The organism is Rhodococcus sp. NPDC003383, from assembly GCF_053589115.1.
In genome coordinates this window covers 57,295-111,995 of sequence record NZ_JBSFRG010000020.1, presented here as the reverse complement: position 1 = coordinate 111,995, position 54,701 = coordinate 57,295, and the positions used below count along the sequence as shown (strand labels likewise).

Annotated in this window: 46 protein-coding genes (1 of these 46 running past the window's edge); 10 read left to right on the top strand and 36 right to left on the bottom strand. The window is 68.6% G+C overall.

The features are described from left to right. Positions 1-189 precede the first annotated feature (189 nt). From ACWDTS_RS18265 to ACWDTS_RS18255, 3 genes are all read right to left on the bottom strand, one after another. Positions 190-891 carry a GNAT family N-acetyltransferase gene (locus tag ACWDTS_RS18265; protein WP_450118760.1) on the bottom strand — a complete coding sequence of 234 codons (702 nt, stop codon included), beginning with the start codon at positions 889-891 and terminating at the stop codon, positions 190-192. Positions 892-897: 6 nt separating this feature from the next. Next, positions 898-3,189: a hypothetical protein gene (locus ACWDTS_RS18260; protein ID WP_450118759.1), complete on the bottom strand. Its 2,292-nt coding sequence runs from the start codon at positions 3,187-3,189 to the stop codon at positions 898-900. Positions 3,190-3,563: 374 nt separating this feature from the next. Then, the gene (locus ACWDTS_RS18255; protein WP_450118758.1) at positions 3,564-4,202 is read right to left on the bottom strand and encodes a TetR/AcrR family transcriptional regulator; all 639 of its coding nucleotides are present in this window, start codon (positions 4,200-4,202) and stop codon (positions 3,564-3,566) included. A 105-nt stretch (positions 4,203-4,307) separates the two neighbouring features. Here ACWDTS_RS18255 and treZ point away from each other — a divergent pair, with 105 nt between their 5' ends. After that, on the top strand, positions 4,308-6,056 hold the full coding sequence (gene treZ / locus ACWDTS_RS18250) for a malto-oligosyltrehalose trehalohydrolase (protein ID WP_450111412.1): 1,749 nt from the start codon (positions 4,308-4,310) through the stop codon (positions 6,054-6,056). Between the two features lie 7 nt (positions 6,057-6,063). On the opposite strand, the gene ACWDTS_RS18245 is transcribed toward treZ, so the two are convergent. Continuing rightward, entirely contained in the window at positions 6,064-7,572 is a 1,509-nt protein-coding gene (locus tag ACWDTS_RS18245) for an MFS transporter (protein ID WP_450111413.1), read from the bottom strand. A 110-nt stretch (positions 7,573-7,682) separates the two neighbouring features. Here ACWDTS_RS18245 and ACWDTS_RS18240 point away from each other — a divergent pair, with 110 nt between their 5' ends. Both ACWDTS_RS18240 and ACWDTS_RS18235 read left to right on the top strand, forming a co-directional pair. Then, on the top strand, positions 7,683-8,273 hold the full coding sequence (locus tag ACWDTS_RS18240) for a TetR/AcrR family transcriptional regulator (RefSeq protein WP_450118757.1): 591 nt from the start codon (positions 7,683-7,685) through the stop codon (positions 8,271-8,273). A 55-nt stretch (positions 8,274-8,328) separates the two neighbouring features. Beyond that, the gene (locus ACWDTS_RS18235) at positions 8,329-8,631 is read left to right on the top strand and encodes a hypothetical protein (protein ID WP_450111415.1); all 303 of its coding nucleotides are present in this window, start codon (positions 8,329-8,331) and stop codon (positions 8,629-8,631) included. Positions 8,632-8,694: 63 nt separating this feature from the next. Here the strand turns inward: ACWDTS_RS18235 and ilvA are convergent, their stop codons facing one another. Next, entirely contained in the window at positions 8,695-10,047 is a 1,353-nt protein-coding gene (ilvA, locus tag ACWDTS_RS18230; RefSeq protein WP_197254205.1) for a threonine ammonia-lyase IlvA, read from the bottom strand. 111 nt (positions 10,048-10,158) lie between these two features. Between ilvA and ACWDTS_RS18225 the strand changes: the two genes are divergently transcribed. Next, the gene (locus ACWDTS_RS18225) at positions 10,159-11,466 is read left to right on the top strand and encodes a M23 family metallopeptidase (RefSeq protein WP_450118756.1); all 1,308 of its coding nucleotides are present in this window, start codon (positions 10,159-10,161) and stop codon (positions 11,464-11,466) included. A 31-nt stretch (positions 11,467-11,497) separates the two neighbouring features. Here the strand turns inward: ACWDTS_RS18225 and ACWDTS_RS18220 are convergent, their stop codons facing one another. Then, positions 11,498-11,932 carry a nitroreductase family deazaflavin-dependent oxidoreductase gene (locus ACWDTS_RS18220; RefSeq protein WP_450118755.1) on the bottom strand — a complete coding sequence of 145 codons (435 nt, stop codon included), beginning with the start codon at positions 11,930-11,932 and terminating at the stop codon, positions 11,498-11,500. A 138-nt stretch (positions 11,933-12,070) separates the two neighbouring features. Between ACWDTS_RS18220 and ACWDTS_RS18215 the strand changes: the two genes are divergently transcribed. Next, positions 12,071-12,295, top strand: coding sequence for a hypothetical protein (locus ACWDTS_RS18215; RefSeq protein WP_450111418.1), 225 nt, complete (start codon positions 12,071-12,073; stop codon positions 12,293-12,295). Positions 12,296-12,320: 25 nt separating this feature from the next. On the opposite strand, the gene ACWDTS_RS18210 is transcribed toward ACWDTS_RS18215, so the two are convergent. The 3 genes from ACWDTS_RS18210 to dnaE form a co-directional block, all read right to left on the bottom strand. After that, positions 12,321-13,898: an FMN-binding glutamate synthase family protein gene (locus tag ACWDTS_RS18210; RefSeq protein ID WP_450118754.1), complete on the bottom strand. Its 1,578-nt coding sequence runs from the start codon at positions 13,896-13,898 to the stop codon at positions 12,321-12,323. A gap of 68 nt (positions 13,899-13,966) precedes the next feature. Then, positions 13,967-15,355: an FAD-dependent oxidoreductase gene (locus tag ACWDTS_RS18205; RefSeq protein WP_450111420.1), complete on the bottom strand. Its 1,389-nt coding sequence runs from the start codon at positions 15,353-15,355 to the stop codon at positions 13,967-13,969. A gap of 116 nt (positions 15,356-15,471) precedes the next feature. Next, positions 15,472-19,008 carry a DNA polymerase III subunit alpha gene (dnaE, locus tag ACWDTS_RS18200; protein ID WP_450111421.1) on the bottom strand — a complete coding sequence of 1,179 codons (3,537 nt, stop codon included), beginning with the start codon at positions 19,006-19,008 and terminating at the stop codon, positions 15,472-15,474. 218 nt (positions 19,009-19,226) lie between these two features. Here dnaE and ACWDTS_RS18195 point away from each other — a divergent pair, with 218 nt between their 5' ends. The 4 genes from ACWDTS_RS18195 to ACWDTS_RS18180 all read left to right on the top strand — a co-directional run bounded on the left by ACWDTS_RS18195 (position 19,227) and on the right by ACWDTS_RS18180 (position 23,352). Then, positions 19,227-19,586, top strand: a complete 360-nt coding sequence (locus tag ACWDTS_RS18195) for a hypothetical protein (protein WP_450118753.1) — start codon at positions 19,227-19,229, stop codon at positions 19,584-19,586. Beyond that, complete coding sequence (locus tag ACWDTS_RS18190) at positions 19,583-21,784, top strand: TPR repeat region-containing protein (RefSeq protein WP_450118752.1); 2,202 nt, start codon at positions 19,583-19,585, stop codon at positions 21,782-21,784. The genes ACWDTS_RS18195 and ACWDTS_RS18190 overlap by 4 nt, the downstream gene beginning before the upstream one ends. Then, positions 21,781-22,545 (top strand): hypothetical protein, encoded by a 765-nt coding sequence (locus tag ACWDTS_RS18185; RefSeq protein ID WP_248673647.1) that lies wholly within the window; start codon positions 21,781-21,783, stop codon positions 22,543-22,545. The genes ACWDTS_RS18190 and ACWDTS_RS18185 overlap by 4 nt, the downstream gene beginning before the upstream one ends. Before the next feature lie 423 nt (positions 22,546-22,968). Further along, a complete protein-coding gene (locus ACWDTS_RS18180) occupies positions 22,969-23,352 on the top strand; it encodes a hypothetical protein (RefSeq protein ID WP_450118751.1) in 384 nt (127 codons plus the stop codon). A gap of 19 nt (positions 23,353-23,371) precedes the next feature. Here ACWDTS_RS18180 and rarD read toward each other — a convergent pair whose 3' ends face one another. The 6 genes from rarD to lspA all read right to left on the bottom strand — a co-directional run bounded on the left by rarD (position 23,372) and on the right by lspA (position 28,800). Further along, positions 23,372-24,298 carry an EamA family transporter RarD gene (gene rarD / locus ACWDTS_RS18175; RefSeq protein ID WP_248673645.1) on the bottom strand — a complete coding sequence of 309 codons (927 nt, stop codon included), beginning with the start codon at positions 24,296-24,298 and terminating at the stop codon, positions 23,372-23,374. Positions 24,299-24,353: 55 nt separating this feature from the next. Further along, complete coding sequence (locus ACWDTS_RS18170) at positions 24,354-26,030, bottom strand: tetratricopeptide repeat protein (protein WP_248673644.1); 1,677 nt, start codon at positions 26,028-26,030, stop codon at positions 24,354-24,356. Positions 26,031-26,207: 177 nt separating this feature from the next. Continuing rightward, positions 26,208-26,555, bottom strand: coding sequence for a hypothetical protein (locus ACWDTS_RS18165; RefSeq protein ID WP_197254180.1), 348 nt, complete (start codon positions 26,553-26,555; stop codon positions 26,208-26,210). Positions 26,556-26,620: 65 nt separating this feature from the next. Continuing rightward, on the bottom strand, positions 26,621-27,265 hold the full coding sequence (locus ACWDTS_RS18160) for a hypothetical protein (protein WP_450118764.1): 645 nt from the start codon (positions 27,263-27,265) through the stop codon (positions 26,621-26,623). Positions 27,266-27,274: 9 nt separating this feature from the next. Next, positions 27,275-28,183 carry an RluA family pseudouridine synthase gene (locus ACWDTS_RS18155; protein ID WP_450110330.1) on the bottom strand — a complete coding sequence of 303 codons (909 nt, stop codon included), beginning with the start codon at positions 28,181-28,183 and terminating at the stop codon, positions 27,275-27,277. 17 nt (positions 28,184-28,200) lie between these two features. Further along, entirely contained in the window at positions 28,201-28,800 is a 600-nt protein-coding gene (lspA, locus tag ACWDTS_RS18150) for a signal peptidase II (RefSeq protein ID WP_450110319.1), read from the bottom strand. Between the two features lie 66 nt (positions 28,801-28,866). Here lspA and ACWDTS_RS18145 point away from each other — a divergent pair, with 66 nt between their 5' ends. Continuing rightward, positions 28,867-29,817: a hypothetical protein gene (locus ACWDTS_RS18145; RefSeq protein WP_450110318.1), complete on the top strand. Its 951-nt coding sequence runs from the start codon at positions 28,867-28,869 to the stop codon at positions 29,815-29,817. A gap of 88 nt (positions 29,818-29,905) precedes the next feature. Here the strand turns inward: ACWDTS_RS18145 and ACWDTS_RS18140 are convergent, their stop codons facing one another. The 21 genes from ACWDTS_RS18140 to rsmH form a co-directional block, all read right to left on the bottom strand. Then, positions 29,906-30,472 carry a hypothetical protein gene (locus ACWDTS_RS18140; protein WP_450110317.1) on the bottom strand — a complete coding sequence of 189 codons (567 nt, stop codon included), beginning with the start codon at positions 30,470-30,472 and terminating at the stop codon, positions 29,906-29,908. 66 nt (positions 30,473-30,538) lie between these two features. Next, positions 30,539-31,876 (bottom strand): DNA polymerase IV, encoded by a 1,338-nt coding sequence (locus ACWDTS_RS18135; protein WP_450110316.1) that lies wholly within the window; start codon positions 31,874-31,876, stop codon positions 30,539-30,541. Between the two features lie 84 nt (positions 31,877-31,960). Next, the gene (gene ileS, locus ACWDTS_RS18130; RefSeq protein WP_450118750.1) at positions 31,961-35,137 is read right to left on the bottom strand and encodes an isoleucine--tRNA ligase; all 3,177 of its coding nucleotides are present in this window, start codon (positions 35,135-35,137) and stop codon (positions 31,961-31,963) included. A gap of 263 nt (positions 35,138-35,400) precedes the next feature. After that, entirely contained in the window at positions 35,401-35,622 is a 222-nt protein-coding gene (locus ACWDTS_RS18125; protein WP_450110314.1) for a hypothetical protein, read from the bottom strand. A gap of 43 nt (positions 35,623-35,665) precedes the next feature. Beyond that, the gene (gene wag31 / locus ACWDTS_RS18120) at positions 35,666-36,517 is read right to left on the bottom strand and encodes a DivIVA-like cell division protein Wag31 (RefSeq protein ID WP_450118749.1); all 852 of its coding nucleotides are present in this window, start codon (positions 36,515-36,517) and stop codon (positions 35,666-35,668) included. Between the two features lie 255 nt (positions 36,518-36,772). Then, the gene (locus tag ACWDTS_RS18115) at positions 36,773-37,063 is read right to left on the bottom strand and encodes a YggT family protein (protein ID WP_072813817.1); all 291 of its coding nucleotides are present in this window, start codon (positions 37,061-37,063) and stop codon (positions 36,773-36,775) included. A gap of 111 nt (positions 37,064-37,174) precedes the next feature. After that, positions 37,175-37,846 (bottom strand): cell division protein SepF, encoded by a 672-nt coding sequence (locus ACWDTS_RS18110; RefSeq protein WP_197254171.1) that lies wholly within the window; start codon positions 37,844-37,846, stop codon positions 37,175-37,177. Positions 37,847-37,878: 32 nt separating this feature from the next. Next, positions 37,879-38,619: a YggS family pyridoxal phosphate-dependent enzyme gene (locus tag ACWDTS_RS18105; protein WP_450118748.1), complete on the bottom strand. Its 741-nt coding sequence runs from the start codon at positions 38,617-38,619 to the stop codon at positions 37,879-37,881. Then, complete coding sequence (gene pgeF, locus ACWDTS_RS18100; protein WP_450118747.1) at positions 38,616-39,362, bottom strand: peptidoglycan editing factor PgeF; 747 nt, start codon at positions 39,360-39,362, stop codon at positions 38,616-38,618. The genes ACWDTS_RS18105 and pgeF overlap by 4 nt, the downstream gene beginning before the upstream one ends. Further along, positions 39,359-40,546 carry a cell division protein FtsZ gene (gene ftsZ / locus ACWDTS_RS18095; protein WP_197254136.1) on the bottom strand — a complete coding sequence of 396 codons (1,188 nt, stop codon included), beginning with the start codon at positions 40,544-40,546 and terminating at the stop codon, positions 39,359-39,361. The genes pgeF and ftsZ overlap by 4 nt, the downstream gene beginning before the upstream one ends. A 195-nt stretch (positions 40,547-40,741) precedes the next feature. Next, entirely contained in the window at positions 40,742-41,395 is a 654-nt protein-coding gene (locus tag ACWDTS_RS18090) for a cell division protein FtsQ/DivIB (RefSeq protein ID WP_197254158.1), read from the bottom strand. Positions 41,396-41,472: 77 nt separating this feature from the next. After that, positions 41,473-43,005, bottom strand: a complete 1,533-nt coding sequence (gene murC, locus ACWDTS_RS18085) for a UDP-N-acetylmuramate--L-alanine ligase (protein ID WP_197254134.1) — start codon at positions 43,003-43,005, stop codon at positions 41,473-41,475. Next, the gene (gene murG, locus ACWDTS_RS18080) at positions 43,002-44,144 is read right to left on the bottom strand and encodes an undecaprenyldiphospho-muramoylpentapeptide beta-N-acetylglucosaminyltransferase (RefSeq protein WP_450118746.1); all 1,143 of its coding nucleotides are present in this window, start codon (positions 44,142-44,144) and stop codon (positions 43,002-43,004) included. The genes murC and murG overlap by 4 nt, the downstream gene beginning before the upstream one ends. Continuing rightward, entirely contained in the window at positions 44,141-45,601 is a 1,461-nt protein-coding gene (gene ftsW / locus ACWDTS_RS18075) for a putative lipid II flippase FtsW (protein ID WP_450118763.1), read from the bottom strand. Before ftsW ends, murG begins: the two co-directional genes overlap by 4 nt. A gap of 74 nt (positions 45,602-45,675) precedes the next feature. After that, on the bottom strand, positions 45,676-47,199 hold the full coding sequence (gene murD / locus ACWDTS_RS18070; RefSeq protein WP_450118745.1) for a UDP-N-acetylmuramoyl-L-alanine--D-glutamate ligase: 1,524 nt from the start codon (positions 47,197-47,199) through the stop codon (positions 45,676-45,678). A gap of 4 nt (positions 47,200-47,203) precedes the next feature. Then, positions 47,204-48,283, bottom strand: coding sequence for a phospho-N-acetylmuramoyl-pentapeptide-transferase (gene mraY, locus ACWDTS_RS18065; protein WP_197254128.1), 1,080 nt, complete (start codon positions 48,281-48,283; stop codon positions 47,204-47,206). Beyond that, positions 48,280-49,821, bottom strand: coding sequence for a UDP-N-acetylmuramoyl-tripeptide--D-alanyl-D-alanine ligase (locus tag ACWDTS_RS18060; protein ID WP_450118744.1), 1,542 nt, complete (start codon positions 49,819-49,821; stop codon positions 48,280-48,282). The genes mraY and ACWDTS_RS18060 overlap by 4 nt, the downstream gene beginning before the upstream one ends. Continuing rightward, the gene (locus ACWDTS_RS18055) at positions 49,818-51,521 is read right to left on the bottom strand and encodes a UDP-N-acetylmuramoyl-L-alanyl-D-glutamate--2,6-diaminopimelate ligase (RefSeq protein WP_450118743.1); all 1,704 of its coding nucleotides are present in this window, start codon (positions 51,519-51,521) and stop codon (positions 49,818-49,820) included. Before ACWDTS_RS18055 ends, ACWDTS_RS18060 begins: the two co-directional genes overlap by 4 nt. A 118-nt stretch (positions 51,522-51,639) precedes the next feature. Continuing rightward, the gene (locus ACWDTS_RS18050; RefSeq protein ID WP_450118742.1) at positions 51,640-53,547 is read right to left on the bottom strand and encodes a peptidoglycan D,D-transpeptidase FtsI family protein; all 1,908 of its coding nucleotides are present in this window, start codon (positions 53,545-53,547) and stop codon (positions 51,640-51,642) included. After that, on the bottom strand, positions 53,544-54,356 hold the full coding sequence (locus ACWDTS_RS18045; RefSeq protein ID WP_450118741.1) for a hypothetical protein: 813 nt from the start codon (positions 54,354-54,356) through the stop codon (positions 53,544-53,546). The genes ACWDTS_RS18050 and ACWDTS_RS18045 overlap by 4 nt, the downstream gene beginning before the upstream one ends. A 3-nt stretch (positions 54,357-54,359) precedes the next feature. Next, positions 54,360-54,701: the 3' portion of a 16S rRNA (cytosine(1402)-N(4))-methyltransferase RsmH gene (gene rsmH / locus ACWDTS_RS18040; protein ID WP_450118740.1), read on the bottom strand. Its footprint extends 684 nt past the window's final position; the window shows 342 of its 1,026 coding nt (coding positions 685-1,026); its start codon lies off the right edge, out of view — the gene reads right to left on this strand; the stop codon is at positions 54,360-54,362.

Below are 54,701 nucleotides of genomic sequence, written 5' to 3'. Positions count from 1 at the left end.
AACGGGGCCACCGAGTCGTTCCCGCCGCAGATCCCAGCCGCTCAGCAGAAAATTCTTGCGGATCTCGGCTTCGCGGGGTACTAAAAATGTCCTAAGTCGGGTGGAACCTGTCCGGCGAACCCGCCGGGAGCGAGTGGTACGAGCCGCGGCGGACGGTGCACCACGCGGCTGGTCCCGAGTGATCGGCTGTCAGTTCAGAAACTGCTCCGGATCGAGCAGCGGAACACAGTCGGAGTGATCGACAGCCTCCCACAGCGCTCGCACCTCGGCGTCGTCGGGATCGATGCTCTCCTCACAGGCGCAGAGATTTGCCTCGAGGAACGCGCGAACCACCCTGGAATCCACTCCGGAATCGGATCGACACGACATATCGGACGCGAAAACCATCAGGAAGAGGTTGCGGACCCGATCGAGGTCCTCGCGAAGCGCGGGTTGAAAGTACGGAACGGACAGGATCGTCCCACCGAGGTCTGCGTAGAACCGAAGCCTCGCAACCGGGTCACCGTACACCGTCGCGGGATGAAAACGCGGGTCTTCGACCTCACCAACGATGAGCAGCGGCACGAACCGGCTGGACCAGCGGGAAATGGACTCTTCGATGAGGCGACGCCCGATCCCGCCACCGCGGCGTCCCGGCTTGACCGCGAGATACGAATCGAGCAGCACGCGACAATCAGCGAACCATTCACCGACGATTCCGCCGATCACCTCACCCGAACCGTCGACGGCCAGCATCGTACAGGTACCGCCGGAAGGATCCGCTACGGAACCGAGGAATTCGTCTCGCGATATCAGTTCCGCCGACGGGAAGGACGGCGTGAGCACATCCTCGTAGAACCACTCGAGTTGTCCGCGATCGACGTGATGTTCTTCGAGCAAGCGAATGTCCACGTCGTGTCACCGCCACGCCCTGGTACCAACGAGGACGATTCCGACAAGGAGCGCGACCACACCGAACCCCAAGAACTCGCGGTTGCCCCAGTTCTCCCTGCCTTCGCTACCGGTGAAATATAGGGCATCCACATAAGCGCCCAATCCAGCCAACGCCAGAAAGACGAGAATCACCTCCACCATCAGTTGGTAGCGACGAGTGTGCTTCTCTTCCTCTGAGCGTTGAAATTCGGACATATTCGCGATTTGCTGATCCGCTCGCTGAATGTGCTGGTCGAGTTCTGCCATGAGCCGTGGCACCTCGGCGCATGCCATCAGATTATCGAGAAAGACACGGTGCGCGTCGGACCGCACCAGTTCGACCGAGCGAAGCGGCACACGCAGCGAACGGATCGTCCCGGCATGCATATTCAGTGTCAGCCGTGCCTGCTCGAGCTCGGTATTCTTCCGCCTCAGGCGCCACCGAGCCGCAGCGCGCAATCTCCATCTCTCGAATTCCCCCCGCGCAACGTCATGCTGTGCGTCGAGCCGAGTTCGCCACTGTCGCAGGAGCGCCGGCACAGCAGCCGCGAACTCCGACATTTCCCGATAGCCGAGATACGCCCAATTCGGGGAGGCCGGGAGAAACAACAGTGTGGTATTTGCGGTTCGGGCCGCAAAGTCACACTCGAAACGTGTCGATTCCAGCAAGTTGGGAAGGTCGTCCGGGGTCCTGTAGCAGAGCCATTCCTCGAGAGCGACCGGCACCCGATGCACCGGCTGGAAGAGCAGCGATCCAGCTGCCTCACGGATGTCGTCGATCGTGGCGCATCGTTCCCCACTGACCGTCTGCACCGATGCCGACCGGATCTCGACGACAACATGGTAGTCGGCATCGACGTTGATGCTCTCGCGTACATTCAGATGGGGGATGGTGGAGTCGGGCAAGTTCGGTTCTGCCCCATTCAGTCTCGATGCGAGAGCTTCGACTACCGATTTGACGTACTCGGCGATTCCCGACCACGATCGATAACCACCGCCTGTGACAGCCTCTTCTCCCATCCAGAGGGAGCCACGACGCAGCGCTTGATTCAGCTCGTGCAACGACATCGCTGCGAGTGGGGTCTCGACGCGTACATAATGGTTTCCGAACGAGGTCAGGCGAATCTCAACGCTCAGACCCGTCAGTTCGACAGTAGCTCCTTCGGCATTCGGATCCGGCGAAGTCGTCTTTACGGAAAGCGCCGGCAACGCTAACGATATGGCCGAATAGGTTTCGTCCTCCGGGCCCTCGTCCCACCAGATATCAGTAAGGTCCGAAACTGTGGCGCCTACTGGTACTTCACCGGCGAGGTCAACCGCCGTTCCGCTCCGGGAGGAATCGTCGCACCACACCTCCAGGGCACGCTGACCAGCCAGGGCACCATCACCCTGGGCTACCTGTCCCGCGTCGCTCAAGTCACCTTTCCAGGCGAGCGGCCGAACACCCTCGAGAGTGAACGGGTATACATATGTCAGCTTAGCTTCCCGCAGTTCGAGGACGGGAGCCGCTACGTCGCGCAGGCGGTCACAGACGGTGGCGAGAAGGTGACGATGGGCACGAAGCTCAGAGGCGTACACATCGCCTCGTAGCAGCGGCGAACGTTCCGAGCGCGCGAGAAGCTCGATCGTGCGCTCCAAGTCGTCCAGGGCGGCGAGGCCATCACGTCCGGCCGCGATCAGTGCATCGGCAACCGCCACAAGACACTCGAAATAGCAGACATGCACGTCCAGGATGTGCACGACGAGGGCACTGAACTGGGTAGGGCGCGCGAGCCGTCGCAACCGCGCCTGTTGAGCTCGTGTCTGTGACACAACCGCGCGGGCCTGTTCCGCGAAGTCGAACGGACACGAACACAGGACAGCCCCCTCCACCGCCATACACGCCGAAATAGTTGCGGTATGCCGGACGAGGACATCGACCGGCAAGCGCCATGGATCGTATCGCTTCGTGATCTTGCCCCACGCCCGCACTTCCGTCCGGATCAGCGCGCGAATCGATTCGTAGTCGGCGCTCGTTTCCCATAACTTCATGCAGCGCATGTAGATGTAGAACGCCTGCAGTTCCGCAGCATTCGGCCACTCCGAGGGCGGTTCCCACCGCGCCTCAAGCATGCGCTGCAGTTCATCGGCAGTTACCGCCACCATGCCATCGATAGGTTTCTGCACGAATGCGTCGATTGCATCGACCGAAATTCCCGCCCGCCCAGCTTCACCGCGAACATGTGAGAGTGAGCGCAGTGTGAATTCGTCCGCGACTGTGCTCCATACGGAATTCATCGGAGATAGCCTCCTCGATGGGATCATCGCCCACGCGACGAGAGCCCTCGACACATACTGCCGCGAATTATCAGACCCGAAGAAATGCTCTACTCGATCACCGTTCAGTGCCCATTCCCGCGTTTTCAAATCTCCATTCCATGCGGACCTCCGCGTGTTGCGGCAGATGATTTCACCCAGCCCACGAGAACGCGATCCGCGCAGCCAGTTCGGGCGCGCCCATTGCTGCACCTCCCCACGAGCCCCTACAGCAACAAAATTCGGCTCAATTGTCCTCCCTCAACGCACAGCAGTCACTGATAGTTAGGTCGACTAATTTATCCGTCTCGACGGCACTCGTTTCCGCGGCCTGCGACTTACAGGCCCGGCTGCATTCAGCGCAGCAGCGTCGCGCGCAGGGTGTCGGTCAGCCACGTCCGGTACTGCTCGACGTCCCAGCCGCACGTTCGGCGCAGCAGCGCGTGCACCTGGGGCGAGCTGAGCGTGAAGAGCACGTCCGCGGCGTGCTCGACGCTCACCCCGTCCCGGAGCAGGCCGCTCGCGCGCAGGCCCTCGGCGATGGTGCGGGCGTTCTCAGCGGTCGCGCGGGCGTCCTCGTCCGCGAAGCGCCGCATGTCCTCGTCGGCGCCCGAGGACTCGATCGACGTCATGAGCAGACCGCCGGCCCGTTCGAGTATGTCGGTGCCGAATCCGACCACGTGCTCGAGGATCAGGTCGGCGTCGGAACCCCCGTGCGCGACCTCCCGTCGCGCCGGGACGGCGGGGTCACCGGTCCCGGCGACCGCGTCGTCGAGTGCTTCACGGAACAGTTCCGACTTGCCGCCGGGGAACGCCGTGAACACCGTCCGGACCGCGACCCCGGCCTCGTCGGCGATCTGCTTGACCGTGGTGCACACGTAGCCGTCGCGGACGAAGAGCCGCGCCCCCGCGGCACGGACGGCGGCGCGGGTGCGACGAGCGGCTTCTTCCCGAAGCGGGGACTTGTACGTCCTCTTCCCGGTGTTCTCGGACATCGCGAGCAACCCTAGCCCATCGGATGCATCCCGAATGCATCCGAATCGGGGGCATCCGAATCGGGTGAAGCTGCGCGCATCTCGCGGACCGTGCATGCTGGACCCGTGCACACCTTCGAGGTCTGGGCCCCCGTCCCCGAGTCCGTCCGACTGCACCTCGACGGCACCGTCCATCCGATGCAGCGCGACGAGCACGGCTGGTGGCGCGCCGAGGTCGATGCCTCCCCCGGCGCCCGCTACGGCTTCGTCGTGGACGAGGACGCGACGGCGCTGCCGGATCCGCGTTCGCCCCGGCAGCCGGACGGGGTGCACGGCCTGTCGCAGCTGCACCGGCTCGATCCCGCGGTCTGGACGGACTCGTCGTGGACCGGTCGGCAGCTCCCGGGCAGCGTCGTCTACGAACTGCACATCGGCACGTTCACCGAGGCCGGCACGCTGGACGCGGCGATCGAGCATCTCGACGAACTCGTCGAGCTCGGGGTCGGCTTCGTCGAACTCATGCCGGTCAACGCGTTCAACGGCACCCACGGCTGGGGTTACGACGGGGTGCTCTGGTACGCGGTGCACGAGCCGTACGGCGGGCCGGACGCGCTGCAGCGCTTCGTCGACGCCGCACACGCGCGCGGACTCGGAGTCGTACTCGACGTGGTGTACAACCATCTGGGCCCGTCCGGAAACTATCTGGGCCGTTTCGGTCCCTATCTGACCGGCGGCGCGGGAACCTGGGGTGAGACGGTGAACCTCGACGGCCCCGGGTCCGCCGAGGTGCGCCGCTACATCATCGACAACGCCCTGCGCTGGTTCCGCGACTTCCACATCGACGCACTGCGGCTCGACGCGGTCCACGCGCTCGTGGACCACACCGCCACCCACGTACTCGAGGATCTGTCGACCGAAACCTTCAGGCTGTCCGTACATCTGGGTCGCCCGCTGACGTTGATCGCCGAGAGCGACCTCAACGATCCGCGCCTGATCACTCCGCGCTCGGCGGGTGGCTACGGCCTGCACGCGCAGTGGGACGACGACATCCACCACGCAGTGCACGCGGCGGTGTCCGGCGAAAGGCAAGGGTACTACGGAGATTTCGGCTCGCTCGACTGCCTCGCCCGCACCCTGCAGCACGGCTTCTTCCATGCCGGGACGTATTCGAGTTTCCGCGGTCGCATCCACGGGCGCCCGCTCGACGTGCGCCGCACGCCCGCCAGTTCACTGCTGGCCTACACGTGCACGCACGACCAGGTCGGCAACCGCGCACGCGGCGACCGGCCGGGCCGGTATCTCGATCACGGACAGCTCGCCGTCAAGGCCGCGCTCGTGCTGACCTCCCCCTACACGCCGATGCTGTTCATGGGCGAGGAGTGGGGTGCCGGCACCCCGTTCCGGTACTTCACCTCGCATCCGGAACCGGAACTCGCCGCCGCGGTCGTCGAGGGCCGCAGGCGCGAATTCGCCGAACACGGCTGGGACGTCGAGGACGTGCCCGACCCGCAGGACCCGGAGACGTTCCGGAGTTCGGTCCTGAATCGCGCCGAACGCACCGAGCCCGAGCACGCGCGCCTGCTGGCGTGCTACCGGGACCTGCTCGCGTTGCGGCGGGCCCGCGCCGAGCTGACGGATCCGTGGCTCGAGAACCTCCAGGTCGACTACGACGAGGAGGAACGCTGGATCGTCGTGCACCGCGGGACGATTCGCGTCGCCTGCAATCTCGGAGCCGATCCGGTCACCGTTCCGGTCGGCGGTGTTCCGCTGATGTGGTGGGACGAACCGGTGGTCAACCGGACCCGTTCGGCCGCCCTGATCCCGGGCCACTCGTTCGCGGTGTTCGAGGGCGAAATCGACCACCACGAACGGTGACATCTTCTCAGCGTCGCCGCAGCATCCTCCACGCGAACAGGGCGGTCACCGCGAGGATGACGGCGGTGGCGGCCGAGGCACCGTGCATTCCGGCGACGAAGGCCTCACGACCCTCCACGAGTAGCGCTCCGGCCGCGGACTCCGGCAGGTGTCGTGCCGTCTCCACGAGATTGCCGAGCGTGTCGAGCCCCTCGGTCGACACGAACAGTTCCGCGAGCCGGCCCTGATAGGTCGCGCTGACGACGCTGCCGAGCACCGCCACGCCCAGCGCCATCCCCAGTTCGTACGCGGTTTCGGACACGGCGGACGCCGCGCCCGCCCGGTCCGGTGGTGCTGCGGCCACCACGAGATCGGTGGTGAGCGTCAGCGCGACGCCGACACCCGCACCGACGACGGTGAAACCGGCGACGAACACCCCGGCACCGCCGTCGGCACCGAGCGCCAGCAGTGCCCCGGCACCGGCTGCGGCAGCCGCGAGCGAACCCGCCAGCACCCCACCGATCGGGAGGCGACGGGTCAGCGGTCCGGCGGCGAGCGAGCCGAGCGCACTGGCCGCGGTACCCGGGAGCATGAGCAGTCCGGCGGTCAGCGGGCTCACGTCCAGCACCAGCTGCAGATACTGCGAGCCGAAGAACAGCACCCCGGCGAGCGCGAACACCGACAACAGATTGGCGGCCACGGCGGTCGAGAAGGTGCGCTCGGCGAACAGCGACAGATCCAGCAACGGCGACGACGTAGTGCGTTGCCGGTGGACGAAGAACAGTGCCGCGAGAACGCCGACACTGCCGGCGACGAGGTATTCCGGCTGCAGGCCGTGCAGCGCGGACTCCTTGATCGCGTAGACGAGCGGCAGCACCGCGACCAGCGACGCGATCGCCCCGACGAGATCGAATCGGCCCGGTGCCGGGTCGCGGGACTCGGGGATCAACCGCGGCGCGGCCATCACGAGAATTGCCATGATCGGCAGGTTGACGAGAAACACCGAGCCCCACCAGAAGTGCTCGAGCAGCCATCCGCCGACGATCGGCCCGGCCGCGGCGCCTCCGGCGGCCATCGCGCTCCACACACCGATCGCCAGCGTGCGCTGGCGCGCGTCGGCGAACATGTGCCGGATCAGGCCGAGGGTCGCGGGCATCAGGGTGGCTCCGGCGATGCCCTGTAGCACGCGTGCCGCGATGAGCATCTCGGGGCCGACTGCCCAGGCGGCGAGCACGGAGGCGGCGGCGAAGCCGGTCGCGCCGACGAGCAGCAGGCGGCGGCGCCCGATGCGGTCGCCGAGCACGCCCATCGTCACGAGCAGGCCCGCGACGGCGAACGAGTACACGTCGATGATCCACAGCAGCTGCACCCCGGTGGGGGCGAGATCGGCGCTGATGAACGGCAGGGCGAGATCGAGCACGGTCGCGTCGATCGCAATGAGCAACACGGCGCACGCGAGCACGGCGAGGCCCAGCCAGGTGCGGGCGTCGGCCCTCACGGAGGCAGGGATGGTCGCGGTGCCGGGGTGTTCGCGCATGACTTCTTTCCGAGACTTCGAGAATTTACTTAACCGTCCAGCCGGTACAGTGATTTTCAGGGTAGCAACGAACCGTCCGGCCGGTACAGCGGATTGACTAGGCTCACACCATGGCCTCCGACACCCGCGACCGGATCCTCGACGCACTCGAACGCACACTGCTCGACGTCGGCGTCGCCCAGGTCACTCTCGAAGCGGTGGCCGCGGCCGCCGGTGTCTCGAAAGGTGGTCTGCTTTACCACTTCCCGACCAAGGAAGCGATGCTCGCCGCCATGGTGCGCCGACTCGGCGCCCGCAGCGACGAGCGACTCGCCGAGGCCGTCGCGGGAGGCACCCGGGTCGCCGAGTGGTACCTGTCCTATCCGGACGACCTGGGTGAGGCCGCGGAGATCTCGCTGTTCCGCTCGATGGTCGCCGCGATGCGCAGCGCCGACGGGCAGCACGACGAGGTGCAGCGCGCCGTCGTCGAGGTGATGCGGTCCTGGGATGACGGACTCCAGGCAGAATTCGACGACCCCGTCGACGCCGAAATCGTGCGACTCGTCGGCGACGGCATCTACCTCGGAGCGTTGCTCGGCCTGCCGCGCACCGACCCCGATCTCCACCACCGAGTGGTCGCTCGGCTGCTCCGCCGCGGCGATCCCGAGGACCCGGAGCGCACTCGCAGAGACCCTGAAACCGCAGGTAGCCAAGAGAATTGAAAGTTTCTCATCGAGGAGTACCGTCGATTACAGGCACACTGCCGAGGTGATCGTCATGAATCTCAAGAAAATTCTCGCGGGTACGTTCCTCACCACCACACTTCTCGTCGCACCGGCCAGCGTTGCCGCCGCGACCCCGGCGTTCGACCCTTCGCCCGGGGTGACCGCCGCGCAGCCCGTCAACGACAACCCGTACAACGACCGGCACGACAAGGACCGGGGCAAGGACTGGAACAACGATTGGAACCGGAAGGACCGGGGCCGGGATTGGGACCGCGGTTGGAACAACCGCTGGGACAACCCGTGGCGCGCGGACTGCTTCTGGTTCGGTCCCTGGCTGGTGTGCAGCCCGTGGTGACCCTGCACAGGGAGTGATCCTGCACAGCGAGCCTGCACACCGTCCCGGTCCCGGTGCCTGGCGCTAGGTCAGGTACCGGTAGGCCGGTGATCCCGGCTCGAGGCGTTGCACTTCGAGCCGGGACGCGTCCATGCGTGCCAGCAGCGGTGCCAGACCGTCGGCGGCGCCGAGTTCGATGCCGACCAGCGCCGCGCCCGTCTCACGGTTGTTGCGCTTGACGTACTCGAACAGCGTGATGTCGTCGTCCGGGCCGAGCACCTCGTCGAGGAACCGGCGCAAGGCGCCCGGCTCCTGCGGGAAGTCCACCAGGAAGTAGTGCTTGAGCCCCCGGTGCACCAGCGACCGCTCGATGATCTCGCCGTACCGGGAGACGTCGTTGTTGCCGCCCGAGATCAGGCACACGATCGTCGATCCCGGCTCCGCGGCGATGTGGTCGAGCGCCGCGACGGACAGCGCACCGGCCGGTTCCGCGATGACGCCCTCGTTCTGATACAGCTCGAGCATCGCGGTGCAGATCGCGCCCTCGTCGACCTGGGTCATCCCGAACGCCGCAGTGCCGAGCGTGTCCTGACGGATCGTCGCGACCAACGGCAGACTCGAGTGCGACACCACCTCGGCGCCGAGCTGCGACACCACCTCGTAGGGCACGTTTCCGATCCGCTGGACCGCGGCGCCGTCGACGAACGGCTCGACCTCCGGCAGCGTCACCGGGCCGCCCGCGACGAGCGCGGCGGTCATGGACGCGGCACCGGCCGGTTCGACGCCGACGATCGAGGTGGTCGGCGACTTCTCGTGCAGGTAGGCCGCGATACCGGCCAACAGCCCCCCGCCACCTACGGGCACGACGACCAGGTCCGGTGCCGCCGGCAACTGCGCGAGGATCTCGCGGGCGATCGTGCCCTGCCCGGCTGCGGTGCGCGCATCGTCGAACGGGGCGACCATCGTCGCACCGGTGCGCTCGACATCGCCGCGGGCCGCTGCGGCCGCGGCATCGAACGTGTCGCCGATCGGGATGAGCTCGACGAACTCGCCACCGTGGACGCGGATCCGGTCGCACTTCTGCTTGGGGGTACGCGCGGGCACATAGATGCGCCCCTTGATTCCCATCGACCGGCACGCGTACGCCACGCCCTGCGCGTGGTTACCGGCACTGGCCGTCACGACGCCGGCAGCCCGTTCTGCGTCGCTGAGCTGGGCCATCACGTTGTAGGCGCCGCGCAGCTTGAACGACCGCACCCGGGTGAGATCCTCACGCTTGAGGTACACGTTCGCGCCGGTCAGCGCGGACAGGCGCGGGCAATGTTCGAGGGGAGTGGGTGCCACCGCCGGGGAAATTCGCTCCGCCGCCGCGTCGATGTCGGCCACGTTCACAACGGGCGTCCGAGTCGGTTCAGCGGTGTGCGGGTAGGTGGTCACCCGTCAATGCTGCCACCCGCCTCGCCGATCATCCAAAGCAGGTCACGTGACCGCGGTGATCTGCGCCGACAATCGCTTGCGGATTCGCAGCGCACACGGTCTACTGACGACATGCCTGGGCCGGTATGGATCGGGCGAGTCCGATCGGCGATGGTCTTCGTGGCGAGTGCGGGCGTCGTCGCGGCCTGCACGTTGCTCCCGGGCGGCGAGGCATCGCCGACGTCGACGCCCGAGAGCGGTCCGGCAGGATCGTCGTCCGACGAGGCAGTTGGAACCGACGAGATCTCCCCTCTCGTCATCGGCGTGGTGGCACCCGACCCGGTCCCCGTGCCGGGCTCGGACGAACTCTTCCACGTGGCCTACGAGTTGACGGTGCTGAACTTCGCCCCGCGGCCCGCCGTCATCACGTCGGTCGAGACGCTCACCACCGACGGCGAGGTCGTGGCCTCGCTGACGGAGGACGAGGTCGCCGCCCGGACGATGATCCTCGCCGACTACGGCGGTGCGGAACCCGTCGCGGACGGCGACCCGGCGATCCGGATCCCGTCGGGTAAGACCGCCCTGCTGGTGCTCGACGACACCTATCCCAGCCGGGATGCCGTTCCCGCGACCGTCACGCATCGGATCACCGCCTCGTTCGGCTCCCCGGAATCGGGCGACGGCGGCATCGCGGTTCTCTGGCCCGACGAGGTGACGCAGACGGGCGGAACGGTGACGATCTCGACCGACGAGCCGGTCGTCGTCGGCGCACCGCTCCGCGGGCAGGGATGGATCGTCGAGAACGGATGCTGCACCCTCAACGCGCATCGCAACGTCCTCCTGCCGGTGGGCGGCCGGATCAACGGGGCCGAGCGGTTCGCGATCGACGTGAGCCGGATCGACGTCGCGGCGACCCGTGAGCACGGCTACGAACCGGGCGTCGAGGTCGACGGGGATCCGGCACAGAACGAGAACTACCTCGCCTACGGCGCCCCGGTGCTCGCGGTCGCCGACGCCACCGTCGTGGCCGTCCACGCATCCGTTCCCGACACGCCGCCCGGCAAGCTGCCCCTCGGTCCGGGCTTCACGCTCGCCGACCTCGGCGGGAACATGGTCGCCCTCGAACTGGCCCCAGACCTGTTCGCCGTCTACTACCACCTGGCTCCCGGTTCTCCCAGGGTGGAGGTCGGAGACCGTGTGTCCGCAGGGGACGAGATCGCCCGGCTCGGCAATTCGGGCAACTCGTCGGCGGCCCACCTGCACTTCCAGTTGAGCCGCACGCCGCTCATCTTCTCGTCCGACAACGTCCCGTTCGTGCTCGACGAGTTCAGCGTCGTGGGCACGCTCGACGCCGCGAGCGGCGAACTGCTCGACGAGCCGAACCCCGGGCCGCGTCGTGACGCCCTGCCGCTCGTGCTGACCGTCGTCGACTTCGGCTGATCGCGCGGGTGGTGTGGCGACCGGCGGTCCCCTATCTCGGTTCGAGCACGAACAAGGGTATCTGCCGGTCCGTCTTCTTCTGGTACTCGGCGTAGTCGGGGAACGCCTCGACCGCGCGTTCCCACCACACGGCCTTCTCGTCGCCGTGGACCTCGCGTGCGGTCATGTCCTTCACCTCGGCACCGTCCCGCAGCTCCACGTGCGGATTCGCGACGACGTTGTAGTACCAGGTCGGGTTCTTCGGTGCACCGCCCAGCGAGGCGACGACTGCGTAGATGCCTTCGTGTTCGACGCGCATCAGCGGCGTCTTGCGCAGCTTGCCGCTCTTGGCGCCCCGGGTGGTGAGGATGACCACCGGCCGGCCCTGCATGGTGTTCCCCTCGGCACCGTCCGAGGATTCGTACTTCTCGACCTGGTCCGCGGCCCATTTTGCCGGGCTGGGTTCGTATTCTCCGATGAGAGGCATACCGACAGTCGACACGTATCTGTGATCCGACACACCCGGTCTGTGATCCGACACACCCGGGGCAAAAAGTTCGTTGACCCGAATTCTCGACTGCGACTACCCTGATGACAGACTTTCCAGCACCGTAGGAGCCTCGTGATGACCACTCTCGACAGTCCGGCCCATCGGGCCCGGCGCGTGGCCGGAGTCGACCTCGCCGGCACCGAGTGGCCGCTGTACAAGCTCGAAGCCCTGGTCGTCGGCTTCCTGGTGCTGCTCACGCTGTTCGTCATCACCGGGTCCGGACAGACCGCCGTGCTCTCGGCGGCGGCCGCAGCCACCGTGACCTGGTGGGGTCGCCTGGCGTACTACCGCCGCAGCTAGAGTTCGTCTTCCAGGGTTTCGTCTTCTAGGGTTTCGTCTTCGCGCCGTGCGATCCGGTGTCACCCGGGCGCTGCGCGGCGGTCGCCGCCATGATGCGGGTGATCTCGTCGCGGTCGGCGATACCGGGCAGGCCCCAGCCCTCCCGGTAGTCGTACAACTCGGAGAAGGTCACCGAATGCCGGTTTCCGTCGGCGACCTCGACGTCCTCGGTGGTGATCAGGCTCGGATGCGCCACACCGCACGCCTCCGCAACCTTGAACACCTCCCGGCGCAGCGCCCGCAGATACTGCTCGACCCGATCGGCCTTCGACGGAACATCCAAACCTCGTGACAGCCAAGCATTCTGGGTGGCCACGCCGGTCGGGCACCGGTCGGTGTGGCACTTCTGCGCCTGGATGCAGCCCACCGCGAACATGGGCTCGCGAGCAACGTTCACCATGTCGCAACCGAGTGCCATTGCGGCAACGGCATTGTCGGGAACACCGAGCTTGCCCGATCCGATGAAGGTCACACGCTCGGCCAGCCCTGCCAGGGCGAACAGCCGGTAGACCCGGGCGAATCCGCTGCGGAACGGCAGCGACACCGAATCGGTGAACACGAGCGGCGCGGCCCCGGTACCGCCCTCGCCACCGTCGACGGTGACGAAGTCGACGCCACGGTCACCGTCGCGCATCGCGTCGACGAGCAACTGCCAGAACGTCGGATCGCCGACCGCCGATTTGATCCCGACGGGAAGACCTGTGGCCGAGGCAACCTTCTCCACGAAATCGAGCATGCTGTCGACGTCGTGGAACGCCGTGTGCCGGGACGGGCTCACCACGTCTCGACCCACCGGAACGCCGCGGATCTCGGCGATCTCCTCGGTGACCTTGGCGCCGGGCAGCAGACCACCGAGACCCGGTTTGGCGCCCTGGCTCAGCTTGATCTCGATGGCTTTCACCGGTGCCGATTCGGTGAGCGCGACGAGCCGGTCGAGATCGAAACGGCCCTCGCTGTCGCGGCAGCCGAAGTAGGCCGTGCCGATCTGGAAGATCAGGTCGGCACCGTTGCGGTGGTACCGCGACAGTCCGCCCTCCCCCGTGTTGTGCAGGCAGCCGGCGGCAGCCGCCCCCTTGTTCAGAGCCACCACCGCCGCACCCGACAACGATCCGAAACTCATTCCCGAGACGTTGACGAACGATTCCGGCCGGAACGCCTTCGCCCGCCCACGCGGCCCGCCGAGGATCTTCGCCGACGGAATCGCCAGTCCCTCACCGCTGTGCGGCGCTCCGGACGGCGGGATCCGGGAGAACGTGCGGTGCTTGATGATCGTGTACCCGTCGGTGAACTCGACGTCGTTGTCCGTGCCGAAGCCGAACGTGTCGTTCTGCCGCTTCGACGCCGCATACACCCAGTGCCGCTGGTCGCGCGTGAACGGCCGCTCCTCGTCGTTGCGGGTGACGATGTACTGACGCAGTTCGGGACCGATCGCCTCGAGCAGATACCGCCCGTGACCGAGGACCGGGAAGTTCCTCAGCAGCGCGTGCCGACGCTGGAGCAGGTCGTACGACGCCACCGCGGCCAGCGCCGCAGCCGGGATTCCGAGAGCCTTCGACCAGTCCATGAATCCACGGTAGGTCCGTTGCGGGCACCGCACGTCGGGAAAGGCGATACCGTCCCGTCGGCTCGCACTCAGTGCGCGGTCACGGTGGACGTGCCCGCTCGATCCGCGGACGAGGTGGACGGTCGGCGACGCCGGAGATTGGCCGCGCAGACGCGGGCCAGCACGGCCGGGTGCCCCAGGTTCCGCGGCGGGTCGTACAGGCTGCTGACTCGGAGGAAGCGCATGGCGACCGCGGTGTCGGTCTCGGCGGCGGCGAGGACCCGATCGACGTAGGCGTTGCCGATCCTGACACCCCACGGTCGCGGTCCCTCGACCTCGGGCAGCGACAGGTCGGCACCGATCGCGAACTTCCATGCCGCCCCGACGGGCCGGGCGGCTGCCCGGAAGAACCGGCCGGCAAGGTCGGAATCACTGCGGTGCAAGCACTTTCGCAACTCGAGCGCTTCGAGAGCCGCAACGGTCATGCCCTGCCCGTAGATCGGATTGAAGCTGCAGACCGCGTCACCGAACACGAGCAGCCCGGCCGGGAACCGGTTCATGCGCTCGTAGTGCCGCCACTGGCTCGACGGGTAGCGATGTCTCGCGACGGCACCGAGCGGTTCGGCCGAACGGAGCGCAGCGACCACATGCGCCGGAGAGAACGACTCGACGAACTCGATCGTGTCGGCGAGGTCGGTTGGCGGCTCCGTGTCCACCATGCCGCTCACCGTGAACATCCACGTATCGTTCTCGCAGGCGAGCAACGCCATCCCGGTCGGGCGGCCCGGTTGCGCTCCGACGATCACCATCTTCTCCCGCAGCATGCCCGGCGGGATGCGCAACAACCGACTGCAGTACGTCACGTCGACGACGAGATGCTCCTCCTCGGGGCGCCCGTAGCCGAGACCTTCGAGAATCGCCGGGGTGCGCGCCCCGCGTCCCCGGGCGTCGACCACGAGATCCGCGCGCAGTGTATGGGCGCTCCCACCACCACCCACCTGTACACCGGTGACCCGACGGCGATCGGCCGTGGTGGTCAACTCTCCGGCACCGTGGCCGTCGAGGATCGTGACGTTCGGCAACTCGCGGATCCGACTGCGCACCCGGCTCTCCAGGAAGCACCTGCTCGGCAGGTACGTCTCATGCCCGTCCTGCACACGATCCCTCTTCCCGAACGTGTGCCCGCCGAAGGCGAGGTGAACTCCGGCCATGTCGCCGTACGCGATCTGCGGAACACCCTCGGAGGCCAGATCGGCGAGCAACCCGGGCAGGAGTTCGTCCATCGCCTCCGCTCCGGACGCGAGCAGCGCGTGGACGTGCCGTCCCTGCGGCACCCCGCGCCGGTTCTCCGCCCCGGAGGGGAGCACGTCCCGCTCGACCACGGTCACCGTGTCGTAGAACTCGGCCAGCGCGCGGGCGGCCAACAGCCCGCCCATGCTGCCCCCGAGAACAACCGCCCGATCGCCGATCCTGTTCATGATCTTCGCCTCGCATCGAATGCCCGAGTGAGTACGCATTCGATGCTGGCCCGGCGCTCGCCGGAGCGCGCGAGTAGCGCCCTACTCGAGTTTCCGGGCGCTACCGCGCGTGCGGGTTAAGTAGCCAGGCAGCCCGGGCCGAGCAGCGCCTTGAGATCGCCCATCAACGCCGACGACGGTTCCACCCGCAGGCTGTCGTCGACCTTGAGCAAGGTGACCTTGCTGCCGGAGATCAGCCGCACATGGACGTCCGAGGTGCCCGGATGGCGGGTCAGGACGTTCTTGAGTGCCCCCACCTTGTCCGGTGTGCACAGCCGCGTCGGCATCGACACCGACAGCGGCTTGGCGACACCGATCTGCGAAAGATCCGGTACCGCAAGGTCGTTGGCGATCAGGGAGATCCGGTCGTCGCGGATCGATACGCGCGCCTTGACCAGGACCACGGAGTCCTCGACGACGTCCATCCCGTAGACCGAGTAGGACTGCGGGAAGAACAGCACCTCGATGCCACCGGACAGATCCTCGATCTGCGCGGACGCCCAGGCCAGACCGTTCTTGTTGATGCGCCGGTTCACCGAGGCGAGAATGCCGCCCACGGTGACCTGGGTGCCGTCCTTGATGTCGCCTTCGAGAATGGCCGGGATCTGGGTGTCCGCCTGCGCGGCGAGCACGTGCTCGATGCCGTTGAGGGGGTGCCCCGAGACGTACAGGCCGAGCATCTCCCGTTCCAGCGCGAGCCGGTGCTTGGTGTCCCACTCCTCGTCGGGGATCTTCACGTTGAACACCGAAGTCACCGACTCGTCGGCGTCGGCGCCACCGAACAGGTCGAACTGGCCGATGGCCTCGGCCTTCTTGGTGCTCATCACCGCGTCGATCGCATCGGCGTGGACGAGCATCAAGCCCTTGCGGGGATGCCCGAGCGAGTCGAAGGCACCTGCCTTGATGAGCGATTCGGTGACCTTCTTCGAACAGGCCAGGGTGTCGATCTTGCCGAGATAGTCGGAGAAGTCGGTGAACGCACCCTTCTCCTCCCGGGCCTTGATGATCGACGCGACGACGTTCGCACCGACGTTACGCACCGCGCCCATACCGAATCGGATGTCCTCGCCGACCGCGGCGAAGTCGACGCGCGAGGCGTTGACATCCGGCGGCAGCACGGTGATGCCCATCTTGCGGCAATCCGCCAGGTACAGCGCGGCCTTGTCCTTGTCGTCACCGACCGAGGTGAGCAACGCGGCCATGTACTCGGCCGGGTAGTTGGCCTTGAGGTAGGCGGTCCAGAAGGACACGAGACCGTAGCCGGCGGCGTGCGACTTGTTGAACGCGTAGCCGGCGAAGGGCAGAACGGTGTCCCACAGCGCAGTGATCGCCGGCTGCGAGAAGCCGTTGTTCCGCATGCCTTCGGCGAAGCCGTCGTAGGCCTCGTCGAGGATCTCCTTCTTCTTCTTACCCATCGCGCGACGCAGCAGGTCGGCCTGCCCGAGGCTGTACCCGGCGACCTTCTGCGCGATCTGCATGATCTGCTCCTGGTACACGATCAGACCGAACGTGTCCTTCAGGATGTCGCGCAGCGGTTCCTCGAGTTCCGGATGGATCGGCTTGACCTCTTGCCGATTGTTCTTGCGGTCCGCGTAGTCGTTGTGGGCGTTCATGCCCATCGGACCCGGCCGGTACAGCGCGAGGACGGCGACGATGTCGTCGAAGCCGGTCGGCTGCATGCGTCGCAGCAGGTCACGCATGGCACTGCCGTCGAGCTGGAACACGCCTAGCGTGTCGCCGCGCGCAAGCAGTTCGTAGGTCGGTTCGTCCTCGAGCGGGAGGGTGTCGAGGTCGATGTCGATCCCGCGGTTCTCCTTGATCAGCTCGATCGCGTCGCCGATCACCGTGAGGTTGCGCAGGCCCAGGAAGTCCATCTTCAGCAGGCCGATGGCCTCGCACGACGGGTAGTCCCAGCCGGTGATGATCGCGCCGTCCTGGGCGCGTTTCCACACCGGGATCGCATCCATCAGCGGCTCGGACGACATGATGACCGCGCAGGCGTGCACGCCGGCGTTGCGGATCAGCCCCTCGAGGCCGAGCGCGGTCTCGTAGATCTTCTTCACGTCCGGGTTCGAGTCGATCAGCGCGCGAACCTCGGCGGCCTCCTTGTACCGCTCGTGATTGGGGTCGGTGATGCCGGAGACCGGGATGTCCTTCGCCATGATCGGCGGCGGCAGCGCCTTGGTGATCTGGTCGGCGATCGCGAAGCCGGGCTGACCGAACTGCACGCGCGCCGAGTCCTTGATGGCGGCCTTGGTCTTGATGGTGCCGAACGTGATGACCTGGGCGACCTTGTCGTTGCCCCACTTCTCCGACGCGTAGCGCACCATCTCGCCGCGGCGACGATCGTCGAAGTCGATATCGATATCGGGCATGGAGACACGTTCGGGGTTGAGGAACCGCTCGAACAGCAGACCGTGCGGGATCGGGTCGATGTTCGTGATGCCCATCGCGTAGGCGACAAGAGAACCGGCGGCCGAACCACGGCCCGGGCCGACCCGGATTCCGACCTCACGGGCATGGTTGATGAGGTCGCCGACCACGAGGAAGTAGGCGGGGAATCCCATCTGGTTGATGACGCCGATCTCGTAGTCGGCGCGGGCGAGGTATTCCTCCGGCGGACCGCCCGGGAACCGCCGGTCCAGGCCGCGCATGACCTCGTGCCGCAGGAAGCTCTCCTGGGTGTGCCCCTCGGGCACCGGGAAGATCGGCATGCGATCGCGGTGCTTCCACACCTCGTCGTAGGACTGTACGCGTTCGCCGATGAGCACCGAGTTGTCGCACGCGCCGGGAACCTCCGAGTCCCAGATGGCACGCATCTCCTCGGCAGACTTGAGGTAGTAGCCGTCACCGTCGAACTTGAAGCGGGTCGGATCCGAGAGCGTCTTACCGGTCTGGATGCACAGCAGCGCCTCGTGGTTCTCGGCGGCGTCCTTCGTGACGTAGTGGCAGTCGTTCGTCGCGAGCGGAGGGATACCCAGCTTGCGCCCGATCTCGAGCAGGCCCTCGCGGACGCGTCGCTCGATGGACAGGCCGTGATCCATCAGTTCGAGGAAGAAGTTGTCCTTGCCCCAGATCTCCTGCCACTTCGCGGCGGCCTCGAGCGCCTCGCGGTCGTGACCGAGACGCAGCCTGGTCTGGATCTCACCGGACGGGCAGCCCGTCGTGGCGATGATGCCCTCGGCGTGCGCGGCGATGAGTTCCTCGTCCATGCGGGCCCACTTGCCGAGCTGACCCTCGATGGAGGCGAGGGAGGACAGCTTGAACAGGTTCCGCAGGCCCGTCGCGTTCTCCGCGACCATCGTCATGTGGGTGTAGGAACCCGAGCCGGACACGTCGTCGGATTTCTGGCTGGGATCGCCCCACAGCACACGCTTGGTGTTGAACCGGGACTCCGGGGCGATGTACGCCTCGATGCCGATGATCGGCTTGATCCCGAACTTCTTCGCGGCGTTGTAGAACTCGCTCGCGCCGTACATGTTTCCGTGGTCGGTCATGCCGACCGCCGTCATCCCGAGCCGCTCGGCCTCCTTGAACAGGGGCCCGACCTTCGCGGCACCGTCGAGCATCGAGTACTCGGTGTGGTTGTGCAGATGAACGAACGAGTCAGCCACGCGTGTCACTCCCGGAAGTCAGTGGGCACCGATGAGTGTAGGCCTCCACGGCGACGTGTTCGGTCAGCCACACCGCGCCTCCTGCGGGTCTTCGTTCCCGGCATGGTGACCGTCACACACCCGTGTGTAAGCTGCCCTCTGCGTCGGGGTCGGGGGACCCTGCGATCGGGGTGAACCCGACACCACAGGGGGGCGATGGTGATCTTGTTCTGTTCGGCGTGCGTGCGTTCTCCGGGCTGTGCTCCGGGCCGGGGCGGGCGGTCGCGGTGAAGGTCGATCCGGAGATGCTCGCCACGCTCGCCACCACCCTCATGAACCACGCGGACGAGGTCCGGCGCGCGGGAAACTCCCACCGGACCGGGCCGTGGTACGACCTCGAGCAGCTGCCGCATTCGCTGGAGGGGTCGCAGCTCGCCGCGGTCTCGGCGGAGGCGGTCGCTGTGCTGGCGGGGGCCTTCGACGTGCTCGCCGGGCCGATCGACCAGATGGCCTACATCGCCGGGGGCGGTGCGCAGGGCTACGCGATCGCCGAGGACGAGTTCGCGTCCCTCATCCGCAATGCCGGGGAGGTCGCGTGACGCCGACGCAGACGTCCGTGGCGAGGTGGCAACCACAGCACCTGGGCGGAACCGCGGACGCGATCGACGGAGCACAGCGAAGGCTCGCCGCCATCGCCCGCTCGGTCCATCGCGATGTGTCGCTGATGCGCGACCACGACTGCTGGGTCAGCGATGCTCAGGCTGCCGCGGAGGAACGCGCCGAGTTCGAAAGCCGCCGGATGCTCCGGTGCGCCGAAAGCGTGGAGAGCGTCGGCGCCGCGTATCGCTCCGCGCTGGGCAGCATCGGCACGGCGAGGACCCACCTGCTCGACACGGTCGCCGCAGCCCACGCTGCCGGCGCCTCCGTCGGCGACGACTGGCAGGTCGCGGCAGGGTCCGTCGAGGATCCTCAGGAGGTCGACTACTGGCGCTGGCGGGTCGGCCAAGCGGTGACCGCCCTGACCGACGCCGACGCCGAGGCTGCCCGAGCGGTCCGGAACGCCCTCGATGCCCTGCGCGCACTCGTCCCCGAACAGCTCGGAACGTCCGGCCTCGAAGCCCGCGAACTCGCGGTGAAGATCACCGGCGGCGAGCACTTGACCGCCGCCGACATCGACAATCTGCTGCGTGACCTGCGCGGAATCCAACCCACCGCCGAACAGCTCGAAGCCCTGGCGCGTGGGGAACACATCGTGATGTCCCAGGCAACGCTCGACTATGTGCGGGAGTTGTACGGCACGCTCGGGGTCGACGGATTCGTGAAACTGTCCGAGCAGGTGAGCATGGAAGGGTCCGCGGAAGGGCAGCGGCTCCTGGCGAACGGTTTGGCGCTCGCCTCCGGACCCGAGACCGGCTCCGGAGGTATGCCGGCAGGGGTGGCGGAATTCTTCGACAAGCCGGCCACGACCGGCGTCGTGGTAGGCAATCCCCCGGTGTTTCTCACCGCCGTTCCGGACTCGGGTCTGCTCGACCGGTTCGCGCAGTCGTACGGGGTCGGTGACGCGGCGTTGCAGCAGGACAATCCGATCAATCGCGCACTGCTCGAGCAGGTCGGTGAGTTGGCTGCACTCGATCCGGGGCCCCGAAGCGCCATCGAACTGCGGGACGCCGGATCGACGACGTTCGACGGCCTCCTCGAGCATCTGGTCGCCGCCGGTGGGCGTGACCAGGAGAGCGTACACGAGATGGTGGTCGATCCGGACAGCCGCGAAGATCGGATACTTCCTCTCCTGCAACATGATTGGTCGGACTCCGGCGAGCCCGCGGTGGCGAGGATGTTCGAGTGGATTGCGGACGATGCAACAGCGACCGGTGACGACCCCTGGGCGATGGAACGCGCCACGCGTGCAGGCGAAACTGCTTTCGGCCTTTCGCAATTGCTGTCCGGCCACCATGCGGAACTGCTCGACGTTCCCGGGACCGACGGAAAATCGATCGGTGAGCTGAATCCCGCTGTGACCCAAGGCCTCGCACGGGCCGTGGCACCCTATCTGGCCGACATGGTCGGCGTTCCCGGTGAGGAGACCGGAACACACGGATACGGGGCACTCGGCTTCCGGAACGCGCCACTGCTCTACGCAGTGCTGTCGAGCGACGTCGACGCGGCCGGGCACCTGACAGCACAGGCATCGACGTCGGTCGCGTCGCTGGAGCAGGTGTGGGCGACATCCGGTGCAACGAACACCGATTCGCGAATCCACTACGGAGTGTGGGCGGGACGGTTGGCTGGCCTGGTCGAAGCCGGGCTCGACCTCGAACTGGAGAACCGGCGAAACGACGCCGAGGATGCACTGGACAGGAGAGGCTTGGTGTTCGACAGCGCGAAAGCGGCCCTGTACGGGTCGGCTTCGTTCGTTCCGGTGGCGGGTCCGTTCCTGGCGACAGGCATCGACGTCGCATCTCCATCCGTGCGCGAGGCGTACTTGAGCACGGCCGACCGGATCGAATCGATGACGGCGAATGCTTCGACTGACACATCGCGTACGGCCTCCTACTACAACATGGCGCTCGGCGTGCAAGCCGCCAATGGTGGGCGCCTTCCCGCAGACTCGGCGTGGACCGAGTACACAACCGAGGACGGTCGGCTGCAAACGTTGACCGAGATCGAAGGCGAACGCCCAGACACCGAATTGACCCACTTCAGCACGAGAACGCATGACGCCCTGACGGCCGCCGACCTCCCTCTGGAGGCCTTCTTCTCCGCATTCGAAAATGCTCGGCAGGATGTGGATCGATGACCCGAATCGCAACCCGACTCAGTATCGCGTGTGTTGCAGCTGCCGCGGCGTTCCACGTATCCGGCTGCAGCACCGGCCAAGATACATCGGAGTCCGAAATATCTGCGCGCTACCAACTCCCGGATGTGGTTCAGTACAACTATCGCTGGAGCGCGGAGTCCGGTATCAACCTGCTCGGCCCTGACGCAACGGTCGTTCGCGCCTATTTCGAGTCCTACTACATTGCGAGTTTCGCGCACTCAACCGCGGCGGGTTATCCCGGGTTCGAGAACGCCACAGAGGACGTCGCATACGACCCCCCACGTCATCGAGCGATCAACGACCGAACCAATTACAACCCACTTCCCATCGTCGGCACCTTTCATGCACATCTGCTGTCGATCGAACGGAACGCCTTCGGTATGCAGGCAGTTGTCTGCGAAGGTGACTATTCCCTGATGGACCTACGTCGCGACGGCACATACACCAATCGCGGGGTGCGGATACCGACCGCAATGCAAATCGAGTTCACGCCAGGATCTACCGGGATCACAGACACAGCGCGCTACGCGGAGGGCCCGGAACGCACACCCCAAAACGACGTGTTCGGCGGTTGGACCGTCACGCGACACGCCTTCTCGACGGGAAACTTCGACGACAACCTCGCCTGCCAGCACAAGTTTCCCGACCCACCCGAAACAAGACCCGAACGTATCAACGAAACATTCACAGTCCCTTACCCGACCCTGCCGCCCTACCCCGGATGGTCGAGTTCCCAGTGACGAGCGATCAGACGTCGGCGATACGACTAGTTGCTGCCGCAGAGTCATCACCAGGACCGATTCGCAAACGCGTGATCGCGCTTGTCGCCGCTACACTCACCATCTCGGGATGCACCGTGAATCACGGCGATCGCGCCACCCGAAGCGCCTGCGCCGTACACACTTCCCGATCTCGTCCAATACAACTACCGTTGGAGCGCCGAACCCGGCATCGACCTCTTCGGCTCACCCGAAACCACCGTACGTGCCTACCTGGAGTCCTACTACATCGCCAGCTTCGCTCACTCCACAGCTGCCGGCTACCCCGGATATGAGGACGCCACCCGAAACCTCTCGTACGACCCTCCCAGGCGAGACATCAACGACCGGTCGAATTTCAACCCGTTTCCTGTGGTCGGCACCTTCTACGCCCACATTCTTTCGATGGAGGAAACCGACACGGGCGCAAGGGCAATTGTCTGCCAGGGGAACTATTCGCTCATGACCGAAGTTCCAGACGGAACGTATTCCAATCACGGCTGGAGAATCCCGAGCCTGTTCGTCATCGACCTGTCCTCCCCATCCGAAGAAGACCCCGAACAAGTACGCATTACCGAAGGTCCCGCACGTGCGCCCCAGGAGGACATGTTCGGCGATTGGACTATCACGCGACACGCCTTCTCGACAGGAAGCTTCGACGACAACCTCGCCTGCGCGCCGAAGTTTCCCGACCCGCCCGAAACCAGACCTCAACGGAACAACGAAATGTTCACAGCCCCGTACCCCACCCTGCCGCCCTATCCGGGATGGCCGGATCCGACGCACTGACCGCGCCCAACCCCGACGGTCAACGCTCGACGTCTACGTCGTCGACGATCACGCGGCGCGGCGCGCGACGAGCCCGCCTCAGCGCATCCGCGCTGTAGATGACGAGCGCCACCCAGATCAGCGAGAACCCGATCCATCGCGACGGGGGCATGGCCTCGTGCAGAACCAGCACACCCCAAGCCATTTGCAGGCTCGGCGTCAGGTACTGCAGCATTCCTAATGTCGCGAGCGGCACCCGCTGCGCCGCCGCCCCGAACAACAGCAACGGAACTGCGGTGACGAGACCGGCCGAGACGAGCAGAAACGCGTGGCCAGGGCCCTCCGTCAGGAATGTGCCGGTGCCTGTCGCCGTGAGGAACACCAGATAGCCGAGCGCGAACGGTACCGCGACCACTCCCTCCCCGGTGAGAGAAGTGCGCGGGTCGAGGGGCACGATCTTCTTGATCACGCCGTACAACGCGAACGACAGCGCCAACGTAAGCGCGATGATCGGCGGGCGCCCGTAGTCGACGGTGATGACGACGACCGCGATCGTGGCAAGCAGCAACGCCGCGATCTGCGCTCGGTACAACCGTTCCCGGAAGAACAGCACGCCGAACAGCACACTGACGAGTGGGTTGATGAAGTATCCGAGCGCGGTTTCCACGACGCGGCCGGACGTCACGCCGTAGATGTAGGTTCCCCAGTTCACGGCGATCGCCGCCGACGCGGCCGCGACCAGCGCCCACGTTCGAAGACCCAGTCCGCGCAAGGTGCCGAGCTTGCCCAGTACCGCGAGCAACAACAGCATGAGCAGCAGCGTCCACAACACCCGGTGGGCGAGGATCTCGACCGCGCCGGCCGGCGCCAGAAGCCCGAAGAACGCAGGGAACATACCCCAGGCCAGGTAGGCGCCGATCCCGCACAGGACTCCGACGTTGTTGGTACTACGGTCGACGGCGGTCACCCGCCAACCCTATTCCTCCGCGACGGTACCGGCCGACTACGCGACAGGTACCGCCTCAGAGACCGAGGGCTTCGCGAAGCCGCCGCGCGCTCATGGCACCAGGTCGTTCCTCGGCGGGAAGCGTGCCGAGCAGGTGGATCAGGTCGTCGCGGCGCGTCGGGTCCGCGGCGGCCTGCCGCGGGGTCAGCCCGTCGAGCGCGGGGATCTGTTCGTCGAGCCACGCCTGCTCGTATTCGCGGATCCGCTCGTTGAGCATGGCCGCGAGCTCCTCGTCGTCGAGGTCGCCGGGAACCTCCGACGCGGACTGCTGCGCCTGCGCCAACATCTCCGCAGCCGGGGTTCGTGACTCGGTGACCTCGCGTGCGTTCGGCGCCGCTGCGACGACCAGTTCGATCATGTCGTCGAAGTCGAATTCGCTCATCGCCTCGACGGTCAGCGTCCACGGCTCTCCCGTGCGGTCCAGGCGCACCACACCGAGTACGCGCTCGCCGTCGATCCACGCCCACTCGTCGCCGCTAGCGGCACCGAAGCGACGGCTGAGCTTGCGCCGAAGGGTCGTCGAGGAAGGCACCGTGAACTCGGCGGTGCAGAAGACCATCGGTTCTCCGCCGGCCGTCACGAGTCGAGGCGGCGCGAAACGGGCGCTGAGGCACGATACGAGTTCTTCCGGGTCTGTCTCGTCATCGTCGAGCAACGCCATCAGCGGTCCGCGTTGTGGAAGGGCGACCGCTTCGGCGCCTCCGAAGATGTTCCAGAGGCCGTCGCCGACGGGCACGATCCGCGTGCAATACAGCTCCCCTGGCTTCACCTGCCGGCTGGCGGTCCTCTCGGTGACGTCGATGCGATCACCGGTGCGCAGATCTCGCATCGTGATACCCGATCCTGGCCGGACAGCGTCGACCTCGAACAGGGATCTGCCGATGAGCAGCCACTGCTGCGCGAGCAGCTGTTCGTCGTCGGGCAGCAGTCTCCCCCGGGTCCTCAGAAATTCGGCGAACGCTCCGGTTTCGAAAAGTGCGACATCCCAGACGAAGTCGTCGAGGCCGAGTGACGGGTTCTCGTGACCGCCCGGCAGGTAGGACGCGCGCACCAACGCCAACTCCACGGCCCGGATACGCCAGTGCGACAGCTCCACAAACTGGCCGATCTTCGCGTACAGCCAGCGGGCACGCTCCGCCAGGCTGTAGTCCCTGTTCGCGCGGTAGCCGGACAGCAGCTGATACATCGGATGTTCGCGTCCATCCTCCAACCGCCCGTACAGAGCCAACGCCCGTTCGGCGTTGCCACGGTCGGATTCGTATTGTGCCAGGTACAGCAGCGCCGGTCCGAAGTCGCTGTCGGCCGCGAGGGAACGGAGGTAGTGTCCCTCCGCGTCCTCGATGTGCCCGGAGCCTGCGGCGGCCCCGGCGATCCAGTGTGCAGCGGCAGCGACCTGCCGCGGACCGTGCTCGATCAGCCAATCCGCTGCACGGCCGATCGGCTCGGTGTCGAAGGCCTGGAACTCGAGCACGCGGTCATAGACGGCGGTGACGACAGCAGGGTCGGCGAGATCGAGGAACAGGTCCGGACCGTACAGGGAGAACGTCTCGGCGAATCTGTCGCCGGCTTCTGGGTCGCCGCTGCAGCCACCGACGAGTGTCACGAATCCGGTCGCGGCGAGCACCGCATCCTCGGGAACACCGAGGCTCTCTGCGAGATCCGATGTCGAGGCCCCGAAGTCGTCTGTTGTCATGGGGCCGAGGGTAGAGCCCCTGAGCAGCCTGGACCACCTGCCAGCGTTCCCGCCGTCGCGGCTGACAGCCGCGCGGCGCCGGTCGCGCGCGGCTGCCTTCTGTCTCGGCGGCTGGGCGCTGCGCGCCTGGTGTGCACATTTGGCGGCTCCAACCGCCACAAGTGCACACCGAGAAAATCAGTCGTCGGTCTCGTCGAGCACGCCGACGCTCACGCCGTAGGGCAGGAAGCGAACGCACCGGCTCGGATCCGTGTTGTTCTTGTGGGCGCGCAGCGCGTCGAGTTCGGTGCGATACACCTGCTCGACCCGGGCGAAACCCTCGGCGTCGACCGAGTAGACCGCCCACACGCCGTCACCCGCGCTGCCGGTCGTTTCGGGTTCCGGGGCACGACGGGGCCCCGAGCCGCTCGATTGCCCGAGGAACCTGACGAACTGCTCCTGCAACTGCCGGAACTGCTCACCCGCTTCCCGCATCACGCGGTCGATGTCGTCGGGGTCGAATCCGAACGGCCGGTCGTTGTCCATCACGGACCTCCTCGGCGGAGACGAGCCCGCCGGCGTGGCGGGACCTCTCTCCAGTGTGCCGTGTCTCAGGGTTCGCCGTCGTCGGGCCCCGGTGCCACGACCTCCACCTGCTCGGGCAGCAGCGGAGACACCGCGAACCGTCCCGCGACCGCGTCGGCCGGCAACGCCTCCACAGCCCGCACGCGGGCGTCGTCGGTGAGCGCCTGCAGGTCCTCCGGGGCCGCCCACACGACCATCCCGACGACGCACGCGCAGCCGGCGGCGAGCCGCTCGGCCGACACCGCCGCGACCCGCGCGGCACGATCGTTCCCGCTCGCCGGGATCTGCAACCGTGAAGCCGCGACGGACGGTGCGCGGCGCAGTGCTTCCGGATGCTGCGGCACCGCGACCGTCACCAACGGGGTCTGCACCCGGTCGATGGGGACCCGGAACAGCACCTGCGCGACCCGCATGCCGGCGCCGAGCTCCGCGACGGCAGCGACATCGACCGGCTCGGTGAACGACACGAGCGCCCAACGCGGGGCGCTCGCGTCGGTCGGGTCGTCGAGGCTCTCGGCGGCACGGCTCAGATACTCGGCGACGAGTTCACCCGAATCCGGACCGAGGGCGTCCGAACGCACCGAGGCGGGCCGCACCGGGTTGAGGACCCCCGCGAGCAGCACGGCGAGCACCAGCAGTGCCACGCACACCCACGGAAGTACCCGACGGATCACGACGACTCAGGCATCGCGCAGCACGGCCAGCGCATGTTCGAGGTCTGCGGGGTACTTGCTGGTGATCTCCATCCAGTGGCCCTGCGTGGGGTGCGCGAATCCGAGCGACCGGGCGTGGAGCCACTGCCGTTCGAGTCCGAGTCGGGCAGCGAGACGCGGGTCGGCGCCGTAGGTGAGATCGCCGCAGCAGGGGTGCCGCAGCGCCGAGAAGTGCACCCGGATCTGGTGGGTGCGCCCGGTTTCGAGGTGGATGTCGAGCAGGCTCGCGGCTTGGAACGCTTCGACGGTGTCGTAGTGCGTGATGCTGGGCTTGCCGTCCGCGGTCACCGCGAACTTCCAGTCACTGCTGCGATGCCTGCCGATGGGAGCGTCGATGGTGCCGCTGCTCGGGTCCGGGTGTCCCTGCACGAGCGCGTGGTACCGCTTGTCGATGGTGCGCTGCTTGAAAGCCCGCTTGAGCACCGTGTACGCGCGTTCCGAGGTGGCCACCACCATGACACCGGAGGTGCCCACGTCGAGGCGGTGGACGATGCCCTGGCGCTCGTGGGCACCGGACGTGGAAATCCGGAAACCGGCGGCGGCGAGTCCGCCGATGACGGTCGGGCCGGTCCAGCCGACGCTGGCGTGCGCGGCGACCCCGACAGGCTTGTCGACGGCGACGATGTCGTCGTCGGCGTACAGGATCTCCATGCCCTCCACGGGCTGCGCCTCGATGGTCAGCGGCCGCGGGGGCTCGGGCAGTTGCACCTCGAGCCACGATCCGGCGGACAGACGATCCGACTTGCCGGCGGGCGTACCGTCGACGAGTACCGCGCCTTCCTCGGTGAGCGCAGCGACCACGGTCCGTGACAGCCCGAGCAGCCTGGCCAGTCCCGCGTCGACCCTCATCCCGTCGAGCCCGTCCGGTACGGGCATCGCCCGGGTTTCTCTCACTAGCGTGCTCCCTTTTCCGTTTCCTCGGCTGCGTCCGCGTCGTTCGCTTTGCCCGCGCGCGACCCGTCCGGATCGATCCCGAACACGGTGAGCGCCACGAGCAGGATCGCTCCGCACACGATCGCCGAGTCGGCGACGTTGAACACCGGCCACCATCCGACCGACACGAAGTCCACGACGTGTCCCTGCAGAGGGCCGGGTGAACGGAAGATCCGATCGACAAGATTACCCAGTGCACCACCGAGCACGAGGCCCAGACCCAGGGCCCACCATCCGGACCGCAGGGTGCGGCCGATCTTGACGACACCGATCACGACGGCGATGGCGACGATCGTCAACACCCACGTCATGCCGGTCGCCATGGAGAACGCTGCGCCGGGGTTGCGCACCAGCGTCAGGGTCACGGTGTCGCCGATGATCGAGATCGGATCGCGGGGATCGATGTGGGCGACGGCGAGGACCTTGGTGATCAGGTCGAGCGCGAAGACCACGACGGCCACGCCCAGCAGCGCGATCAGCCGGCGTCCGGCCGGCTCGGGGGCGGCGTTCGGCCCCGGTGTTTCGTGGCTGGGATCTTCGCGGGCGGCGTCGTCGGTCACCGTGCCATCATCCCTCACCCTGGCGAGACGACGGCCACCCCACCCTGCGTGGCTACCCTGGGGGACGTGCCAGTGCTGTCCAGATTCGCTCCGCCGAGGCCCCGCGCGCTCGCTGCTGTCCTCTCCTTGACCGCCGTCGTCGCCGGGTGCAGCAGTTCCCCGGACGCCGCGACCGACATCGGTCCCACGTCCACCGAGGTCACCGTGCCGGTGTCGGCGGTGACGACGACGGTCCTCGACCCGGGTGCCGAACCTCGCGACGTGATCCGGGTGACACCGGCCCTGGACACGGTCCAGCACATCGACCTGACCACCAGCTCGCAGGTCTTCCAGCAGATCGGTGATCAGCCCCGCCAGGACTTCTCGTCGCCGGAGATCACACTGCCGCTGACGGCGACAGTCACGCGGGCGGTGTCGAACGGAGATCCCAGCACCGTCGTGGATCTGACGCTGGGCGACGCGACCTCCCCCGACGGGGCCCTGATGTCGGCGTTCGCGGCGGCGTCCGGGTCCGGGGCGGGTCTCACGCTCGGGCCGACCGGCGCCGTCAGCGCGCTGCGGCTGCGTCCGGCCCCGAACGCGCCCGACGCCGCGCGCGCCGCGATCGAGCAGGCGTTCTATCAGGCCGTGTACCGGATGGTCTCGTTCCCCGACGTCCCGATCGGTGTCGGTGCGGTGTGGGAGATCCACCAGCAGGTGATGAGCGGTATCACGCTCGACCAGGTGAGCACGGCGACGCTGGTGGCACGGGACGGCGATCGGTTCACCGTGCGGGTGAACATCGCGCAGACGCCCCAGGACTCGGCGTGGGAGCTGCCCAACGAGGCCGGACATCTGAACATCGATTCGTTCACGATGGCCGGGGACGGAATCCTCACGATCGACCCGGCACAACCGCTTCCGGTGGACGGCGAACTGACACTGGCCGGCGACCAGGCCTACAGCGATCCCGAGGGCACCACCAAGCTCGCACAGTCCCTGCAGGACCGGGTGCACTGGCAGGCAGGTCGACCCTGATCGGGTGCCCCGGTGTGAACACGGCGAGGGCCGGAGCGGTTGTCCGCTCCGGCCCTCGCTGCGTTCGAAAGAGCAGGTACCCGGAAGATCAGGCGCAGGCAGGCGACTGCAGCGACGCCATGGCGACGATGCCGCACGCGCTGTTCTTCGACAGCTTCCACACGCCGTCCTCGGCGACGAAGTCGACGGTGCCGGTGGCGACCTGGTCGCCGATCTTGGTCTCGATACCGGCGGTGGCGGTGCCGTTCTCGTTGTCGTTGACGTCGAGGACGGTGACCTGGGCACCGGCCTGCTTGGCGGCGGCGGCGACCTGATCGATCAGGGTCGGGTCGGCAGCGGCGCCCTCGACCAGGTCGACCTTCTGGTCGGCCGGGACGGTCTCGTCGAACGCCTGCGCGAGCATGGCGTTGAGGTCCTCCACCGTCGGAACCGGCGGGTACGCGGCGGCCTCGGCCGTGGTGGTGGTCGCAGCCGTGGTGGTCTTCGCGGTCGTGGTCGTGCTGTCACCTTCGTCCGAGCTGCAGGCGGACATCGTGAGGGCGGCGGCCAGTGCCACCGTGGCGACGGTGATCTTGCGAAGCTTCAACTTCTCGTCCTTCTCGTTCTCGATCGTGCACGGGTTCGTGCTCGGGTCATCCAGCAGCGGATGCTCCACCGGGACAGCGGATCGGGGGCCAGCGTACCCGGCGGCGATAAGAGCTCCATGAGAGCCGGGACTTCTTCAGGCGAGGCTGGCGAGGGGGTCGGCGACGACGAGCGCCGGATCGTCCTCGGGGAGGGTCCGGGCCGGTCCGGGGCCCGTGGTGCGGGTCTCGAATCGCACCGTCACCCGTCCGTGTCCGGCGCCCTGAACCCAGCCGTGCCCGAACTCGGGGTGGCTCACATCTGTGCCCGGACGCCACCGTGACCGCGGTTCCTCGGCGCGCTGGTGAAGTACCGGTCGCGGCCCGGAGTCGGCCTCGTCGTCCTCGACCGACCGGTCCAGTTCCGGGAACAGCGAGTCCTGCCGGATCGTCGACAGGCCCGCGAAACCGACGCCGACCAGCCGGATGGGCCCGATCTCCAAGGGGTCCAGGGCGAGGCGTTGCGCCGCGCCGGTCAGCGTCGGCAGGTCCTCGGTGGCGTACGGCAACGTCGAGGATCGCGTGAGAATACTCATATCCGCCTTGCGCAGTTTGAGCACCACCGTGCGCGCGGCACGTCCGTCCTTCCGTAACCGGTTGTGCGCGGCGGCCGCGCTCCCGGCGACCGCCTGTCGCAGGTCGCTCATGGTCACGATGTCGGTCGCGAAAGTTGTTTCGGCACTGACCTGTTTCGCTTCGGCGCGTTCGGCGACCGGGCGGTCGTCGATGCCGTTGGCCAGCCGGTGCAGACCTGGTCCGACGGTGGTGCCGAGGATTGACGCGGCCTCGGCTACCGGCAGGGCCGCGAAGTCGCCGATGGTGTCGATGCCGAGCCGCCGCAGCCTGTCCTCGGCGACCGGCCCGATCCCCCACAGCTTGCGGACCGGCAGGCCGTGCAGGAGGGCACGCTCCTCGTCGGGTCGCACGACGAGCATGCCGTCGGGTTTCGCGAGGCCGGAGCCGATCTTGGCGATCTGTTTGCCCGAGCCGGCCCCGATGGAGGCCACCAGACCGGTCCGCTCGAGCACCGTCCTGCGCAGGTGCGCGCAGAACCGTTCGACCTCGGCGACGCTCGCGCCGGCGAGTTCGGGTGGCTCGGCGAACGCCTCGTCCATCGACAGCGTCTCGAGGACCGGCACGTGGGAGCGCAGCGTCTCGAAGACCGCGTCGCTGAGGTTCCGGTACACGATGCCGCGCGGGGGCAGGACCACCGCGGACGGCCCGACGAGCCGGCGGGCACGGCTCATCGGCATCGCCGACCGCGCCCCGAACACGCGGGCCTCGTAGCTGGCGCCGGCGACGACGCCGCGCGCGCCGAGCCCACCGACGAGTACCGGCCGACCACGAAGGGTCGGCCGGGTCAGCTGTTCGGCGGACGCGAAGAACGCGTCGAGGTCCAGGTGGAGAACCCAGCGCCGGTTCACGGTGACGGGCACCGGTTCAGGGTAGTTCGCGGCACCGACCGTCCTCGTGCGCGGTTCCGGTAGCTGGTGCTACCGAAACCGCGCACGAGGCGGGGGTCATGCCTTGGAGATGGCCGCGCGCACGCCCTCACCGAGGTCGACGGCAGCGTCGCCGGCGGTCCCCAGTTCGAAGGTCGTCGCGAGGACCTCGCCTGCGATGAGGTCCTTGTGCCGGGCCGCCCACTCGGCGCGGTCGGCCGGCACCTCGAACGTCACCGTGATGCGGTCGGACACCTCGAGTCCGAGGTTGCGGCGCGCGTCCTGCAGTTCGCGGATGCGGTCCTTCGCCCAGCCCTCGGCTTCGAGTTCCTCGGTGACCGTCGAATCGAGCACGACCAGACCGCTGCCGCCGGGCAGCGCGGAGGTGGACTCGGGTTCCGCGGCGACGAGCCGGCTCGTGTACTCCTCGGGCAGCAGCGCGATCCCGGCGGCGGTCACGGTGCCGTCGGCGGTCTCGGTCCAGTCGCCGGACTTCACGGCCTTGATGACCTTCTGCACGTCCTTGCCGAGACGCGGACCGGCCGCCCGCGCGTTGACGACGACCTCGAAGCGGCCGTGCGCCTCGACATCGTCGGTGAGCTCGACGTGCTTGACGTTGACCTCGTCGCCGATCAGCTCGACGAACGGTTGGAGGCTCGCCGAACCCGGGGTGGCGACGGTGACCTTCGGCAGCGGCAGCCGCACCCGCAGGTGCTGGGCCTTGCGCAGCGACAGGACGGTCGAGCACACCGCCCGCACCTCGTCCATCGCGGCGACGAGTTCGGGGTCGGCAGGGATGTCGCCGGCCTCGGGCCAGTCCGCGAGATGGACCGAGCGGCCACCGGTCAGGCCACGCCAGATCACCTCCGACGCCATCGGCAGCAGCGGCGCCGCGAGGCGGGTGACGACCTCGAGGACGGTGTGCAGGGTGTCGATCGCGTCGGTGTCCTCGTCCCAGAACCGGTTCCGGGAACGTCGCACGTACCAGTTGGTCAGGGCGTCGCAGAACGTGCGCAGTTCGTCGCACGCACCGGCGATGTCGACCACCTCGAGTGCCTCGGTGATCACGTCGCGGGTCTCGGCCAGCTTGGCGAGGATGTACCGGTCGAGCACGTGCGGCGAATCGGTGCGCCACGTGCCCGGCTTCGACGCGTACAGCTGCAGGAAGCTCCACGCGTTCCACAGCGGGAGCAGCGCCTGCCGCACGCCCTCCCGGATGCCCTGCTCGGTGACGACGAGGTTGCCGCCGCGCAGGATCGGGGAGGACATGAGGAACCAGCGCATCGCGTCGGAGCCGTCGCGCGCGAACACCTCGTTGACGTCCGGGTAGTTGCCCTTGGACTTGCTCATCTTCAGGCCGTCGTCACCGAGGACGATGCCGTGCGCGGCGACGCACTTGAAGGCGGGCCGGTCGAACAGCGCGGTCGCGAGCACGTGCAGCGTGTAGAACCAGCCGCGGGTCTGCCCGTTGTACTCGACGATGAAATCGCCCGGGTAGTGCGTCTCGAACCAGTCCTGGTTCTCGAACGGGTAGTGCACCTGCGCGAACGGCATGGACCCGGATTCGAACCAGCAGTCGAGCACCTCGGGCACGCGGCGCATCGTCGAACGGCCCGTCGGGTCGTCCGGGTTGGGTCGCGTGAGCTGGTCGATCATCGGCCGGTGCAGATCGTCCGGGCGCACCCCGAAGTCCGCCTCGAGCTCGTCGAGCGAGCCGTACACGTCGACGCGCGGGTAGGCGGGATCGTCCGACACCCACACCGGGATGGGGCTGCCCCAGTAGCGGTTGCGGCTGATGTTCCAGTCGCGGGCACCTTCGAGCCACTTGCCGAACTGGCCGTCACGGATGTGCTCGGGCACCCACGTGATCTCCTGGTTCAGCTCGACCATGCGGTCGCGGAACCGGGTGACGGCGACGAACCACGACGGCACCGCCATGTAGATCAGCGGCTGGCCGGAACGCCACGAGTGCGGGTAGGAGTGCTCGATGGTCTCGTGCCGCAGCAGCTTGCCGGCGGCCTTGAGGTCCTTGATGATCACCGGGTTCGCGTCGAAGACCTGCAGGCCCTCGTACGGCGGCACCATCGAGGTGAACTTGCCGCCCGGATCCAGCGGCTGCACCAGCTCGATGCCGTTGCGCTGGCAGTACTCCATGTCCTCCTCACCGAAGGCGGGAGCCATGTGCACGATGCCGGTGCCGGACTCGGTGGTGACGTAGTCGGCGGCGATCACCTGGTGCGCGTTGTCACGGCCGGTGAAGAAGTCGAACGGCGGCTCGTAGGCGAGGCCGACCAGGTCGGCGCCGGTGTACTCGGCGAGCACTTCCGGTTCGTCGCCCAGTTCGCGGGCGTAGTGGCCCACGCGGTCCTTGGCCAGCAGGTAGGTCTTCGATTCGGTCTCGCCGGCCACCCGCACCGCGACGTAGGTGATCTCCGGGTGCACCGCGATCGCGAGGTTCGACGGCAGCGTCCACGGGGTGGTGGTCCAGATCAGGGCGTTGGCGCCGTCGAGTTCGGTGCCGGGGGCGCGCAGCACCATGTCGACGGTGACGGCCGGGTCCTGACGCATCTTGTAGGCGTCGTCGAGCCGGGTCTCCTGGTTGGACAGCGGCGTCTGCTCGTACCACGAGTACGGCAGCACCCGGAAGCCCTGGTAGATCAGGCCCTTGTCGTACAGGGACTTGAAGGCCCACATGACGGACTCCATGAAGTCCAGGTCCAGGGTCTTGTAGTCGTTGTCGAAGTCGACCCAGCGGGCCTGCCGGGTGACGTAGTCGCGCCACTCCCCCGTGTACCGCAGCACCGACTGCTTGCAGTACGCGTTGAACTCGGCCAGGCCCATCGTGTCGATCTCGGACTTGTCCTTGATTCCGAGCTGCTTCTCGGCCTCGAGCTCGGCGGGCAGGCCGTGGCAGTCCCAGCCGAAGCGGCGGTCCACCTTCTTGCCGCGCATCGTCTGGAAGCGCGGTACCAGATCCTTGACGTAGCCGGTGAGCAGGTGTCCGTAGTGCGGCAGGCCGTTCGCGAACGGCGGGCCGTCGTAGAAGACGAACTCCTCGGCACCCTCGCGCTGCGCGAGCGATGCCCGGAACGTGTCGTCCTCCGCCCAGCGGGCGAGAACGCGCTGCTCGAGATCGGGGAAATCGACGCCCGAATCCTTCGCGACGCCGTAGTCGACGCGCGGGTATCCGCCTGCCGGGGTCGGTGCGTCTGCGCTGGGTGCAGCGTTGCCGGTCGCTGCGGGATTCTCGGTCACTGCGGGGGCTCCTCCGTGCCTGGACGTGCTCGGCACGGGGACGATCACCGCGCACTGTGCGCTGCGACCGCGGTACCACCCCGCTTGCACCGCCCGGTCGGGACCGGACGGGCCACTCGTGCAGGCTGTGACGGGCCCACCCGTTCGGTTCTACTGAGTTGCCCGCCGGTGGCGGGCCAACCGTTCTTCCGAAGGCTCCCCGGTGATGGCCGGATCGTCGCCGCCCCGGACGTGCCGGGACTCATCCATTGTAGGACGTGCCGTCAGTCGGTTCGATCACGGCCGCTGTCGCGCCGCCGCGACCGTCGATCGGCGGGCGTGGCGGGAGCGGTACGCGAACTGGTCAGCAGACTGACCAGGAGCAGGACCGCTCCCACCACACACACCACGATGCAGGCCCAGGCCCAGGCGACCGACCCGGTCATCAGCGCGATGACCAGCAGGCCGAATCCGATGGCCGCGAGAACGAGAGTCACCACGAGCACGTCGAATCCTCATCCGACGTCCGGCACCGGGCCCGGTGCTCGATCAGTTGCCGCCCTTGGCGAACGAGGTGGAACCGAACGACGACGAGTTCGACCCGTTGAACGTGTCCTCGTCACCGTCGACCGGCACCGCCGAACCACGCTGCTCGAGCTCCTCGAGCTGCGACTCCAGGTACGACTTCAGGCGCACGCGGTACTCGCGCTCGAACGTCTTGAGCCGCTCGATACGACCCTCGAGCACCGAACGCTGCTGGTTGATGGTCGCCATGATCTCGGTGTGCTTCTTCTCCGCGTCCGCCTGCAACGCGTCGGCCTTCTCCTTCGCCTGACGCAGCTGGGTCTCGGAGCGGGTGCGGGCGTCGGCGAGCATCGCCTCGGACTTCTGGCGCGCGTCGGCGATCATCGCCTCGCTGCGGGTCCGCGCATCCGACACCAGCTGCTCGGAGTTGGTTCGGGCGTTGCGCACGAGTTCCTCGGCCTCGGCCTTGGCGTCGCTGGTGAGCCGGTCCGCCATCTCCTGCGCGAGACCGATCACCTTGGCGGCCTGCATGCTGGAGTCGCCGGCCGGGACGGCAGCCACGGGAGCCGGTGCGGGAGCGGGCGCCGGAACCGGGGCCGGTTCCGGCTTCGGAGTCTCCACGACTCGCGCGGGTTCCGGTTTCGCGGCTGCGGACGGCACCTGCCCACCCGAGCGCGCGCTCTTCTTCGCCTCGGCAAGTTCCTGGTCGAGCTCAGCCACCCGCTGGCGCAGGTCGGCGTTCTCCTCGATGAGGGTCGTCAGCTCCTGCTCGACGAGGTCGAGGAAAGCATCGACCTCGTCCTCGTTGTAGCCACGCTTCCCGATCGGAGGCTTGCTGAACGCGACATTGTGCACATCAGCTGGTGTCAGCGGCATGGAAGGGTCCCTTCACGCGTCGTGTAAGCGGTCAATCAGCGTTCAGCGATATCCACATTCGTGTCGAAATCGACAATCAGGTCGATATGCGCAGTCGTGTGTATATCCGCAGTTCCGTCGGTTTCGACGACCCTGCCGAAAGCACAGTGTTGTCGATACCTGCAATGCGTCACGCGTATCGACCCCACTGTATATGGCATTCCATTCTGGCACAGAGCAGCGTCGGCGCAGCCTGTGCAACGCGGGTGTCGGCCATCAGGCCATGCCGCCGCGCGGGATGAACGCCATCAGGAAATAGACGATGAACAGCAGGACCATGATCGACAGATCGAGCCGCACGCCCCCCAGGGAAAGCGGGGGAATCAGTCGCCGGAGCAGCTTCACGGGCGGATCCGTGACCGTGAAGATCGCTTCGAGTACGACGACGACGAAACCGGTCGGTTTCCAGTCCCGGGCGAAGGTTCGGATGAACTCGACGATGATTCGCCCGATCAACAGGAGCCAGAAAATGAAGAGCAGGAACCAGAGCACCTCGAATACGGCCACCCGCCCACTCTGCCCGACGAAGACGGATCCATCAAAACCGAAACGCCCGGGGCACGGTGATCTGCACCGTGCGCCGGGCGTTTCGCAGACCGGGGTCCGCCTCGCCGACGGTCACTGCTGGCTGTAGAAGCCCGTCTCGGCGATGCGCCGGCGCTCCTCGGCGGAGACGTCGATGTCGGCCGGCGACAGCAGGAACACCTTCGTGGCGACCTTGTCGAACGAGCCGCGCAGCGCGAACGCCAGCCCGGCCGCGAAGTCGACGAGTCGCTTCGCGTCGGCGTTGCTCATCTCGACGAGATCCATGATGACCGGGGTGCCGTCTCGGAACCGCTCCCCGATGGTGCGGGCCTCGCTGTAGTCGCGCGGGCGCAGAGTGGTGATCTTCGACAACGGGCCTCCCTCGTCGAACAGGGCACCGCGGCGCGCCTCGGTGCGTTCGAGTCGCGACTCCCCCGCCAGCGAGGATCGGCCGGGAGCGCGATTCGGTGCAGCAGCAGCGCGCGGTACACGCGCGGAGATCGGCTCGACCCGTGCCGGGCGGGCCGGCGCCTCGTACCGATCGAAATCGTCCTGAGGGAAGTCGTGGACGGGCTCGTCCCGACGCGACTGTGGGTACTCGTCCCGGTGCGAGGGACCGTATCCACCGGAATACGACGGATCGTTGTACTCACGTTCGCGGTCGCGTTCACGGCGGACGCTCGCCGGATCATCGAGGTAGTCGTCCTCGTAGTCCTCGAGCGGCACCATCCCGAAGTAGGCCTTGAACTTGTGGAGTGTGCTCATCGATCGCCCTTCCCTCGCGCGGCGGTTGAAGATCAGGCTAACGGTCGTCGGCCCAACACCGCGGTTCCGACACGCACGCATGTCGAACCCCACCGAACCGCTTGCTCGAGATCACCGGACATTCCGGCCGACAGTTCGGTCGCCTCCGGGTGGTTCCGGAGGACCTGCTCGTGCAGGCGCGCGAGTTGCTCGAACGCCGCGTCGGGGTCCCAGCCGAGCGGCGGCACCCCCATCAACCCCGCCAGTTCCAGCCCGTCCGCGCCGGCCACCGCGGCCGCCAAGGCTTCCAGATCGGCCGCGACCACCCCGCCGCGCTGCGGGTCGCCATCCAGGCTGACCTGCAGCAATACCCGGATCGGTGTGGTGCGATCACCGGACTCCTGCGCGGCGCGCGCTCCGGCCGCGACGGCGTCGGCGAGCCGGATGCTGTCGACCGAATGGATCGTGTGCGCCCACCGGGCCACCGCGCGCGCCTTGTTGCGTTGCAGGCGGCCGATCATGTGCCAGGCGACGCCGGGGTCGGTGACCGATTCACGGAACCGGGCGATCTTCGGCGTGGCCTCCTGTTCCCGGGATTCGCCGAAGGATCGGCATCCGAGTTCGTGCAGCAGGATCGCGTCGGAGGCCGGGAAGTACTTGGTCACCACCAGCAGGGCCACGTCGCCGGGCGCGCGGCCGGCCGCCCGGGCCGCCTCGTCCAGGCGGGCACGCACCGCGGCGAGGGCCTCGGCGAGCTCGGCGCGCCGAGCGTCCGTGGCTCCGTCTTCGCTCATTCGGAATGCTCCGACGGCTGTTCCTCGAGCCAGATCACCGACGCGAGCCGGCCCGTGGGGGCGGAGCGCCGGTGACTGAAGAGCATCGTGTCCTCGATGGTGCACCGCGGGTCCTCGGCGACCGCGGCGACGCCGAGCGACAGCAGCTGGCGGCGCAGGCCGGCGCGCAGGTCCAGGCCGGGGGTGCCCTTCACGGTGCGGGTGGCACTGCCGGGCAGGTGCGCTTCGACGTCGTCGCGCATCGCCGCGGGAACCTCATAGTGACGGCCGCTCGCCGCCGGTCCGAGGAACGCGCCGATCCGCTCGGGGCGCGCCCCGAGATCGACCATCGCTTCGACGACCTTGGGCACGATCCCGATGCGGGCCCCGATCCGGCCGGCGTGGGCGGCGGCGACGACGCCGGCCTCCTCGTCGGACAGCAGCACCGACACACAGTCGGCGCTGAGGGTGACGAGGGCGAGACCGACCTCGCGGGTGACCAGCGCGTCGGTGGCGGGCACCGGGCCGTCGACCGGACCGTCCACCACGGTGACGTTGCGGCTGTGGATCTGTTCCATCCACACGAACCGCTCGAACGGCAGCCCGATCACCGACGCGAGGCGGCGGCGGTTCGCGTCGACGGCGGCCGGGTCGTCACCGACGTGGTCGCCCAGGTTGAACGAGTCGTACGGGGGTGCGGACACGCCGCCGGCACGCGTGGTGACGACCCTGCGTGCGCGGAGCGTCCTCTGCGACACCGTCACCGTCGCATGAAGATCGGCACGTCGACGTCGTCGTCGCCGTCCTCGTCGTCGACGGGCACGGGACGCGGCTGGACGCTGCCGGGCGCGCCGACGGCTCCGGCGCCGGCGGTGGGCGCCGGCTCACGGACGGCTTCCTCGGCCCGCTCGCTGCGGCCGAGTTCCCCCGCGCGAGCCGGGCTGATCGTGCCGGTACGGGCGGCCGGCTGGGCGGGTGCCTCGACCGGACGTCGGGCCGGGGTCCCACCGTCGAATCCGGCCGCGATGACGGTGACCCGGACCTCGTCGCCGAGGGAGTCGTCGATCACCGTGCCGAAGATGATGTTGGCGTCGATGTGCGCGGCTTCCTGCACGAGCGAGGCCGCCTCGTTGATCTCGAACAGACCGAGGTCGGAGCCACCGGCGATGGACAGCAGCACGCCGCGGGCGCCTTCCATGGACGCTTCGAGCAGAGGCGAGTTGATGGCGGCCTCGGCAGCCTTGATGGCCCGGCCCTCCCCTCGCGCCGAACCGATGCCCATGAGGGCGCTGCCGGCGCCCGACATGACGCCCTTCACGTCCGCGAAGTCGACGTTGATCAGACCCGGGGTGGTGATGAGGTCGGTGATGCCCTGAACACCGTTGAGCAGCACCTCGTCCGCGGAACGGAATGCATCCATGAGGCTGACGGCGGCGTCGCCGAGCTGGAGCAGCCGGTCGTTGGGGATCACGATGAGCGTGTCGCACGATTCGCGCAGCGTCTGGATGCCGGTGTCGGCCTGGCTGCCGCGGCGCTTGCCCTCGAACGAGAACGGCCGGGTCACGACACCGACGGTCAGCGCACCGAGCTTGCGCGCGATGCTGGCGACGACGGGTGCACCACCGGTACCGGTGCCGCCGCCCTCACCGGCGGTGACGAAGACCATGTCGGCGCCCTTGAGCACCTCCTCGATCTCGTCCTTGTGGTCCTCGGCGGCCTTGCGGCCGACCTCGGGATCGGCGCCGGCGCCGAGACCGCGGGTCAGTTCGCGTCCCACGTCGAGCTTGACGTCGGCATCGGACATCAGGAGAGCCTGCGCGTCGGTATTGACGGCGATGAACTCGACTCCCTTGAGTCCCTGCTCGATCATGCGGTTGACCGCATTCACGCCGCCACCGCCGATACCGACGACCTTGATTACGGCGAGGTAGTTGTGCGGGGGCGTCATGGGCTCTCGCCTTCCTGGTTTCGGGTCACGCTTCGATCGATCGATGTCTCGTACATGTTGGGCTACCGGGCAAACCCTCAACCACAGGTTGAAGGTTATGTCAAGTAACCGGACTGAGGCGAAACGCTATGGCACTGCGACCGCCATATGCCAGCAGACGCGCCGACGACTCGCCACGAATTTCCGCGCATCACGTCACCGCACCGTCGGCAGGTCCGGAGCGGCCACGTCGTAGGTCTGTCCCGGCTGGGTGAGCAGGTGGGTCACGACCGCCGCCTTCCGGTCCGACCGGTCGGTTCCACCCCACACCACGACCCGGCCGTCCAGCAGGGTCAGCGAGATGTCCGTCGGGGACGCCGCGGCCACCTCCGTCACCTGGAACCGCAGTTCGGGAGGCAACACGCCGAGGACCTCGAGCGCCGCCACCGTCGCCGGATCGCCGGTACCGGGGGTCGCGGTGACCAGTCGCGGTGTCTGCATCGGCGGCGGCTCCACCGCGAAGTCGACACCCTCGGCGTCGACCGAATGCGTCCCGTCGGGCGCCTCGAAGTACACCTCGGCGACCCGTTCGGTCACGGTGACCCGCACGGTCGACGGATAGACCCGCTGGACCCGCACCTCCGCGGCACGCGGCAACTCCGCCACGCGTTGCGCCGCGGCGGCGGTGTCGACCCGCAGCAGCGGGGTTCCCTCCGCGACGGCGAGCTGCGCGAGCACGTCCTCCCGCGGAATCGTCTCGGCACCGACGACCTCGACCGTGCGCACGGACAGCAGGGGCGACAGCCACGCGACCGCGATGATCGCCAGCACGCCGATCACCACGCCGACACCGATGAGCACCGTGCGCAGCCGGACCGACCGGCCGGAAGGCCGCCGCGCAGCCGCGCGTGTCGTGCGTCGCCGGGCGGACCGGGTCGGTGTCTCGGTCACGGGCGGCCCGACCCCGATCCGTCGACGGGACCCGACCGGAACCGGCCGGGCTTGCTGCGCAGCGCGTCGAGGATCTGCCGTCCGAGCATCGTCACGTCACCGGCACCCATCGTGATGACGATGTCGCCGGGGCGGCTCAGCTGTGCCACCTGACGCGGCACCAGGGACAGATCCGGCTGGTAGTGCACCGGCTTGGACACCGCCTGCGCGACCAGGGCGCCGCTCACGCCGGGGATCGGTTCTTCGCGCGCACCGTAGACGTCGAGGACGACCACCTCGTCCGCGAGATCGAGCGCCGAACCGAACTGCTCGGCGAACGTCTCGGTCCGCGAGTACAGGTGCGGCTGGAACACGACGATCACGCGGGGGCGTTCGGTGCCGGATTCGGCGTACCGCAGCGGTTCGCCTGCCACGAGTTCCGCGGCGGCGGCGAGCACGGCCCGCACCTCCGTCGGATGGTGGGCGTAGTCGTCGAACACCCGCACACCGTGCTCACGGCCGCTGTACTGGAAACGCCGGTGCACGCCACCGAATCCGGCCAGGCCCTCGATGGCCTCGTCGACCGGGGCGCCGGCCTCGAGCGCCGCGACCAGGGCCGCGAGCGCGTTGAGGGCCATGTGGCGGCCGGGTACCGACAGCCGAACCGTGCGCGGGGCGTCCTCGCCGGCGAGGTGGAATTCGGCGACACCGCCGACGTCCTTGGCCTCCCATGCGACCAGCCGGACCGCGACCGGGACACCGTCGGCGTGGTCGCCGGTGCCGATCGTGTCGGCCGAGCCGTACCCGGCGACGCGCAGTCCCGGGATGTCACGCTCGACGACGCGGCGGGCCAGTGCCGCCGAACCCGGATCGTCCAGGCACACCACGAGCAGCCCACCGGGCGCGATCCGGCCGACGAAGTCGTCGAACACCTGCGTGTACGCCTCGGGGGTGCCGAAGAAGTCGAGGTGATCCGCCTCGACGTTCGTCACGATCACCACGTTCGGCTCGTACTGCAGCAGCGATCCGTCGCTCTCGTCGGCCTCGGCGACGAACACGTCGCCGCTGCCCTGATGGGCGTTGGTGCCGGACTCGTTCAACTCGCCGCCGACCGCGAACGACGGATCGAACCCGCAGTGCTGCAACGTGACCACCAGCATCGACGTCGTCGACGTCTTGCCGTGGGTGCCGGAGACCAGGAACGTGTGGTGTCCGCGCATCAGCGAGGCGAGCACCGCCGGGCGCAGCAGCACGGGGATGCCCCGCTCGTGCGCCGCGACCAGTTCCGGATTGTCCTTCGGGATCGCGGCGTGCGTGGTCACCACCGCGGTCGGTCCACCCTCGAGCAGGTCCAGGGCGCTCGCGTCGTGCCCGATGCGGACGGTAGCCCCTCGCGCGCGGAGGGCCAGCACTCCGCGGCTCTCCTTCGCGTCCGATCCCGACACCTGGCCGCCGCGAGCCAGCAGGATCCGCGCGATGCCGGACATTCCGGCTCCGCCGATCCCCACCATGTGCACCCGCTCCAGTTCGGCGGGTAGCTGCTCGCTCATCGATCACTCCTGTTCGTGCCCGCACCGGCCACGTCGAGCACGATCCGGGCGACTTCGTCTGCCGCGCTGCGGTGTCCCGCTCCGGCGGCGCGGCGCCCCATCTCGGTGAGCCGCTGCACGTCGGCGAGAAGCGGGATCACCGAGTCCACCACGAACGCCGGCGTCAGGTCGGCGTCCGAGACGATCATCCCACCCCCGGCCGCGGCGACCGGACGGGCGTTCAGTTCCTGCTCACCGTTGCCGTGCGGAAGCGGCACGTACACCGCCGGCAGCCCCACCGCCGACACCTCGGCGACGGTCATGGCGCCGGATCGGCAGATCACCGCGTCCGCCGCGGAGTACGCCAGATCCATGCGTTCGAGGTACGGCACCGCCACGTAGGGGAATCGGTCGTGATCGGGGTGTTCGGGCACGTCGAGGGTGTTCTTGGGACCGTGCGCGTGCAGCACCGAGATCCCGGCTGCGGCGAGCTCGGCGGCGGCCCCGGAGACCGCGGCGTTGAGCGACTGTGCGCCCTGCGAACCGCCGAACACCAGCAGCACCGGTCCCTCGGCGGGGAGCCCGAAGTGCCGGCGGGCCTCGGCGCGCAACGCCGCCCGATCCAGGCCGGTGATCGACGCGCGGACCGGGATCCCGACGATCTCGGCGTCACCGCGGCGGACGATGCCCGAGCCCGGGACGGCCGCGAGCACCCGGGACGCCCGCAGCGCACCGATCTTGTTGGCGATGCCGGCGCGGGCATTCGCCTCGTGCACGACGACCGGGATGCGGCGACGGCCGCGACCGGCAGCGAGATAGGCCGGCAGGGCCACGTACCCGCCGAAGCCGACGATGACATCGGCATCGACCCGGTCGAGGACCTCGCGGGTGCGCCGCACCGACGCGATCACCCGGGCGGGCAGTTTCAGCAGGTCCATCGTGGGCTTGCGGGGCAACGGGACCGGCGGGATCAGTTCGAGGGGGTAGCCGCGCTGCGGGACCAGTTTGGTCTCGAGGCCGCGTTCGGTGCCCAACGCCGTCACGGTCGCATCGGGTACCAGCGCCCGGATCGCGTCGGCCACCGCCAGGGCGGGTTCGATGTGCCCGGCGGTGCCCCCGCCGGCCACCACCACGGACAGGGCGGACTGCTCCCCACTCACCTACGATTTCCTCGCTCTCCGGTTCTTCGGTCTCTGCCGTCGCCGTTCGTCCTGCGAGCGGCGTTCGATCGACGACCGCCGTTCGCCGTGCGGTCGTTCGCTGTGCGTCCCTTGGCCGTCCGGTCCTCGGCTGTGCGGCCGGTCCCCCGCCGGTCGTTCGCAGCGCGGGTGCGGCCCGCGCGCTGGTCGGCAGCGCGCGCTTTCGTGTCGCGCTCGGCCCGGCCCCGAGCCGGAGCGGATCCACGCCGGGGTCCGGGCGTCCGCGTCGCCGCCGCCCGGATCGGCAGGTACGCCTCCGGCTTGCGGAGGCGCAGCAACCGGCCGAAACGGCCGTCCTGACCGGCGTGCAGCGCCGCGATCGCCTCCGGTTCGTGACGCGCGGCGTTCGCGATCAACCCGAACATGAGCAGGGTCGTCGCGGTCGACGTACCGCCGGCGGACACCAGCGGGAGCTGCAGGCCCGTCACCGGCAACAGTCCGACGACGTAACCGATGTTGATGAACGCCTGCCCGATGATCCAGGTCGTGGCGGTCGCGGTGAGCAGCCGCAGGAACGGATCGACCGAGCGCATCGCGATGCGCAGGCCCACGTACGCGAACAGACCGAACAGGCCGATGACCGCGACCCCGCCGAGGAAGCCGAGTTCCTCGCCGATGATCGCGAAGATGAAGTCGTTGTGCGCGTTGGGCAGATAGCTCCACTTGGCGCGGCTCTGTCCCAGGCCGCGGCCCCAGATACCGCCGTCCGCGAGGGAGAACTTCGCCTGCCGCGCCTGGTAGCCGATGCCCTGCGGGTCCTCGCCGGGGTTGAGGAACGCCCGCACACGCGCCGAGCGGTATCCGGCGGTGAGGGCGAGGACGACCGCGAAGGCGGTTGCGGTGCCGACGATCCCGAGGAACACGCGCAGCGGCAGTCCCGCGAACCACAGCAGAGCGAGCACGATGATCGCCAGGGAGATGGTGGTGCCGAGGTCGGGCTGGAGCACGATCAGACCGGTCACGAGCAGCGCCGCCGGGATCAGCGGGACCAGCATGTCCTTGAGCGTGCTGTGTTCGCCGCGGCGCGTCGCGAGCAGGTGCGCGCCCCACACCGCGAACGCGATCTTCGCCAGCTCGGACGGCTGGATGGAGATGCCGGCGATGACGAACCAGCCTCGCGTGCCCTGCGATTCGGTGCCGATGCCGGGGATGAGCACGAGCGCGAGCATCACGACGGTCGCAGCCAGCGCCGGGAACGACAATCTGCGCAGCATCCGCACCGGCACCTGCAGCGCGATGTAGAACACCACGAAACCGAGGATCGCGAAGATCACCTGGGAGGTGAACAGACCGTAGGCTGACCCGTCGCTGGCGACCGCCTCGACACTCGACGAGGACAGCACCATCACCAGGCCGAGCACGGTGAGCAGCACCGCGATCGTGACGACCAGGTGGAAGGACGCGAGCGGCCGGGCCATCCACTGTCCGACGCGGCCTCGCGCGGTCGCGGCGGTCTGGGTGGATGCCGGCGAACCGCCGGGCGCGGTGGTCGTCACCCCTCCGACCCGCCCCCGTGCTGTTCGGAACCCTGCTGTTCGACGCCCTGTAGCGACTCGACGGCCGCCGCGAAGCTGCGGCCGCGCTCGGCATAGTCCGCGAACATGTCCAGCGACGCCGCGGCCGGGGCCAGCAGCACCGCGTCACCCGGCGACGCCAGCGCCGCGGCCTCGCGCACCACGACCTGCATCGCGGCGGGGCCGTCGGCACCCGGCAACGGGACCCGGCGCACGGCGCCGGCAGACTCGGGGCTGGTCACCGATCCATCGTCGCGCGTGTCGACGTGGACGACGGGGACCTGCGGGGCGTGTCGCGCCAGCGCTTCGGCGATCCGGTCGGCGTCACGGCCGATCAACACCGCCGCGCGCAGCCTCGGCGCAACCTCCGCGACGAGGTCGTCGACCTGGGCACCCTTGAGCAGCCCACCGGCCACCCAGACCACGCTCTCGCGCGCCAGCAGCGACGTGCGCGCCGCGTGCGGGTTGGTGGCCTTGGAATCGTCGACGTACTCGACGCCGTCGACGGTACCGACGGGCGCGGCGCGGTGCGGCCCGACCCGGTGGCGGCGCAGGCCGTCGTGGACCGCGGATTCCGGTACGTCGATCGACCGGGCGAGCGCCGCGGCGGCCAGCGCGTCGGACAGCCCGGCGGGCCCGGCGGGCGAGACGTCGGCGACGGCCGCCAACACGGCCGAATCCGCGAAGGCGCGATCCACCAGGACGTCGCCGCTGATGCCGAGTTCCCCGCGCTGCGGGTAGCCGAGAGTGAATCCGACGGTGACGACGGCCTGGGACCGGTCACGCAGTCCCCCGGCGATCGGATCGTCGAGACCGAGCACCCCGACGGTGCCGGTGAGCACACGGGCCTTCGCGTCGATGTAGCCCTCGATGCCGCCGTGCCAGTCGAGATGGTCCTCCGCGATGTTGAGAACGACCCCTGCCTCGGGCTGCACCGACGGCGCCCAGTGCAACTGGAACGACGACAGTTCGACGGCGAGGACCTCGGCGCGCGGCTCGGTGCGCCGCAGCGCGTCGAGGATCGGCAGGCCGATGTTGCCGCAGGCCACCGACGCCAGACCGGCGGCCTCGAGGATCGCGTGCAGCATCATCGTGGTGGTGGTCTTGCCGTTGGTTCCGGTCACCACGAGCCAGCGGCGGGGCGGACCGTAGATCTCGGCGCGGTCGATCCGCCAGGACAGTTCGACGTCGCCCCAGATCGGGACCGCGGCACCGGCGGCGTGCGAGAGCAGCGGTGCGTCGGGCGCGAACCCTGGGCTCGTGACCACGAGCGCGAACCGGCGCAGCGCCTCCGGATGCGCCTCGGCCTCGGCGACGAGCTCGTCGAGACCGACGGTGTCGGCGCCGAGTTCACGGCAGCGTTCGAGGGCCTCGGCGCTGCGGTCGGTGACCGTCACCTGCGCCCCGAGGTCGGTGAGCGGGGTGACGACGGCACGTCCGGAGATCCCGGCGCCCGCGACGAGCACCCGGGTCCCGCGCAGCCATTCCAGTTCGTGCGTCACCGCGTCAGTCCCCGATCGCCGATAGATATTCGCTGTAGAACAGGGCCATGCCGACGGCCGAGGCGATGGCCGCGAGCAACCAGAACCGGATGATGACCGTGGTTTCGGCCCAGCCTCCGAGCTCGAAGTGGTGGTGGAACGGCGCCATCCGGAACACGCGCCTGCGGCTGGACCGGAACACGGCCACCTGGATGACCACCGACGCGGCCTCGGCGACGAACAGCGCACCGATGACGACCATGAGCAGCTCGGTGCGGGTGGTGACCGACAGGCCGGCGAGCATGCCGCCGAGCGCGAGCGAACCCGTGTCGCCCATGAAGATCTTGGCCGGGGCCGCGTTCCACCACAGGAACCCGATGCAGGCCGCGGCGCCGGCGGCGCACAGCAGCGCCAGATCGAGGGGGTCGCGCACGTCGTAGCAGCCCTTGCCCGGTTCGGCGACACAGGAGTTGCGGTACTGCCAGAACGTGATGATGACGTAGGCGCCGAGCACCAGGCTCATCGAGCCGGCCGCGAGACCGTCGAGGCCGTCGGTGAGGTTCACCGCGTTCGACCAGGCGCTGACCAGCAGGTACACGAACAGGATGAAGACGACCGAGCCCATCGACACCGTGGCGATGTCGCGGACGTAGGACAGATGCGTGCTGCCGGGGGTCAGGCCGCTGTCGTTGCGGAACTGCAGCGCGAGGATGCCGAACGCGACCGCGGCGATGAGCTGGCCGACCAGCTTGGCGGTCTTGTTCAGTCCGAGGTTGCGCTGCTTGCGGATCTTGATGAAGTCGTCGAGGAATCCGACGCCGCCGAGCGCGGTGGTCAGGCCCAGCACCAGCAGACCGGACGCGGTCGGGCCCTCCGCGTCGTATCCGAGACCGATCAGATGCGATCCCCAGTACCCTGCCCACAGGCCGGCGAGGATCGCGACGCCACCCATCGTGGGGGTGCCACGCTTGGCCTGATGGCTCTGCGGCCCCTCGACGCGGATCTCCTGGCCGAAGCCCTGCCGCGTGAACGCCTTGATCAGCACCGGCGTGAGCAGGATCGACACCGCCAGCGCGATGCCGGCAGCGAAAAGGATCTGTCTCACCGTGCAGCCTCCGTTTCCACACCAGAATCAGTGTTCCCGGTTCCGGCACCGAGAACCGCGTCCGCGACCGACCACAGGCCGACCGACTGCGACGCCTTCACCAGGACGACGTCGCCCGGTTCGAGTTCGTCTTCGAGAAGTGCGATCGCCGCGTCCGCATCCGGAACGTGGCTGGCTTCCTCGCCCCAGGATCCTTCCATCACCGCGCCCTGGAAGAGGCCGCGGACCGGGCGCGTCGCGCCGACGGCGATGATCCGGGTGACGTCGAGGCGCACCGCGAGGCGGCCGATGCGGTCGTGTTCCACGACCGAGTCGTCGCCCAGCTCCCCCATCTCGCCGAGCACCGCGAACGTCCGCCGCGGCGTGTCCCCGGCACGTGCCATGGTCACCAGCGCCTTGAGCGCGGCCCGCATCGAATCGGGGTTCGCGTTGTAGGCGTCGTCGATGACGGTGACACCGTCGGCGCGGGTCCGCACCGCCATGCGGTGCGCCGACACGGGCGCGGCACCGCCGAGCGCGGCCGCGATCTGTTCGAGGGTCGCGCCGCATTCGAGGGCGGTCGCAGCGGCGGTCAGCGCGTTGCCGACGTGGTGCTCGCCGTGCACGGCCAGCGTGACGTCGGCGCTGCGCCGGCCACCCTCGGCGTCCGGATCGGTGACGACGAGCGTGAACGACGCGCGCGCCGAGTCGTCGAGGTGCACGTTCTCGGCGCGCACCGTGGCCGTGGGACTGCTGCCGACGAAGACGACGCGGGCGTTCGTGCGGGAGGCCATCTTCACGACCAGGGGGTCGTCGGCGTTGAGGATCGCGACACCGCCGTCGGCGACCGACGGCAGGGACTCGACGAGCTCGCCCTTGGTCTGCGCGATGACCTCCTGCGATCCGAATTCGCCGAGATGCGCGGTGCCGACGTTGAGCACGGCGCCGATGCGCGGGGGTGCCACCGCGGCCAGGGCCGCGATGTGGCCGGGGCCGCGCGCCGACATCTCGAGCACCAGGTAGCGGGTGTCGCGGGTGGCGCGCAGTGCTGTCCACGGATGGCCGAGTTCGTTGTTGAACGATCCGGGTGGAGCGACGACCTCGCCGAGTGGCGCCAGCACCGCAGCCAGCAGATCCTTGGTCGACGTCTTGCCGGCGGACCCGGTGACGCCCACGACGGTCAGGCCGGTGGCGGTCAGGTCGTCGACGACGGCCCGCGCGAGCCGGCCGAGGGCCGCGAGGACCGCCGCGCCGGAGCCGTCGGTGTCGTGTTCGAAGGCGAGCGAGTTGGTCTCGGTCCGCGGAACCGGGGGCACCACGATCGCCGGGACGCCGACCGGCCGGGCGGCCAGCACGGCGACCGCACCTGCGGCGACGGCCGCAGCAGCATGGTCGTGTCCGTCGGATCGGGCGCCGGGTAGCGCGAGGAACAGCCCACCCGGTCCGATCCGCCGCGAATCGAACTCGACGGTGCCGGTCACCTCCGCCGACGGGTCGTCCACGTCGTGCAGGGTCCCACCGACGACCTCCGCGATGCGGGCCAGGGTCATCGGGATCATGCTGTTCCTCCATCTCGGGTGACGCCCGTGCCGTTCCGGCCGGATTCGTCGGCTGCGTGTGCCGGGCGCAGGGCCCGGAGACGCTCGAGAGCGTCCGCCAGCACCTCCCGGTCGTCGAAGGGGTACTTGACCCCGTTGATCTCCTGGCCGCGCTCGTGTCCCTTGCCGGCGACGAGCACGATGTCGCCGGGGCTGGCCCAGCGGACCGCCGTTTCGATCGCGGCGGCGCGGTCGCCGATCTCGAGGATCTCGCCGCGTTCGGCGTCCGGCACCGAACGGGCTCCGTCGAGCAACGCCGCGCGGATGGTCGCGGGATCCTCGGTGCGCGGGTTGTCGTCGGTGACGACGACGAGTTCGGCGCCGCGGGCCGCGGCGGCGCCCATGAGGGCGCGTTTGCCGCGGTCGCGGTCGCCCCCGGCACCGACGACCACCGCGATGCGTCCGCTGCTGCGGCCCCGCAGGGTGGCGACCACCGCTTCCAGCGCGGCCGGTTTGTGCGCGTAGTCGACGACGGCCAGGAAGTCCTGGCCACGGTCGACGAGTTCGACCCGGCCGGGGACCGACACCGACGCGATGCCCTCGGCGGCGGTGTCCGGGTCGACACCGGCGGCGGCGCACACCGCGGTGGCCAGCGCGGCGTTGGCGATGTTGTAGTGGCCGGGCAGCCGAACCCGTACCCGGTGCGCGGTGCCGTCGGGTCCGGTCAGGGTGAAGCACTGGGAGCCGTCGGTCTCGGCGGTCGCAGCGGTCGCGGTCCAGTCCGCGGCCGGTACGGTCGGGGACGTGGCGACGGTGGCGACAGCGCTCGGGTCGGCAGGGCCCGGGTGGGCGGCGCGAGCGATCTCGGCCATCCGGACACCCCACTCGTCGTCGACGCACACCACGGCCCGTGCCGCGCTGTGCGGCGACCCCGCGGCGAACAGCAGGGCCTTCGCGGCGAAGTAGTCGTCGAGGTCCTTGTGGAAGTCCAGGTGGTCCTGCGACAGGTTGGTGAACGCGCCGATCGCGAATCCGACGCCGCCGACCCGGCCGAGAGCCAGGGCGTGGCTCGACACCTCCATCACGACGGTGTCGATGCCGCGTTCGAGCATCGCGGCGAACAGCGCGTGCAGTTGCGGTGCCTCGGGGGTGGTGAGCGCGCTGGGGACGCGACGGCCCGCGATGCGGGTCTCGACCGTCCCGACGAGCCCGGTGGACCGGCCGGCGGCGACCAGCCCGGCTTCGACGAGGTACGCGGTGGTGGTCTTGCCGGAGGTGCCGGTGATGCCGATGACCTGCATCCGGCGCGAGGGGTGGCCGTAGACGGCGGCGGAGACCGCACCGAGCACCGACCGCGGGTCGTCGTGCACGAGGACGGGCGTGGGGGCGGTGACCGTCGCGGCGACGAGGTCGCGTCCCGCCGAATCGGTGAGCACCGCGACCGCGCCGCGTTCGAGTGCGGTCGCGGCGAACTGGGCGCCGTGCGCGTGGGCGCCGGGAAGCGCCGCGAACAGGTCGCCGGGTTGCACGGCCTGGGCGCGCAGGTCGATGCCGGTGACGGTGTCCGCCGGATCTGCGGTGCCCGCGTAATCGTCCGGGACCACGATCGTGTGGTGGGCGCCGACCGCGTCTGCCAGCTCCCGGAGCCGAGTCGCCGGTGGATGTTCGGGTCTCAGCCCCTCCGTGGGAGGGGACGGATCCGGACTCGGGGGCACAGGCACCAGGTTCCTCTCGCTCTGCCGCAGCGGCCTGCCGGTCGCTGTTCGTCCGCGGTGACGGGACGCTTCCCGCCGTGACACGTTACCGACACCGGCACCGCCGTTCGAACAGGGTCACCGCTCAGTCGACCTGCAGGATCAGCTTGCTGCCCGGGTCGGGCGACAGCGGCACGTTCTCACGCTGCAACATCCACGCGGCGATGTTGTGGAACAACGGTGCCGCGGACTGACCACCGCTGCCGTCGGCGCTGCGCTTCGGTGCGTCTAGCATGATCCCGATCACGAACCGCGGGTCGTCGGCCGGGGCGATCCCGGCGAAGGTGATCCAGTATTCGGAGTTCGAATAGCACTTGCAGTTCTGGTCGATCTGCTGGGCGGTGCCGGTCTTGCCGCTGATCTGGTAGCCCTCGATCGCCGCGGGTGTGCCGGTGCCGCGCTGGTTGCCGGTGTCGTCCTGCACGACGGAGCGGAACATGTCCCGGACGGTGGCGGCGGTCTGCGCCCCGATGACCCGGACCGGTTCGGGTCGGGGTGTCTCGGTTCGGGTGCCGTCGGGGGCGATCGTCGCGCGGACGATGCGCGGTGCGATGCGTTCGCCGTCGTTGGCGATGGTCTGATAGATCCCGGCCATCTGCAGCAGCGTCATCGACAGGCCCTGCCCGATCGGCAGGTTCGCGAAGGTACCGCCGGACCACTGTTCCCGGCTGGGGACGAGGCCGTCGGACTCGCCCGGCAATCCGACGTCGGTGCGCTGACCGAGCCCGAACAGCTCGAGCATCTGCGCGAAACGGTCCTCCCCGATCCGCTGGGCGAGCATCAGCGTGCCCACGTTCGAGGACTTCCCGAAGACTCCGGTGGTCGTGTAGGGCACCACCCCGTGGTCCCACGCGTCCTTGACGCTGACGCCGGCCATCGTAATCGAGCCGGGTACCTGCAGCACCTCGTCGGGCGTGGTCGCCCCGTCCTCGATGGCGGCCGCGGCGGTGATGATCTTGTTGACCGAGCCGGGTTCGAACGGCGAGCTCACCGCGAGGTTGCCGAGCTGCGCGTCGGGCTGCTTGTCGATGCCGACGGCCGGATTGAACGTGCCGTCGTTGGCCATCGCGAGCACTTCGCCGGTCTGCGCGTCCAGGACGACCGCGGACGCGTTCTTCGCCTCCGACAGTTCCTTCGCACGCTGTACCTGCTGCTGGACGTAGTACTGGATGTCGGCGTCGATGGTCAGTTCGACCGCCGACCCGTCGACGGCGGCCTGACGGTCGCGCCAGCTGCCGGGGATCACGGCTCCGTCGGATCCCCGGTCGTAGGTCGACGAACCGTCGGTGCCGGCCAGGACCGAATCCATCGACGATTCGAGGCCGAGCAGGCCGTGACCGTCCCAGCCGGTCGCACCGACGATGTTCGCGCCGAGGGACCCACCCGGATACAGGCGGATGTCCTGGCGTTCGAGGCCGACCTTGTCGTACTCGTCGACGATCGCCGCGGCCACCCCGGGATCGACGCCGCGCGCGAGGTAGACGAATGTTTCGTCGCTCTCGAGCTTTGCCAGCACGTCCTTCTCGGGTGCGGCGTCGCCCAGGGCTTCGTGCACCGTCTTCGCGACGCCCTTCAGGTATTCGCCGGTTTCCGGTTTCGACGGGTCCTTCGCGTGTGCTTCGTCGAGTTCGGCGCGCACGCGCTGCGGCTGGAAGGTGAGTGCCTTCGCTTCCATCGTGTAGGCCAGCGGGGCCCCGTTGCGATCGGCGATGGTCCCCCGGGTGGCGGGTTCGACCAGACGCGTCGTGCGCTGGTTCGCCGCTTCCGCGGTGAGACTCGGGGCCTGCACGACCTGAACCCACAGCAGCATCGCGGCGGTGAGCCCGAGGGCGCCGAACATGGCAGCGCGCCCGACCCTGTTCCGGAATCCGAATTCGGTCGTGTACGTCGTGGCCGCAGTCCGGCGAGACCCCGCACGTCCGGCCTGGGCCGGGCGGCGGGGTGCGGGTTTGCGGCTGCTCGAGGGCCTGCGAGGTTGAGCGCCTCGGCTCACCGGCGCCCGTCCTCGGACTGCGTCGTCGGGTTCACGGGCATCAATTGTTCCGCCTGCGGCGGCGCGACGGCCGCATTACCGGTCTCCGGCGTGGCGGCGGGCTCCGTCGGCGCAGGTGCAGGTGCAGGTGCAGCCTCGCCGACCGGCACCGCCTCGGCTGCCGGTGCAGGTGCGGGTGCCACCGCGGGCGCGGGGGCTTCCGCCCGTGCCGGGGCCGGCACCGGGGCCGGGTTCTCCGATCGGTCACCACCCAGCGACAGCGGCCGCGGATTCTCGGTTCCCGCACTGCCGGCCAGCGGCGCGGGCCCGGTGCGGTCGGCCGCGGTCGGGGCGTTCAACGGCGCCGCCGGTGCGCCGTTCGCCGCGGTCGGCGTCCCCACGACCCGGACCGAGCCGTCTTCACCGACAACCAGGCGCGCGACCTCCCCGGTCGGAATCATGCCGAGTTCGGCGGCCTTCACCGCGAGCACGGGCGCCGAGTTCCCGGCTTCCACGTCGCGCTGCAGAACCGCGCGTTCCTGCCGCAGGGTCTCGTTGTGCGCCCGCGCGGCACTGAGCTGGTAGGAGTCTTCCGCCGCGCGGGTCGTCAGCAGCAGCGTGACGGCCATGCCGACGCCGAGCAGCGCGAGGATCGTTGCGACGAACGGGATCCGGGTCGCCACCGTGGGCTGCTGCGTCGCCGTGGTCGCGCCCCGTGACTCGCCGGTCACACCGAGGTGGGCGGCGCGCTGGTTCCGCCGCTGGTACGCGCGCTGCGCCGCCGTGGATCGCGCCGAACGACGGAGCGGGGATGCCACCTGAACGGTCATCGGTTACCTCCTGGCGATTCGTTCTGCGGCACGCAGGCGTACGGGCGCCGAGCGTGGATTGCGCTCCACCTCCTGTGGGGAGGCCTTCTCCGCACCCCGGGTGAGGATTCTCAGTTCCGGTCCCATCCCGGGCAGTTCCACGGGCAGCCCCTCGGGGCTCCGGGACTTCGAGCGCGGAGCGAGCTCCGCCTTGACCACCCGATCCTCGAGGGACTGGTACGACATGAACACCACGCGCCCGCCGACGGCGAGCGCGTCGAGAGCCGCCGGCACAGCGGCCCGGAGCGAGTCGAGTTCGGCGTTGACCTCCACCCGCAGCGCCTGGAACGTGCGTTTGGCGGGATG

Excerpts from the sequence above, each read along its gene's own strand:
- ACWDTS_RS18260 (WP_450118759.1), bottom strand. The coding sequence starts at position 3,189 with ATGAATTCCGTATGGAGCACAGTCGCGGACGAATTCACACTGCGCTCA.
- ACWDTS_RS18255 (WP_450118758.1), bottom strand. The coding sequence starts at position 4,202 with ATGTCCGAGAACACCGGGAAGAGGACGTACAAGTCCCCGCTTCGGGAA.
- ACWDTS_RS18245 (WP_450111413.1), bottom strand. The coding sequence starts at position 7,572 with ATGCGCGAACACCCCGGCACCGCGACCATCCCTGCCTCCGTGAGGGCC.
- ACWDTS_RS18240 (WP_450118757.1), top strand. The coding sequence starts at position 7,683 with ATGGCCTCCGACACCCGCGACCGGATCCTCGACGCACTCGAACGCACA.
- ACWDTS_RS18235 (WP_450111415.1), top strand. The coding sequence starts at position 8,329 with ATGAATCTCAAGAAAATTCTCGCGGGTACGTTCCTCACCACCACACTT.
- ACWDTS_RS18225 (WP_450118756.1), top strand. The coding sequence starts at position 10,159 with ATGCCTGGGCCGGTATGGATCGGGCGAGTCCGATCGGCGATGGTCTTC.
- ACWDTS_RS18220 (WP_450118755.1), bottom strand. The coding sequence starts at position 11,932 with ATGCCTCTCATCGGAGAATACGAACCCAGCCCGGCAAAATGGGCCGCG.
- ACWDTS_RS18215 (WP_450111418.1), top strand. The coding sequence starts at position 12,071 with ATGACCACTCTCGACAGTCCGGCCCATCGGGCCCGGCGCGTGGCCGGA.
- ACWDTS_RS18210 (WP_450118754.1), bottom strand. The coding sequence starts at position 13,898 with ATGGACTGGTCGAAGGCTCTCGGAATCCCGGCTGCGGCGCTGGCCGCG.
- ACWDTS_RS18205 (WP_450111420.1), bottom strand. The coding sequence starts at position 15,355 with ATGAACAGGATCGGCGATCGGGCGGTTGTTCTCGGGGGCAGCATGGGC.
- ACWDTS_RS18185 (WP_248673647.1), top strand. The coding sequence starts at position 21,781 with ATGACCCGAATCGCAACCCGACTCAGTATCGCGTGTGTTGCAGCTGCC.
- ACWDTS_RS18180 (WP_450118751.1), top strand. The coding sequence starts at position 22,969 with ATGGAGGAAACCGACACGGGCGCAAGGGCAATTGTCTGCCAGGGGAAC.
- ACWDTS_RS18170 (WP_248673644.1), bottom strand. The coding sequence starts at position 26,030 with ATGACAACAGACGACTTCGGGGCCTCGACATCGGATCTCGCAGAGAGC.
- ACWDTS_RS18165 (WP_197254180.1), bottom strand. The coding sequence starts at position 26,555 with ATGGACAACGACCGGCCGTTCGGATTCGACCCCGACGACATCGACCGC.
- ACWDTS_RS18155 (WP_450110330.1), bottom strand. The coding sequence starts at position 28,183 with ATGCCCGTACCGGACGGGCTCGACGGGATGAGGGTCGACGCGGGACTG.
- wag31 (WP_450118749.1), bottom strand. The coding sequence starts at position 36,517 with ATGCCGCTGACACCAGCTGATGTGCACAATGTCGCGTTCAGCAAGCCT.
- ACWDTS_RS18110 (WP_197254171.1), bottom strand. The coding sequence starts at position 37,846 with ATGAGCACACTCCACAAGTTCAAGGCCTACTTCGGGATGGTGCCGCTC.
- ACWDTS_RS18105 (WP_450118748.1), bottom strand. The coding sequence starts at position 38,619 with ATGAGCGAAGACGGAGCCACGGACGCTCGGCGCGCCGAGCTCGCCGAG.
- ftsZ (WP_197254136.1), bottom strand. The coding sequence starts at position 40,546 with ATGACGCCCCCGCACAACTACCTCGCCGTAATCAAGGTCGTCGGTATC.
- murC (WP_197254134.1), bottom strand. The coding sequence starts at position 43,005 with ATGAGCGAGCAGCTACCCGCCGAACTGGAGCGGGTGCACATGGTGGGG.
- ftsW (WP_450118763.1), bottom strand. The coding sequence starts at position 45,601 with ATGGCCCGGCCGCTCGCGTCCTTCCACCTGGTCGTCACGATCGCGGTG.
- ACWDTS_RS18060 (WP_450118744.1), bottom strand. The coding sequence starts at position 49,821 with ATGATCCCGATGACCCTGGCCCGCATCGCGGAGGTCGTCGGTGGGACC.
- ACWDTS_RS18045 (WP_450118741.1), bottom strand. The coding sequence starts at position 54,356 with ATGACCGTTCAGGTGGCATCCCCGCTCCGTCGTTCGGCGCGATCCACG.